The sequence below is a fragment of the Cryobacterium cryoconiti genome (assembly GCF_004403065.1).
GTDB lineage: Bacteria > Actinomycetota > Actinomycetes > Actinomycetales > Microbacteriaceae > Cryobacterium > Cryobacterium cryoconiti.
This window is the reverse complement of the sequence record NZ_SOHA01000028.1, coordinates 57462-111821: the sequence shown is the minus strand read 5'-3', so window position 1 is coordinate 111821 and position 54360 is coordinate 57462. Positions and strand designations below refer to the sequence as shown.

Genomic DNA, 54360 nt, shown 5'->3' with positions numbered 1-54360 from the left:
AGGGGCATGCTCGGTTTCACTCTGTCAGCCTATCGATCGGATCTGGGAGGATTCAGGACGGGGCGATGGCCGCATCCGCCGGCTTGACGCCGCGATGCAGTGCCACGATGCCCAGGGACAGGTTGCGGTAGGCGACGGCCTCGAAGCCCGCTCCGCGCAGCCAGGCGCTGAGGGTGGACTGGTTCGGCCAGGCCGCGATCGACTCCCCCAGGTAGTCGTACGCCTCCGCGTTGGACGACGCGAGCTTCACGACCAGCGGCATCACGTGGTTGAGGTAGGCGAAGTAGCTCACCCGGATCGGTGCGAACGGCGGCGTGGAGAACTCGCAGATCACGACGCGCCCACCGGGCTTGGTGACCCGGTAGAACTCGGCCAGGGCCTTCTTGGGCTCGACCACATTGCGCAGGCCGAAGGAGATGGTCACGGCGTCGAACTCGTTGTCGGCGAAGGGCAGCGCGGTGGCGTCGGCTTGAACGAATTCGACCTGCGGGTTGTCGGCGTGACGCTCTCGTCCGACGGCGATCATTCCCTCGGAGAAATCGGCGGCCACGACGTGCGCGCCGGTCTTGGTCAGCGCGACGCTGGAGGTGCCCGTTCCGGCGGCGATGTCGAGGATGCGCTCGCCGTGTTCGGGGTTCACGGCGCGGGTCGCAGCCATCCGCCAGAGAGCCGCGTTTCCGACCGACAGCATCGCATTCGTGCGGTCGTAATGGGTGGAGACCTGATCGAACATGGCAGCGACCTGCTCGGGCTGCTTATTAAGGTCTGCTCTACTCACCCGATCAGTCTAGATTGCCCACGGACGCGCGGGGCGCTCCACAGCCGCTGGCATAGGCTATGCAGGTGAATGCTCAGGCTCTAACGGTTGAAACCACCCCCATCGCCGACATCCGCCAATTGATTCTCCTGCTGGACACCCGGGAACCGCTGCTCTGGATGCGTCGCAACCAGGGTCTGGCCGGCATCGGTACCGCGTTGCGGCTCGAATTCACCGGCGCGACCCGGCTCACGGATGCCGCCACCGCCTGGCGCGAGGTCGCCGCCGCCGCCACCGTGACCGACCCGATCGAAAGCACGGGCACCGGCCTGCTCGCCTTCGGAGCCTTCGCCTTCGATACCTCCTCCGCCCAGACCAGCGTGCTGATCGTTCCGCAGGTCATCGTCGGGCGCGACAACGGCCGGTGCTGGGTGACCCGCATCTGGCCCACCGGCGGCACGCCACCGGAGATCCCCCTCGCCCTGCGCCCGCTCGGCACCGAGTACCGTATCGCCCTGCTGCCGGGGGCCCTCCGTCCCGACGGCTACCGCGATGCGGTCGATGACGCGGTCTCCCGCATCGCCGACGGCGACCTCAACAAGGTCGTTCTGGCCCGTGACCTGGTCGGCCGGCTGCCGGCCGAATCCGACCTGCGCCGGGCCGTCAGCGAGTTGGCGCTGGGTTACCCCGATTGCTGGACCTACGCGGTCGACGGTCTAGTCGGTTCCAGCCCGGAGACACTCATCCGCGCCGACCATGGCGAGGTCAACGCCCGCGTGCTGGCCGGCACCATGTCCCGCGGCGCGGACGCCGCCGCCGACCTGGAGGCTGCCCTCCAGTTGGCCACGTCGACCAAGGACGGCGACGAGCACGCCTTCGCGGTGCAGAGCGTGCTGGCTTCGCTGCGCCCGCACACCTCGCACCTCACCACCAGCGAGATCCCCTTCACCGTGAAATTGCCGAACCTCTGGCACCTGGCGACGGATGTCGAAGGCACCCTCAGCGACGGATCGAACTCCCTCGACCTGATCGCCGCCATGCACCCGACGGCCGCGGTCGCGGGCACGCCCACCGAGGCGGCCCTGGCCCTGATCCGCGAACTGGAGCCCTTCGACCGGGGCCGCTACGCGGGCCCGGTGGGCTGGGTCGGCGCCGACGGCGACGGCGAGTGGGCCATCGCCCTGCGCTGCGCCCAGGTCAGCCCGGCCGGCGACGTCACGGCCTACGCCGGCTGTGGAATTGTGCTGGACTCCGAGCCCGAACGTGAACTCGCCGAAACCCGCATGAAGTTCCGCCCCGTCGTGGAAGCCTTCGGCTAAGCCCCGGCCTTCCGCCCCCGCCGCATCCGACTCCCGCGAGAGTCCCCGTTCCGGTCGAGAGTGCCCGTTGCGCCGGTCACTCTCGACCGGAACGGACGCACTCAGGTCGCGGCGAGGCGGGCCTTCTCGGCCTCGACGTCGAAGCTCGCCGGCGGCCAGGACAGGTCCAGACGTTGCAGGGCGTCGATCAGCAGGTGCTGCACGGCCAGGCGGGCGTACCACTTCTTCTCGGCCGGCACCACGAACCAGGGAGCAGCGTCGGTCGACGTGCGCTCGAGGGCGATCTGGTAGGCCTGCTGGTAGGCAGGCCACTGCATCCGTTCGTCGATATCGCCGGGGTTGTACTTCCAGTGCTTGTCGGGTCGTTCCAGCCGCTCGGCCAGGCGTTCCTTCTGGTCGTCGGAGCCGATGTGCAGCATGACCTTGACGATGGTGGTGTCGGCGTCGACAAGTTCCTGTTCGAACCGTTGGATCCGCCCGTACCGATCCTCGATCTCCGCCTCCGGGGCCAGCGCCCGCACGCGGCCGACCAGCACGTCCTCGTAGTGCGACCGGTCGAAGACGCCGATCAGTCCGGCGTCAGGCAGACGTTTCCGCACCCGCCAGAGAAAGTCATGGGACCGTTCCTCCTCGGTGGGCGCCTTGAATGCATACAGACGGATGCCGTGGGGGTCGACGGCACCGACGACGTGGCGCACGATGCCGCCTTTGCCGGCCGTGTCCATGGCCTGCAGCACGAGGAGCACTCTGCGCGGGTCGCCGGACCGGCTGTTGGCGAAGAGCCTCTCCTGCAGATCCGACAGCACGTCCACCCCGCTGGCGAGGGCCTCGTCGGCGTTGTCCTTCTCCACCCCGTCGAAACCCGGCGTGGAACCGGGATCCACGTCCGCGAGGCGGAACCCGGGCCCCACCCGCAGCAGCGCTCGCGGTTCCCCCGCCCAGAACTCCTGCTCACTGCGTGCAGCCATGATGCGCCTTTCCGTGCCTATCGAACCAGAGGAACCTCGAGAATGCTCGGCCCGGCGTGGGGCGAGGTCAGGGCCCGCTCCAGATCGCTCCGGCTGGCAGCCACACCGTAGGACCAACCGTAGGCCGCGGCAAGGTTGGCCAGGTCGGCGCGTTGCGGGGTGAAGAGCACCCGGTTGATGGCCTCGGCGCGAGCGGATGCCGCCACTTCGAGGCCGTCGAAAATGGTACCGCCGCCGTCGTTGCCGACGATGATCTGCAGACGAGGGAGGGCCTCCCCCGGTGTCAGCAGGAGCGAACCGACGTCGTGCAGCAGGGTGAGGTCGCCCACGACCAGCCGGGTGATGCCGGTGGACTGCGGCGTCGGACCGGTCTGGCTGGCCAGGGCGATGCCGACGGCCGTGGCCACGGTGCCGTCGATGCCCGCCAGGCCGCGGTTGGAGTGCACGGAGATCTTCTTGCCCGGAACGCGACGGTCGGCCACCCGGATCAGTCGAGAGGCGCCGAAGACGAGCCGGTCGTGCGGCCAGGACGCGCGCCAGACGGCGTCAGCGAGCATGGGCCGGGTGACCGGCGCGCGCATGGCGGCGAGTTCCTCGCGGGTGATCCCGCGATCGCTCATCGGGATCGATTCCCGGGCGGCCCCCGCGGCCAGCAGGTGACGGCTGGACATCACCCAGCGTCCCAGCCATTCGCGTCCGTCCGGGGTGCCGGCCGCTTCGACGGCTGTGGCGTCCGGGGCGGCGGCGCGAGCGAAGACGCGAACCCGGTGTCCGGGGTTGAACCATTCGCCTCCGGTGGGTGCCACCACGATGGTTTCCACCCCCTCGCGCATGATCATGGCCGGAACCTCGCGGCTGAGCGTCGGATGGCCGAACACGACGGCGCGTTCGACCCGGCCGCCCAGATCGGAGGCCAGCAGCAGTTCACGGTAGGCCGACACGAGGTTCGGGCCGAACCGGGCGCCGCTGCACACCTCGGCCAGCAGGGGCCAGCCGCCGGCGCGCGCGAATTCCTCGGCCTCGGGGCCGGCGCCGGTTCCCGCGATGACCACGGTGCGCGGGCCGCCCGTGACAAGGAATACCGGTTCGGCGCGGTCGGTGGTCACGGTGGGCTCGGCGAGCACAGCGGCCGATTCGGCGACTCCGGCCGGGCCCGAGATCAGTTCAGGGGTCAGGGTCACCGGTGCCGACAACGGCTCCCGGAAGGCAAGGTTCAGCTGCACCGGGCCGGGATCGAGCGAGCGCACGCCGGTCGCGGCATCCGTCGCCTGGCGAGCCAGGGAGATGGCGGCGGCGTGCTCGGAGTCCGCACCCTCCGGTGCGGGCACATCGACGCACAGGCGGGTCGCCACGCCGAACAGGCCGGGCTGCAGGGTGGTCTGGTTCGAGCGGATGCCGCGCAGCTCGCTCGGCCGGTCGGCCGTCAGCAGGATCATGGGCACCCCGGAGTGATGCGCCTCGAGAACGGCGGGGTGGAGGTTCGCCACGGCCGTGCCGGACGTGCAGACGACCAGCGCCGGTCGGCCGGATTCGACGGCGAGCCCGAGTGCCAGGAACCCCGCGCCACGCTCGTCGAGGCGCACGTGCAGTCGGATCAGCCCGATCCGTTCGAGTTCTGCGGCGGCCAGGGCGAGGGCCTGCGACCGGGCACCCGGGCTCAGAACAATGTCGCGCACGCCGAGGCGCACGAATTCACCCAGGAGAGAGACGCTGAAGTCTGTTGCCGGGCTGCCGCTGGCGCCGATGTCAGGCATCCCGCCGGCCGGGAAGGTCGCCCTCGCCCGGCTCGGATTTCTTCGGCTCGAACCCGGACGGGCCCGCCTGGCCGCTCTTTCCGGCCTGACCGGTGGTCCCGGTCTGACCGCTGGTCCCGGTCTGGCCGGAGCCGTGTTCGCGCGGATCGGGATCATCCAGATCGGCGAGCTCCTGCTCGAGGGCCCGGAGTCGTTCCTGGTCGGACTTGGCGCGGTCCAGACCCTTGAGGAATTCGATGTCGTCGTCCGGGGCGGACGAGCGCATGACCTTCCCCGTGTTGGCGCGGCCGCGGCCGATCACCAGCCACAGCACCGGCCCGATCACGGGGATCAGCACGATCACGAAGATCCACACCCATCGCGGAAGCCCGCGCACCCGGGATCGGTGCAGAAGCGCGCAGTCCACCAACGTATAGACGGTGAGGACGACGACGACGACTCCAAGAGCGAACCACAGGCGGACCATAACGACAGTGTATGGCTCCCAGCCGTGAGATCGGTGAGTGATTCACAGGCCGGCGATCTAAACTGAACCCATGAAAGCTGTTCCCGCCTGGGTGTCCTATTCGGTCCTCCGTGTGCTCCTCTTCGCCGTCCCCCTCGCCGCCATGCTCGCACTCCGGATCGAGTGGTGGATCGCGACGATCGCGGCCGCTCTGATCGGGGCGTCTTTGTCCTTCATCCTGCTGCGCAAGCCGCGCGAGGAGGTCGCACTGGGCCTCTACCAGGCCCGCCACCCCCAGAAGGAGTCGGTGCACCCCGACGCCGCGTCCGAGGATGCCGCCCTGGACCGGGCCGCGGAGCGTGCGACCGAAACCGAACTACAGCGCGAACGCGAGAGCCAGTAACAGCCCGTAGGCAAGGGCCGAGAAGCTGGTCAATTTGAGGGCCAGCACCAGCTCCGCCGAGGTCTTCGCCGTCACCGTGATCAGCCCGGCCGGCACCGCCAGCAGCAGTACGAAGAACGTGAGCCAGGCCAGCGGGTAGAAGAGTGCGAAGAAGGCGGCGATCACGAACGCCAGCAGCAGGAACAGGCAGAAGACCACACGCGACGCCGTGCCGCCGATCAGTACCGCGAGGGTGCGCTTGCCGGATGCCCGGTCCGGCGCCAGGTCGCGCAGGTTGTTGACCATCAGCACGGCCATGGCGATCAGGCCGATGCCCACGCCGCTCAGCCAGCTTTCGGTGTTCACGGTCCCCACCTGCACGTAGGTGGTTCCGGTCGTGGCGACAAGGCCGAAGAACACGAAGACGAACACCTCGCCGAGACCGAAATACCCGTAAGGCTTGCGACCCCCGGTGTAGAACCAGGCCGCGACGATGGCGACCGCGCCCACCAGCAGGAGCCACCACTGTCCGGTCAGGATGACCAGGGTGAGGCCGGCGAGGGCGGCGAGGGCGAAGAATGCCAGCGCGACGGTGAGCACCGCGCGGGGCCGGGCAGCGCCGCTGCCGGTCAGCCGGGCCGGTCCGATCCGGTTCGCATCGGTGCCGCGGATACCGTCAGAGTAGTCATTGGCGTAGTTCACGCCGATCTGCAGGCACAGGGCCACGATCAGCGCCAGAAGAGCCCGCACCGGGTGGAAGACGCCGGGCCCGCTGGCCACGATCGCCGCCCCCGTGCCGAGTGCCACCGGGGCGATCGCCAGCGGCAGCGTGCGCAATCGAGCGCCGGACACCCAGTCGCCGGCCGTGGCCGGCCCGGACTGCACCGAGCGGCTGCCGGCGGGGGCGTTCCGCAGCGCCGGGTTGCCCGATTTCCCGATCCGGTTCGCCGGGTTCGTCGTTGCCGAGGGGTTCAATCGCTGTTGTGAGGGCCTGACCGGCCGCGCTCCGTGTGCCACGACTTCATAGTACGTGCCGGGAGTCAGAGATCGGCGAGCATCCGGGTCAGCGCCCGGCGGTCGGGTTTGCCCGCGGACAGCTGCGGGATCTCCGCCACCCGCACGAGCCGTGCGGGCCGGGCGGCCTTGCCCAGGGCGGAGGCCACGGCTTCCCCGATCCGGCCGAGGGTCACCGCGGTGTCGTCGGCTCCGGATGCCGCACGCGGCAGGACCAGCACCGGCACCTGACCCCACTGCGGGTCGGGCCGGCCCAGCACGACCGCCTCATCGAGTCCCGGCAGCGACCGCACGACTCGCTCGACCGCGTCGAGCGACACCTTCTCACCGCCGGAGATGATCACGTTGTCGGCTCGGCCGAGCACGCTCACGCGGCCCGTCGCGGCATCCACTTCGCCCAGGTCGCCGGTGCGGTACCAGCGTTCCCCGTGCACGGAGAGGAAACGCTCGGCGCTGTGCACGGGGTCACCCAGGTAGCCCTCGGCGAGAACGGAGCCCGCGATCTCGAGCTGCCCGTCGACCGTACGCACCTCGGTGTTGCCGATCGGGGTCCCGTTGTAGACGCAGCCGCCGGCGGTCTCCGAGGCGCCGTACGTGGCCACGACCCGCAGGTCGAGGGCGAGGGCCCGCTCGGCCAGCTCGGCCGGGAGCGCCTGCCCGCCGACCAGGATGCCCTGGAAGCGCCGCAGCACGGCCAGCAACCGCCGGTCGTCGGCGGCGGCCGCGACCAGCCGGGCCAGCTGAACCGGCACCAGGGCGGTGAACCGCAGCGGCTCGGTGAGACGCTCGGCCCCGGCGGCGAACCCGACCGGGTCGAAGTGCCCGCCCGGCAGCACCACCGGAGTGGTGCCGGCCGCGATCGAGCGCACCAGAACCTGCACCCCGGCGATGTAATGCACGGGCAGGGCCAGCAGCCACTGGCCGGCCCCGCCGAGGAAGACGCTGGACGCGGCCGCGCTGCTCAGCAGGGCGTCGGTGCTCAGCATCACGCGCTTGGGCGCATCCGTCGACCCTGACGTCTCAATCACCACGGCCACCTGCCTCGGCACGCGGGCCGACCCGGCCAGGGGCGCCGACTCGCCGCGGCCGGGAACGGGCAGAACCGCGTCCGCCGTGTTGGCCAGAGCCAGGCGCAGCGGGCTCAGCAGGGCGAGCGGGTCGCCGACCGGCACCACCGTGAGACGGCGGGTCATGGTCGCCTAGAACTGCCAGTCGTAGGGACCCCAGTCGGGGTCGCGCTTCTCCAGGAAGGCGTCACGGCCCTCGACCGCCTCGTCGGTGCCGTAGGCCAGCCGGGTGGCCTCGCCGGCGAACACCTGCTGGCCGACCAGGCCGTCGTCCACGGCGTTGAAGGCGAATTTCAGCATCCGGATGGCGGTGGGTGACTTGGTCAGGATCGTTCGGGCCCAGTCCAGGGCCTCCACCTCGAGTTCGGCGTGCGGCACGACGGCGTTGACCGCCCCCATCTCGAGGGCGCGCTGAGCGGAGTACTCGCGAGCGAGGAAGAACACCTCCCGCGCGGTCTTCTGCCCTACCTGGCGGGCGAAGTAAGCGCTGCCGTAGCCGGCGTCGAACGAGCCGACGTCGGCATCCGTCTGCTTGAACTTGCCGTGCTCGGCGCTGGCGATGCTGAGGTCGCAGACTACATGAAGGGAGTGTCCGCCGCCCGCCGCCCAGCCGGGGATGACCGCGATGACGACCTTGGGCATGAACCGGATCAGCCGCTGCACCTCGAGGATGTGTAGCCGACCGCCGCGGGCCTTGTCAATGCCGGTTGCCGTCTCGCCGTCCGCGTATTTGTAGCCGTCCCGGCCGCGGATGCGCTGGTCACCGCCCGAGCAGAACGCCCAGCCGCCGTCCTTCGGACTCGGGCCGTTGCCGGTCAGGAGCACCACGCCGATGCGCGGATTGACGCGGGCGTCCTCCAGGATCGCGTACAACTCGTCGACGGTATGCGGGCGGAAAGCGTTGCGCACCTCGGGCCGGTTGAACGCCACCCGGGCGATCCTCCCGGTCACGTCGTGGTGGTAGGTCATGTCACTGAGGCGCTCGAAGCCCGCGACCTCCTGCCACTGGGTCGGGTCGAAGATTTCGGAAACCTGTTCGATCATGCTCTCCAGCCTACGCGGGCCAGCCACGGCCCCCGTCGGCCCGGCGAACCCTCGAGACAGAGCATCTCGACAGGCTTTATGCCCCTTTTCGGGGGTGAAGTCAACCCCCTTGAGGGCCTCGATTTCAGCATGTGTACTTATTTTCTGAGAAAGACTCGGAGGTAGTGATGGCCCGCAACGGCACCCGACAGGCGCTCAACGATGACGCGCGAAGCACCAATCCTCAGCCCACAGACATCAGAGACACCAGAGACATCAGAGACATCAGAGACATCAGAGACATCAGAGACATCGGCGACATCGGCGTCAACGAGCTCTCCCCCACGGAATGGCGTGTCAGCGACCGCAGGATCGCCGACGGCGACCCGGCCGCTCTCGTCGGATTCATCCAGCGTGTGGACGACGCCTTCGAGGTGACGAACTTCGGCCGGCCCCGGGAACGGTCCTATTTTTCGTCATTCGACCGAGCCACGGCGAGCCTCGCCCTGCGTCCGACACCCGGCGAAGGGGTCCTGCGATGAGCACCGCCACGCAACAGAGCCGACCTCCCTTCACCGCACCTGCCCGGTACAGCGCGTCGACGGATGCCTTCGGCGACTACCTCCGCCAGATCGGCAAGGGCCCTCTGCTCTCCGCCGTCGAGGAGGTGACCCTCGCCCAGCGCATAGAGGTGGGGTTGTTCGCCGCCGACAAGCTCGCCCACGGAGTCGACGACCCGTCGCTCGCCCGGGAGCTGGCCTGGCTCGCCCACGACGGCCGCCGCGCGAAGAACCANCGGCACAGGCGGCCGCGCCCATCGCCCCGGCTGTCCCATCCGTTCGCCCGAGCGCCCGAGCGCCCGAGCCCGCGCCCACCGCCCGGCCCACGGATGCCGCCGAGCGGGCTGCGGGCCTGCGCCGCGCCATCGGGTCGCTGATGGCGCGCTCGAAGAAGACCATTCCGCACTACTACCTGAGCACCACCCTCGACCTGCGCGCGGCACTGACCTGGATGGAGGCGCAGAACGCCGGCCGCCCGATCACCGAGCGCCTCGTGCCGGCCGCCCTGCTGCTGAAGGCCTCGGCGCTGGCCGCGAAGGACACGCCCGAGGTCAACGGTTTCTTCACCGAGGGGTCCTTCCGGCCGAGCGCCGCCGTTCATCTGGGGGTCGCCGTGGCACTACGGCACGGTGGCCTGGTTGCCCCGGCGCTGCACGACGCGGACTCCCTGCCCCTGGAGGTGCTGATGCGGCAACTGCGCGACCTCGTGAGCCGCGCACGCGGCGGACGCCTGCAGCGCGCGGAGATGGCCGACCCGACCCTCACGATCACCAACCTCGGCGACCTCGGGGTCGACAGCGTGTTCGGTGTGATCTACCCGCCGCAGGTCGCCCTCGTGGGCTTCGGTCGGCTCCGAGAGGAACCCTGGGCACTGAACGGCCTGATCGGCGTACGCCCGGCGATCACGGCCACCCTCTCCGCCGACCATCGGGTCAGCGACGGGTTGCGGGGCAGCCGCTACCTGGCCCGGATCGACGAGCTGTTGCAGAAACCGGAGGAACTATGACCGAGCAGGAGGCCCGTGCGGCCGTGTACACCGCGATCCATCAGGTGGCGCCGGACGTCGACACCGACGACCTTGCCGAGGACGCACGGTTGCGTCAGGACCTGGAACTCGATTCCCTGGATTTCCTGCGGCTGGTGGAGATCATCGCAGAGACGACCGGCGTCGACGTGCCCGAGCGCGACTACGCGGAGATAGTCACGGTGACCGGCCTGATCGCGTACGTCGGCGTGCACGGCTGACGATCCCGAGCATTATTCGGTTTCTGCTGGGCCGCGTCAAGGCCCTCGACGCAGCCCCGCCCGGGCTGTGTACTGATGTTCCAGCCCGAACTGGAGGAAACCATGACTATCACCGCACATGCTCCATCCGTTGCCACCTACAATCGCGCAGCGACGGATGCCTTCGGCGACTACCTGAGAAAGATCGGTAGCGTCTCGCTCCTCACCGCCGAGGACGAAGTCGACCTGGCCCGCCGCATCGAGGTGGGACTGTTCGCCGAGGAACGCAGCGAACGGGGCGAGGTCGAACCGTCCCTCCTGCGTGAACTCGCCTGGCTGGCCCACGACGGCCGCCGCGCGAAAAACCGNGGAGCTGGCCTGGCTCGCCCACGACGGCCGCCGCGCGAAGAACCACTTCATCGAGGCGAACCTGCGCCTGGTGGTGAGCATCGCCAAGCACTACTCCGGCCGCGGCATGCCCATCATGGACCTCGTACAGGACGGCAACATCGGCCTCGTCCGCGCCGTCGAGAAATACGACTTCATGACCGGCTACAAATTCTCCACCTACGCCACCTGGTGGATCCGCCAGGCCATCCACCGCGGCATGGCCGACAAATCCCGCATGATCCGCATCCCCGTGCACACCGCGGAGAAACTCAACAAGATCAAGCGCATCCGCCGCGACCTCACCAGCACCCTCGACCGCGAACCCACCCTGCGCGAGCTCGCCGACGCGTCCCAGATCCAGGCCCGGGACGTGGCACGGTTGCTGCAGTACGACAACGAGCCCATCTCGTTGCACTCCCCGGTCGGCGACGGTCTCGGCGACATCTCCGAGCTGATCATCGACGACGACCTGCCCCAGCCCGACGAGTATGCGACGGTGACGCTCCGCGCCGCGGACATCAGCTACTACCTCGAGGCGCTGCCGCCGCGGGAACGGTCGATCCTGACGGCCCGGTTCGGCCTCGACGGAGGCGCACCTCAGACGCTGGACCAGATCGCCCTCGTGCAGGGCGTGACCCGGGAGCGCGTGCGCCAGATCGAGAAGCGCGCTCTGGCCATGCTTCACGTCCCCCGCCTCGAGCGGTATCTCCGTGACTGACCCCCCGGCGGCACCCCCCGATGACGTTGACAACCGGATGTCCCGGCTGAGCCCAGAATTGGAGCATAGCCACGGGCATCCGTTCACGCTAACGTGAGTTATAACTTTGTCAACGGGGGTCACATGGGAAAGCTCACCTACAACTCCACGCTGACCGCGGATTTCGATGACCGGGTGCTCGCCCACATCCAGGTCGTCATCGGCGCGAAGCTGCGCCGAGGTGAATGTTTCTATTTCACGTGGCGAGACGACCCTCAGGGTGGTGACGGCCGCAGCACGATCTGGCTGCATCCCGCGATTCCCCTGTCCTACAAGTATTTCGGTGGCCGCTCCCCCAGCCTCAACCGCGAGTGGATCGAAGCGCTGATGTTGTCCGCCAATTCCTCCGGGGGCCTTCAGCTCGTGCCCGAACCACATCGACCCGCGACAGTAGTGGTGAAGGACGAATCGTGAAACGTGTCGATATTGTCTACGGCGGCGCGCAGTACTCGCTCGGCGGGCGCTCCCTCGAATCGGTTCAGACCGAGGTCGAGACGGCGCTGGAGTCCGGCAAGCCCTACTGGCTCCGGGTGAACAGCGGCGGCGGGCGCTTCGAAGACGCCTACCTGCTGATCGTGCCGGGCGTCCCCTTCGCCATTCTCAATGTCAAGCCGAACAACGGCACGGATATCGACCTCGAGGTGGACGGGGCGTTCAACCAGGACGTGCTCTGACTGACAACCCGGGCCGATTGATCCCCGAGTCTCCTGCACCCCGTGTGTCCACACGCCCTCTGCGTCACCCGGGCGGGCCCTCGGCTGGCACACTGGGAACATGCTGCCAACACTGCCAGAGTTGCTCGGATCTGCCCGCGTCGTCGCGTTGCCGCTGGTGACGCGGTTCCGCGGGATCGACACCCGGGAGGCGATGCTCCTCGAAGGACCGCACGGCTGGGCGGAGTTCTCCCCGTTCGCCGAATACGACGACGCCGAGGCAACAGCTTGGCTGCGGGCGGCCATCGATTTCGGCTGGGAAGAAACCCCCGCACTGCTCCGGGAGCGCATTCCGGTGAACGCCACCGTGCCGGCGGTCACCGCCGAGGAGGTCCCCGGCGTGCTCGCCCGGTTCCCCGGCTGCCGGACCGCCAAGGTGAAGGTCGCCGATCCCGGCCAGACCCTCGCCGACGACGTGGCCCGCGTGCGCATGGTGCGCCGCGTGCTCGGACCCGAGGGGCGTATCCGTGTCGATGCGAACGGCCTGTGGAACGTGGATGAGGCGGAGCACGCCATCCATGCCCTGAACGAGTTCGACCTCGAGTACGTGGAGCAGCCCTGCGCCACCATCGAGGAGCTCGCCGAGATCCGTCGGCGCACCGCCTACCTCGACGTCGGCGTGGCCGCGGACGAGAGCGTGCGCCGAGCGGAAGACCCGCTGCTGGTGGCCCGCACGGGCTCCGCGGACATCCTCGTGATCAAGGCCGCGCCACTCGGCGGGATCCACGCGGCCCTAAAGCTGATCGGCCAGGCGGGCCTCCCGGCCGTCGTCTCCAGCGCCCTGGACACTTCGGTGGGCATCTCGATGGGCGCGCACCTGGCCGCCGCGATCCCCGAACTCGACTTCGACTGCGGCCTCGGCACGGCCTCACTCCTCGCCGCCGACGTCACCACGGAACCGCTCCTGCCGGTCGACGGCGGCATCCCGGTGCGCCGGGTGACCCCCGACCCGGGATTGCTGGAGCGCTACGCAGCCCCGGACGACCGGCGCGAATGGTGGCTCGCCCGCCTCACCCGCGTCTACGCGCTGCTCACCGACTGAACCAATTCGACGGAGATTCTGGGCCACAAGCGGTTTTTGGGANCCGGCTACAAATTCTCCACCTACGCCACCTGGTGGATCCGCCAGGCCATCCACCGCGGCATGGCCGACAAATCCCGCATGATCCGCATCCCCGTGCACACTGCGGAGAAACTCAACAAGATCAAGCGCATCCGCCGCGACCTCACCAGCACCCTCGACCGCGAACCCACCATGGCGGAGCTGTCCGAGGCCTCCCAGATCCCGACGACCGACGTGATGCGCCTGCTCCGCTACGACAACGAGCCCATGTCGCTGCAGTCCCCCGTCGGCGACGGTCTCGGCGACATCTCCGAGCTGATCATCGACGACGACCTGCCCCAGCCCGAGGAGCACGCGGTACTGACCATGCGGGCCTCGGACATCGGCTTCTACATGAGCGCCCTGCCCCCGCGCGAGCGGTCTATCCTGATGTCCCGGTTCGGCCTCGACGGAGGCGCACCTCAGACGCTGGACCAGATCGCGGTCGTGCAGGGCGTGACCCGGGAACGGGTGCGTCAGATCGAGAAGCGCGCACTGGCCCTGCTCAAGGTGCCGTGCCTGGAACAGTACCTGCGGGACTGACCGCCTGCTGACACGGCGGCCGGCGCAGCCGGCGTGTCAGCTCTCCGCCATCAGCTTCAGGTTCTCCAGGGTCTGCTGCCGCGCCCGCTCCTGCAGCCGTTCGACCACCAGCCGGTCGGCGAACTTGCCGATCGCCTTACCCGGCACGTTGTATTCGATCTCGGCCGTGACCAGGGTCGCCCCGTCGCCGCGCGGTTCGTAGTCCCAGGTCTGCCAGCCCGTGATCTGACCCGTGAATTCGATCTGCACCCGTTTTCCGCCGGTCCCGGTCGTGGTCACGTCCACCACCCGGGTGGTGACCGGGAAGGCCACGCCGGCCATCAGGTAACTGTGCTCCACCACCGTGCCGGGCCCACCGTCACCGTCCACTTTCTCGGCCTCGCCGAGGTTCACCCACCACGACGCCCAGTGATTCGGGTCGAAGGCGATTTCGGTGACCTTACCCACCGGGGCGTCGATCGGCATGCTCAACTTGATATGACCCATAGGAACCTCCTCGTGTCGCACCGTCCCGGCGAGCGCCGGGGCCGCTGCGATGGTAGCCCCATCGCGCGTGCACCGCACCGGGCTGCCGAACAGGAGCCGGTGGCCGGCGCGGTCGCCGTCAGCGGCGTCTGCCCGCGAGGAAGTACGCGATCGGACCGACGTAGTTGACGCCGATGATCGCCGCCCAGAGCCGTTTTGATCCGTTGACCGTGCCGGCGGGCCGCTTCGCGAGGTCGATCCAGGCCGTCGCGGCCAGGGTGATCTGCACCGCCGCTCCCACGAGGACCGCGATCTGGCGGCCCCGGCTCAAATCACGCCAGTGCCGCGCCCGGAAACGGCCCGGCTTCTCAACGTCTTCGGGAACACTGACCTCGGGAATGCCTGACATGGTTCCACCTTTCGACTCCGGTACAGCTGCACGTTACTCCGGGGCCGGGCCCGAACCATGCGCAAACCGGGCAACTGCAACACTGGGGTCATGTCTCCCACACATTCCGCACCCGCGACTCTTCCCGCATCCGTTCATTGTGAAGAGGGCACGGGAGGGCTGACCGTCGTGCGCGTGGCCGGCCGGGCCGGTTCCGCCGAGGTCTACCTGCACGGCGCTCAGGTCACCGGTTTCACGCCCGCCGGCGGCGACCCGCTCCTCTTCCTGAGCGAGGCGAGCCGGTTCGAGGCCGCCGCCGCCATCCGCGGCGGCGTTCCGATCTGCTTCCCCTGGTTCGGTGCGAACGCGACCGACCCGGCCGCGCCGTCGCACGGCTTCGCCCGCCTGAGCGAGTGGGAGTTCGTCGACGCCCACGAGACCGGCGACGACGTCGTCCTGGTCTTGCGCCTCACCGACACCGCCGCCACGCGCGCCTCGGCCTGGCCCCACCGCTTCGAGGCTGTCTACACGGTCACGGTCGGCGCCCGGCTGACCCTCGCCCTGCGGGTCACCAACCTCGAGACGGATGCCGTCACGTTCGAAGAGGCTCTGCACACCTATCTGCGGGTGAGCGAGGTGCGCGGCACGACGGTCTCCGGGTTGCAGGGCACCCCGATCCTGAACCAGGTCACCGGGCTCACCGAACCAGCGGAGAGCACCCCCGTGCGCTTCACCGCCGAGACGGACCGCCTCTACCTGGGCAGCCGCGGCAGCGCCACCGTGACGGACCCGGACGGACGCATGATCACGATCGAAGCGGACAGGTCCGACAGCACGGTGGTCTGGAACCCCTGGACCGACAAGGCCTCGACACTGGCCGACTTCGGCGACGACGAGTGGCCGGGTATGGTCTGTGTGGAAACGGCGAACGTGCGCCGTGACCAGGTGCACCTCGACGCCGGCCAGAGCCACACCATGAGCGTCGTGTTCGACGTCTCCGGCTGACCGGCACGATCTCCTCCCCCATCCGTTTCACACCCGTTTCAAAACTTTTTTTGATATCCGCGTGACGAATCCCGACCGGGCCCCGTCTTACTAGTGTCGCCCGGGATTCGTCCTGCGCGCCGCAACAGATTGGATCCCACCATGGCTGACCAAAGCATCCCCGCACCCGATTCACAGACCGGGCCGGGAAAGACCGTCATCACCGATGGCGTCGTCGCTAAGGTCGTCGGCATCGCCGCCCGCGAAGTTCCGGGCGTCTACACGCTCGGCGGCAAAGCGGTACGGGCGCTCAGCTCACTCCGCGAGGCGATCAGCGGAGTCGACCTCGCACCCGGCGTGAGCGTCACTGTGGAGAACGGAGCGGCATCCGTCGCCATCTCCATCGTTGTCGAATACCCGCACGAACTGCAGAAGGTGGCCGGCGACGTTCGCTCCGCCATCCAGAACGCGATCGAGACGATCGTCGGCATGCAGGTCAGAGACGTCGAGGTGACCGTCAGGGACGTGCACCAGGCGTCAGACGATGACACCGACTCGGACTCCGACGAGGCAGACACCGTTCTGCCCGACTAGTCCCACCCAGCTTCACTTCACCCCTCACCAGTACGCAACCAAGCAGAAAGACTCAAGGACAAATTATGGGCTTCATCGGATTCCTCATTCTCGGACTCATCGCCGGCGCCATCGCCAAGGCCATCCTCCCGGGCAACCAGGGCGGCGGCTGGGTCATCACCCTCATCCTCGGCGTGCTCGGTGCGTTCCTCGGTGGTTTCCTCGGCTCGGTCATCTTCGGCACCGGACTCGAGAACTTCTTCGACATCTCGACCTGGCTCCTCGCCATCGCCGGCTCCATCATCGTTCTCGTCATCTACGGTGCGCTCACGGGACGCCGTAGCCGCGCCTAAGCCACAGCACAACAAAAAGAACGGGCGCACCATTGGGGGGTGCGCCCGTTTTTTTGTACCCAATTCTCCGGCAACCGGACAGGACAGGCCTGCTGGCTCTGCCGGCGTCAGTCTCCGGCGACGTCGTGCAGGTGATGCACCGGATCGTGCACGAAGTACTGCGCCATCGTGATCACGGTGAACCGGGCGCCATCGCCGCGGCGGCCGGTGCGACCCTGCCGGTCCGGCGGAACAACGGCGAAGGCATCGGCGACGGATGCTGCGGCCTCGGCGAGTTCACGGGCCACGATCGCCGGCTCCTGCTCGTTGTACCGCTCGGCCACCGCCGTGGCGTCCTGATCCCAGCTTGGAAAGGCCGGGTCGTCCTCGGCGAGCATGAGCGCCAGGCGGTGGTCGAAGATGCGGAAGACGTCACGCACGTGAGCCGCATACTCAAGGGCGGACCAGGTGTGGTCGTCGGGGCGCCGGGTAACGTCCGAGCGCAGCAGGACCGGCTCCCAGCGCGCCGCGTTCTCGCGCACCAACCCCGGGATCCGATCGAAGGCGGCCTCGGCTGCGGAGAAACCGCACTCCGGGCAGGGGCGCTCGAGCACCCAGGTCCAATCCTTGACGTCCGCGATGATTGCCATGCGGAGATCCTAGCGGCAGGGCCGCGCCTGATGGGGTTCTACTCTGCCCGATCGGGCGGGGGACAGACCGCCGCGGCCCGGATCGCCTCCGCCGCCTGTTCCTCCGACCAGGGCAGGTCCAGTCGGGGTGCCGGTCCATCGCCCCTCGCCGGGGCGGAGGCCGCCACGGCCGCCAGTCGCCGGGCGACGGCCTCGGCGAATCCGCGGCCCGACGTGGAGTTGTTGAACACGACGACAACCGTGAGCCCGCTGTCCGGGTCGGCCATCGCCGCCGAGATGAATCCGGGGATCGCGCCGCTCTGCCCCACCAGCGGGCCGAACCTCTCGGCACCGAGGCCGTGCTGCTGCCAGCCGGGGGCAGCGCCGCCGCTCGGCACGGGCGCCCACTGGGCATCCGTCGCCTGGTCGGTGAGGAGGGTCCCGGCGGCCAGCGCCTGCGCCCAGACTGTGAGGTCGGCGAGATCGGATACCGCGCCGGCGGCCACCCCGCCCGTCGACGGGGACAACTCGGTCACATCGATCATGCTCCCGCAGCGCGCCTCCCCCGCCGGATCGAGCGCTGCGGCGTAGCCGCGGGGGCTCTCTCCCGGGAGCGTCACCTCGTCGGCGGAGGGCAGGCTCGTGGCGGTCATCCCCAGCGGTTCGAACACGTAGTGCCGGTAGAGCCACGGCCAGTCGCGGCCGGTCGCCTGCTGCAGGGCCAGGCCGAGCAGCACGATCCCGGTGTCCGACGGCGACCAGATTCCACCGGGCAACGCGACCCGCGGCGCCCCGGTGCCGCTCGCGACGAGCTCCTTCGTCGACCACCGGCGGGTGGGGTTGCTCACGAACTGCGGTGCCAGCAGCGGGGTGTGATCGGCCAGGCCGGACGTGTTGCGGCAGAGCTGCCCGAGGGTGATCCCCTCCAGACCCACCATCCGGGGAAGGTAGGTCGACACAGGGTCGTCGAGCCGCACCTCGCCCTCCTCGACCAGCCGGAGCAGAACGGTGCAGGTCAGCGCGGTGGTGTTGGTGCCGATCCGGAAGCTCATCTCCGGGATGAGCGGGCCGGGAGACGTGGCCGACGCCGAGCCGGGTGCCGCCACCCAACTGCCGGCCCACGGCGCCCAGACCCCCGCAAGCGCCCCGGTCGCACCGGCCAGGGTCTTCGCTTCGATGAGCACGGCCTCCAGCCGAGCCGTGACCTCGGCCGAGAAGGGAAGCTGAGCCTGCCTGCGCGCCTCGGGGAACGCATCCGCTGCGGAGGTGCACGCCGTCAGTACCAGTGCGGCCCCCAGAGCGAGAGCCGGTACCCGATGGTGCCGGGGCTGACCCGTGCGGGGCGGTGTGTGGCCGTTCGTTGCCCGTCCGAGATTCATGGCCTGGCCCCCATCGCGTCGCGGTCAGGGACTCCCCCTGCACGAGGGAGTGTACCCACGCCGCGGCCCGGCCTCTGCCCCTTGCCACCCTGACGAATTCGTCAGAGGCAGGTGCCGGGAGCACGCTGCCGCCCGGGGCGACTGCCGGGTATACCTAGTCGGCGGGGGTGACCGGGCGGGCGGCGGCGGGACGCGGGCCGCGCATGAACCGTTTCACGTTCTCGTCGACGATCATGTCGCTCGGGCGCAGCGGACGGGTCAGGTAGAGGCCGTCCAGGCTCGTCAGCCGGCTGAGGGCCACGTAGGTCTGTCCAGGGCTGAACACGCGTGCCCCGAGGTCGACGACCGCCCGCTCGTAGGTGGCACCCTGTGACTTGTGGATGGTGACCGCCCACGCCAGCCGCAGCGGGAACTGGGTGAACTCGGCCACGACGTCTTTGCGCAGCTTCTTGGTCGTCGGGTTATAGGTGTACTTGAACTTCTCCCACACCGCTGGTTCCACCTCGTGCGTCTCGCCGTCGATGTCGACGTAGACCGTGGAATCGACGCGGGTGACGGTGCCGATGCTGCCGTTCACCCAGCGCGGCCCGCCATCCTGATTGGAGTCGTTGCGCAGGAACATGACCTGGGCGCCGACCTTCAGCTCGAGCACCTCGTCGGCAGGGAACGTGCGCCCGCCGAAGTCACCGGTGACGTCCGCCTTGGCGGTGAGCGCCTTGCCGGACAGCCGCTTCAGGGCGGATGCGTTGATGCGGTTCACGGAATCGTTGCGGGTGGCCAGCGTGATCACGCCCTCGCTGGGCGGGGTGCGGGCACCCGCGGCGTTGAGGGCGCCACCGATCTCGGCCGTGACCTGTCCGTGACGCACCGCGTTGAGCATGTGTTTGAAGTCGGCGTCGCGCTGGCGGTGCACCTCGGTGAGCTCGAAGATGCGCAGGTCCGCGCCCTGCCACACCTTCGCGTCGAAGAACCACATCGACCGGTAGGTGTCTGCGAAGTACGCGCGCTCGTCGGAGTCTCCCGGCACCGGGGCCAGCTGGTAGGGGTCGCCGAACAGTACGATCTGCGCGCCGCCGAAGGTGTCGTTCGGACGCTGCCGCGCCTGACGCAGGCTGCGGTCGATCGCATCCATCAGGTCGGCGTTGACCATGGACACCTCGTCGATGACGACGGTGTCGATGGTGTTGAGCAGTTTGCGCACCTGGTCGGACTGATCGATCGCATTGTCGGCGATGACGCCGATCGGCAGGCGGAACAGCGAGTGGATGGTCTGGCCGCCCACATTCAGCGCCGCGACCCCGGTGGGAGCGGCGATCACGATCTGCTTGCTCGTGTTCCAGGACAGGTGGTTCAGGAGCGTCGACTTGCCGGTGCCGGCCCGCCCCGTGACGAACACGTTCTGCTTTGTGCCCTCGATGGCCTGGAACACTTCGGCCTGCTCACGCGACAGTGGAATCTCAGACACGGCGGCGCTTTCGATGGGTTCGGACGGGACATACCACTGTATCCGGCCCGGCTGCACGCGACCGTCCCGCTTGACGGGTCCGTGGAGAACCCGCCCCGTAGGATGTGGGAGTGGGCAACCGGGACGGCAGGCGACAGCGCAACCAGCGGCGAGCGCTCGTGGCCGTGGTGCTGATCGCGGCTCTCCTCGGCGCGGCTCTGGTGGCGACGATCGGTTCACTCAACCGCGACCTCTACAGCGCCAGCGGCTTCGTGCGGCAGTACCTCGACGCCCTGGCCCGCCAGGACACCGCCAGCGCGCTCCTGCTGCCCGGGGTCACCCCCACGAAGGCGCAACTGGACGCGGACGCGCTGCCGCAGAACCTCCCCGAGACTCTGCTGCGGGACTCGGTGCTCGGTGAGCTCACCGACATCCGTCTCACCGGCGACGAGGAGACGACGCCGGGCCACCACACGGTCAGCTACGAATTCCAACTCGACGACGCCCCCGCGACGATGACCTTCGAGGTGGAGAGCGCAGGCACCTTCTTCGGCGTCTTCGACAGCTGGCGCTTCGAGACCAGCCCCCTGGCCGTGCTGCAGGTGACCGTGCTGCACCAGGCGACGTTCTCGGTCAACCGGCTCACTCTCGACACGCGTGCGCACGCCGCGGACGACGCACCGGCAACGTTCTCGAACCAGGCGGACTACCTGGCCTTCGCCCCCGCGGTGTACTCGTTCGGGCACACCTCCCCGCTGCTGGACGCGGTCCCGCAATCGGTGCCGGTCACGGCCTCCGGGCCGACGGATGTCACGATCGACGCCCAGCCCAACGACCAATTCCTCAGTCAGGTCCAGACCGAGCTGGACCGTTTCCTCGACGACTGCACCACGCAGCAGGTGCTGCAGCCCTCGAACTGCCCGTTCGGCATCGAGATCGACGACCGGGTTCTGGACGACCCGATCTGGTCCATCGCCCAGTACCCGGCGGTCACCCTGACGGCCGGCGACACCACGTTCGACATGCCGGACACCGCAGGGCAGGCGCACATCGTGGTCAAGGTGCAGTCGCTCTTCGACGGCGACGTCGTCGTGCGAGACGAGGACGTGGCCTTCTCCGTCGGCATCAGCGTGACCGTGAACCCGAACGGCTCGCTCGCCCTCCAGCTGCGCTGAGCGTCACGCCGGGCGTACCGCTCACTCCACGCGGTCGCGGTCGGCCAGCCGGGCGAGGGCCGCGTTGTACCGGATCAGTTCGGCGTCGCCGGTGCGGTCCGCGTTGCGGTCCTTACGGCGGGTTTCCTTCGCGTCGCTGCGGCTCCACTGAATCGCCACCGCGATCGCCAGGGCGATCGTCGGGATCTCACCGACGCTCCAGGCGATCCCGCCGCCCATCTGCTGGTCCTCGATGCCGCTGAGACCCCAGTCCCGTCCCATGGCCCCGTACCAGTCGGCCAGAAGCAGACCGGTGCCGGTCATCATGGTCACACCGAAGAAGGCGTGGAAAGCCATGGTGCCGAGCAGGAGCAGCAGGCGACCGGCATAGGGCAGGCGGTACGGCACCGGGTCGATGCCGATCAGCGACTGCACGAACAGGTAGCCGGTGATCAGGAAGTGCACGATCATCCACTCGTGGCCGATGTGGTCCGTCGTCGCCCAGCTGAACAACGCCGAGTAGTAGAACACCCACAGCGACCCGGCGAAGAGCACGGCCGCGACGAGCGGGTTGGCCAGGAAACCCGCGTACCGGGAGTGCACGGCCAGCAGGATCCACTCGCGCGGGCCGCGGCTGTCGTCCTGGCGCTTGCGGATGGCGCGTGCGGCCAGGGTGACCGGCGCCCCCGGCACCAGGAAGACCGGAACGAGCATGGTCAGGGCCATGTGCATGAGCATGTGCGAGGAGAAGAGGTACTTCGCGTAGAGGTTCGCACCGCCGTTGGTGATGTAGAACAGGATGAGCATGCCGATCACCCAGAGCACGGTGCGGAAGAGCGGCCACTTGTCGCCGCGGCGGTGCAGGCGGCGCACCCCGGCCAGGTAGAAGAAGATCGCGAACGCACAGAACAGCACCCAGGCCAGGTCGAAGTTCCACTCGGTGAAGTACCGGCTGAACGTCAGCGGTGGCGGCAGCAGCTCCCCGGTCAGGATCTGCGCGGGCGTTGAGGTGGGGATCTCGGTCGCCGTGATCTGTTCCACCGGAGTGGCGGTCTTGGCCAGCGCGGCAGCGGCGCCGGAGGCGATTCCCATGAACGCCAATTCGGACACGACGAGCCACCAGAACCAGACACCGGCGCGCGGGGCCGAACCCGACGACGGCGTGGGAGTGCTCCGCAGCATCCGCCCGATCAGGAACCGGCGTTGCAGCACGCCGAAACCGCCGAGCGCGGTGAGCGCGAGCACCTTGACCAGCACGAGGACGCCGTAGGGCGTCAGCAGGCGGTCCCAGGCACCCAGGCGCAGTTCGGCGCCGACGTAGCCGGACGCGGCGACCACGATGAAGCTGACCAGGGCGAGCGACGAGTAGCGGGCCAGCACCACGCCGATGCGGCCGCCCGCCAGCTGCTTCTGCAGCACGATGATCGTCAACAGGCCGCCCAGCCACACCGCGGCGAAGGCCAGGTGCAGACCCAGGGCGGTGATGGCCACGTCGTGCCCCTCCGCGCCGGCTGCGTGACCCTGCAGGGCCATCGGAACCAGAGCGCCGACGGCGAGAACCGCGACGAAGATCAGGCCGGTCAGAGAGCGCACAGCGAAGCACAGCACGGTCACGAAGGCGGCTATCAGGGTGGTGGCCAGCCAGGCCTGCCCGATGGCGATGTCGCTGAAGAACTGTCCGGCGGTGGCGCTGAACCGGTCGTCGAAGCTGAGCGGGATCGTGGTCACCTGCAGGAAGGTGAAGAAGCCGGTGAGGGCGGATGCCACGGTGAACACGGCGGCGGAGCCGGCGGCGAAATCGAGGGCCGCGTTGTACTCGCTCTCCCTGGGGCTCAACGCGAAGAGGGTGAGCACGAGGGCGCCGATCGTGCCCGCGGCACTGATGTTGACGAGCACCTTGGCCAGCGGCAGACCCCAACGCACGACAGGCCCAGGATCGGCCAGCAACTGGGCCGTGGCGCCTCCGCCGTAGGCGAGAGCGACGAGCGTCGTCAGCGTGGCCACCAGCAGGAGCACTACCGGACCGAGAATCCGCACGAGACGAGGCACTGACTCAGCCTAACCGTGCCCGGTGGACGCGGGCTGCACACGCAAAACAGGGCGCCGACCGAAGTCGACGCCCTGTTCTCTTGTGGAACCTACTTGGCGGCAGCCTTGAGCTTGCTACCAGCGGTCAGCTTGACGCGGTGGCCCGCGGCGATGGCGATCTCTTCGCCGGTCTGCGGGTTGCGGCCGGTGCGCGCTGCGGTAGCGGTGCGCTCGACTCCGAGCCAGCCCGGGATCGTGACCTTGCCGTCGTTCGCGACGGTGTCGGCGAGAGTTGCAAAGAAAGCGTTCAGAACGCTGTCAACTGCAGCCTGGCTCTGGCCAGAGTCTGCGGCAACCTTGGCAACGAGCTCGGTCTTGTTCAGCGACTTGTCAGCCATTGAGTGTCCTCCTCGGACCTTTGTCTGTAAAAACAGGTATTCACGTATTGCGGGCGACGCTCCGGGGAGCGACTCCGTTTGGCCGGTTGGACCGGGTTGAATCTAGCAGAGATCCGCGGAATTCCGCGGATTTGCGGCGTTTCCAGCCGGTTTGGCTCCCGGAACGGCTCCATTTTCGCTGTGCGCGAAAAAAGAGAGAGGATGCCGACCGAAGTCGACATCCTCTCTCATTCAGAACCGAGGTTCCGGGTGGCCGCCGAAGCGGCCGCGTGCGGTGTTACCAGCTGGACTTGGTGATGCCGGGCAGTTCGCCACGGTGAGCCATGTCGCGGAAACGAACGCGCGAGATTCCGAACTTGCTGAGGTGTCCACGGGGACGACCGTCAACCGCGTCGCGGTTGCGCAGGCGGACCGGCGACGCGTTGCGGGGAAGCTTCTGCAGGCCGAGGCGAGCAGCTTCACGCGACTCGTCGGTGCCGGCCGGGTCAACGAGGGCCTTCTTGAGCTCAAGGCGCTTTGCGGCGTAGCGCTCGACGATAACCTTGCGCTGGTTGTTCTTGGCAATCATGCTCTTCTTCGCCATTTTTAGCGCTCCTCACGGAAGTCAACGTGCTTGCGCACTACGGGATCGTACTTCTTGAGTACGAGACGGTCGGGGTCGTTGCGACGGTTCTTCTTGGTCACGTACGTGTAACCGGTGCCGGCCGTCGAACGGAGCTTGATGATCGGGCGAACGTCATGCTGCTTGGCCATTAGATTTTCTCCCCACGGGCGAGAAGGTCCTTGACGACCGACTCAATGCCACGAGCGTCGATGACCTTGATGCCCTTGACGGACAGGGTCAGCGTGACGTTGCGACGAAGCGACGGTACGTAGTACTTCTTGGTCTGGACGTTCGGGTCGAAACGACGCTTGGTGCGTCGGTGCGAGTGTGAAATGTTGTGTCCGAAGCCGGGAACGGCTCCGGTCACCTGGCAAGTAGCTGCCATGGTTCTCCTCCAATACCGAAGGGCGAATGCCCTTCCCAAGATCTCTTGTCGGCTGGCACGACGTCAGCTCCGCAGAAGCGAAGACGAGGCGAGCCAGCAGTGCACGCACAGATATGCGCAGCAGCGTTCAACACTACGCGGTGCGCTCCCCCGGCGCAAACCCAACCAATTCGACGGAGATTTTGCCGGTTGACGCCCCACGGCAAAACTGGGCTGTGGGGGCAAAATCTCCGTCGAATTCGTTCGGGGCGGAGACCCGGGCGCGGGCGTTCCGCTAGTCGACGGATGCCGCGGAACAGGCCGCGCAGAGACCGAACACGTCGACAACGTGCGCAGCCTGGGTGAACCCGTGCTCGGCGGCGACGTTGTTCGCCCAGTTCTCGACGGCATCCACTTCGATCTCGATGGTGAGCCCGCAATTGCGGCAGATCAGGTGGTGGTGGTGGTCGGTCGTGCTGCAGGCACGGTAGAGCGCCTCCCCGTCGGGCGACTGCAGGGAGTCTGCTTCGCCCTCGCCGGCCAGGTCGGCCAGGGCCCGGTACACCGTGGCCAGTCCGATGGGCGAACCGGTGGCGTGCAGGCCTGCGTGCAGACCCTGGGCGCTGACGAATCCCTCGGTCTCGCTGAGCGCGGTGCGCACGGCCTCACGCTGCCAGGTGTTTCGCTTCATGATCTCAACCGTAACCGCGCCCGGAGTAGCCGGCGACCGCCGAGGGCCAGCAGGAAGAAGGCGGCCGCCGTGAGGGCGATCGCCGGCCCCGCGGCCACGTCGATCGCCCGGGACAGCAGCACGCCGATGAGGCCGGCGGCCGCGCCCAGCAGCGGCGCCGCCACCAGGATCTGCGCGGTGGTGCGCATGACCAGTCGGGCGGCGGCCGCGGGCGCCGCGATCAGTGCGATCGCGAGGATCGCGCCGACGGCCGGCATGGCGGTGACCACGGTGGCCGTGATCAGGGCGAGGGTGAGCAGCTCGATCGGCCACTCCCGGAATCCGGCGGCGCGGAATCCGCTCGGGTCGAAGGTGGAGAACAGGATCTCCTTGCCCAGCAGCACGATCACAGCCAGAGCCACCCCGAGCACTCCGACGGCCAGGGCGAGGTCGCCGGTGGTGACGGTGAGGATCGACCCGACCAGATAGGAGTCGACCTGCACCGGCAGCGACGGGTTGAGGGCTTGCAGCAGCACGCCGAGCGCGAAGCCCGCGGTGAGAAGGATGCCCGACGCCACCTGGCTGCCCTGCCGCTTGACCCGGCCGATCAGGGTCATGATCCCCACGATCAGAATGCTCGCCAGGGCCGCGCCGAGCGGGATGCTCACGCCGACGATGGTGGCGGCCACTGCGCCCGGGAAGGTGGCGTGGGTGAGGGCCTGGGCGAAGAAGGTGCGGCGGCGCAGTACGACCACCGCGCCGACCAGGCCGCTGAGGGCGCCGATCACCGCAGCGGCCAGGAGCGCCTTCTCGAAATAGCCCATCAGCGCACCGCCTGGTTGGATGCCGGTCGGTTCTCCGGTTCCGGCAGGCGGCGCTGCCGCATCCGCCGGAGCCCGTCGACGGCCAGGCGCAGAACCAGCACCACGGCATAGCCGGTGACCAGGACCAGCACCACCGTGGCGCCGCTGGGCAGGTCGAGGCCGGCCTGAACGGAGGCCTGGAACCCCAGAACGAGCCCGAGCCACGCCCCGACGGCGGCGAAGCCGGCGGCGATCGGGAAGAGCAGCCACAGCCGGGTCGTGACCAGGCGGGCCACGGCGCCGGGCACGATCAGAACGGCCAGCACGAGCAGGTTTCCGACGGCACTGGATGCCGCGACGACGACGAGCGCGATCGCCACGTTGAGCACGAGGTCGAGCACCAGCGTGCGGTAGCCGGCTGCCGCGAAACCGATCTGGTCGAACGCGCGGAACACCTCCTCCTTGAGCGTCAGCCCGATCAGGATCAGCGCCACGAGGCAGATGACGACGGTCTGCACGACCTCGGTCGGGCTGACCGTGAGGAGGCGGCCGAAGAGGAGTTGCTCCAGCTGGCCGACGTAGTTCGTCTCGCGCGAGACCAGGATGATGCCGACGCTGAACATGGCGGTGAAGACGATGGCGATCGCGGCATCCGAGGACACGGACTGGCGCACGATCAGGGTGAGGATGACGGCGGCGAAGAGCGCGGCGACCATCGCCCCGGCGAACAGGCCCTCGCGCCCACCCCAGACAAAGCCGATCGCGATTCCGGGGAAGACCGCGTGGGTCAGGCCGTCGCTGATGAATTCGAGGCCGCGCAGATTGACCAGCACGCCGACGACGCCGGCCACCAGGCTGAGTGCCGCGAGCACGATCAGGGCCCGCGCCATGAACGGAAGGGCGAAAGCGTCGAACAGTGGTGCGAGAACGTCCATGTCAGTGCCCGGTGTGGCCGGGCACGACCACGGTGTGCTCGTCGATTTCGACGCCGACCTCCCGGAAAGTGCGCTGCACGTTCTCCAGGACCAGCACCGAGTTACGCGGCCCGAAGGCCACCTGAGTGCCGTTGAGCAACAGCACCTGTTCGCAGACCTCGCGGGCGAGCTGCAGGTCGTGGGTGGACACGACCACGGCCACACCCTCGGCTTTCAGGCGATTCACCGTGCCGACGAGGGCGTCCCGGTTCTGCTGGTCGAGGCCGTTGAACGGTTCGTCGAGCAGTAACAGCCGGGGGCCGGAGGCCACGGCGCGAGCGAGCAGCCCGCGCTGCTGCTGGCCGCCGGAGAGTTCGCCGAAGCGGGTCTTGGCCCGGTGCGCGAGCCCCACGGCCTCGAGCGCGTGGGCCACGGCCTGCCGGTCGCGCTTGCCGGGCAGGCGCAGCCAGCCCAGCGAGCGGTAGCGGCCCATCATCACGACCTGTTCGAGAGTGACCGGGAACTGCTGGTCGATCTCGTCGGCCTGGGGCACGTAGCCGATCGACCCGACCGGGGCCGGGTAGGACCCCAGCACCTCGACGGTGCCGCCCACCCGCTGGATCAGCCCGAGGATGCCCTTGAGCAGCGTGGACTTGCCGGAACCGTTGGGCCCGATCAGCGCCACGGCCTCGCCGGCGTGCACCTCGAAGTCGATGTCGGCCAGGGCCGGCTTCTGGCCGTAGGAGAAGGAGGCCCCCGCCACCTTGAGCGCCAGGGGGGCACTCGGCCGTACTTGAGAAGGGTTCTCGATCACTGACTAACTATCGCAGGTCTGCGGGCACCGCGGTGGGCTCGGCGCCCCAGGACTCCAGCATCAGGGTGACGTTGTGCAGTTGCGAGCCGATGTAGGTGGCACCGTCGCTGCCCGCCTTGCCGAGTGAGTCGCTGTAGAGAGCGTCGTCGCCGGAGTACACCGTGACGCCGGCTTCGGCGGCGATGGTGTCGGCGGCCTTGGGGCTGATCGACGCCTCGGAGAAGACGGCCTTCACGCCCGTCTCCTGGATGGCGGCGACGAGCGCGTCGATGGCGGCCGCGCTGGGTTCGGCGTTGTCGTCGAAACTCGGGATGATCGAGCCGACGTAGGTCACGTCGTAGGCCGCGGTGAAGTAGCCGAACGCATCGTGATTGCTCACGAACAGGCGCTGGTCGGCCGGAACGGCGTCGATGTTGGCGCGGATCCACTCGTCGAGCTGGGTGAGCCGCCCGGTGTACGCGGCGGCGTTGGCGTCGAAGGCGGTGGCCAGGTCCGGTTTCGCGTCCGCCAGGCCCGCGGCGATGGTTCCGACCATGGTCTCGGCGTTGGAGACGTCAGTCCAGATGTGCGGGTTGCCGCCCTCATGGGCGTGCTCGGCGTCATCCGTCTCGGTCGTGTCGTCGGCGTGGTTCTCCTCGTCGGCGTGCTCGTCGCCGGCCGCGACGTCCTGGATCTCGATCCCCATGTCCGAGTCGATGGTCACGCCGTCGAAGCCGCTGGCGCTGATCGCGTCGTCAAGCCACTCTTCGAGGCCGACGCCGTTGATCACGAGCACGTCGGCGTTTCCGAGGGCCGTCAGGTCGGCCACCGAGGGGTCGTAGCTGTGCGCGCTCTGGTTGGGCTGGATGAGCTGGGTCAGCGACACACCCTCGGTGTCACCGACGACGTTGCGGGTGAGGTCCGCCACCTGGGTGGTCGTCGCGACCACCTGGAGCTCACCGGCACCGGCGTCGGCGGAACTGCCGGCCGGCGTGCAGCCGGCCAGGGTCAGTGCGGCGACGGCGGCCAGGGCGGGGAGGACGAATCGTTTCTTGATCACACGACGACGCTACGCCTAATGATAATGATTGTCAACACCAATAGGGCCGTTCAGCGCGTGCCGAGGCCGGTTCAGACGACGCCGGATGTGCCGAGCAGAGACCCGATCAGGAAGGTGACGACGAGCGCCGCGGCGCCGCCGAGCACGACCCGGATGGTCGCGCGGAGCTTGGGGCTGCCGCCGAGGTGGGCGCCGGTCATGCCCAGCGTGGCGAGCGCGATGAGCACGGCGCCGAACGTGATCGGGATGCGCGCGCTCGTGGGCAGAAGCAGGATGGCCAGGAAGGGGAGCAGTGCGCCGAGGGTGAAGGCCGCGGCCGAGACCCAGGCTGCGTGCCAGGCGCTGACGACGTCGTCCTCGGCGATGTTGTGCTCGGCGAGCAGGTGGGCACGCACCGGATCGATCGCGGTGAACTCCACGGCGACCTGCCGGGCCGTGGCGGGGGCGAGTCCCTGCTTTTCGTAGAGTTGCGCGAGCTCGTCGAGTTCCCCCTCGGGATCGACGCTGAGCTCGCGCTTCTCGCGCTCGATCAGGGTGCGCTGGCTGTCACTCTGGCTGCTGACCGAGACGTACTCACCGAGGGCCATCGAGATGGCCCCGCCGACGAGACCGGCGGTGCCTGCCGCTGCAATGGCAGCGGTGGAACCGGTCGCCCCGGCCACGCCGACGACGAGGGCCGCGACGGAGACGATTCCGTCATTGGCGCCGAGCACCCCGGCCCGCAGCCAGTTCAGCCGGCCGGCATGGCTCTCGGTGCGCTTCGGCTCGGCGACAGGGACAGCGACCGAGGGGGTGAGGACAACGGATGCGGCGGGGGCGAGGGTGGTCATCCGACCATCAGAACACAGGGTGCCACCCCGCCGCCAGCGTGGAAAGCCTTACCTCACCGGTAAGCAAAAAAGCTGGTGAGGCAAGGCTTTCTTTACCTGCAAGCGATTACTCGAGCAGCAGTGCGGGTTCCTCGATGATGCTCGCGACATCCGCCAGGAAGCGGCTCGCGACGTCGCCGTCGACGACCCGGTGGTCGAAGCTGGCGCCGATGGTCGTCACCTGGCGCACCCGCACCTCACCGTCGACGACCCACGGTTTGGGCTTGATCGTGCCCAGGGCGACGATCCCGGCCTCGCCGGAGTTGAGGATGGGCGTGCCGGTGTCCATGCCGAAGACCCCGATATTGGTGATCGTGATCGTGCCGTTCGCCATGTCGGCCGGTGCGGTCTTGCCGTCGCGGGCCGTGATTGTGAGCTTCTCGAGGGCTCGCGCCAGCTCCAGCAGGCTCATGTCCTGCGCTTCCTTCACGTTGGGCACGATCAACCCGCGAGGGGTGGCCGCGGCGATCCCCAGATTGACGTAGTGCTTGATCACGATTTCCTCGTCGGTGAAGACCGAGTTGACCGTGGGGTTGCGCCGCACCGCCCAGATCATGGCCTTGGCCATGATCAGCATCGGTGACACGCGCACACCGGCGAAGTCGGTGGAGGCCTTGAGCCGCTTCACGAACTCCATGGTGCGGGTGGCGTCCACATCGACGAACAGGCTCACATGCGGCGCGGAGAAGGCGCTCGACACCATGGCCTGGGCGATGGCCTTGCGCACACCCTTGACCGGGATGCGCTCCTCACGATCGCTGGGCCATTCGGGCGTCTGGATGTTGCGGAACACGCTGGCCTGGGTGGCCTCCCGCAACACGTCCTCCCGCGTGACGTCGCCGACCGGGCCGGTCGCCTCGACCAGCAGCAGGTCGACCCCGAGGTCCTTGGCCAGCTTGCGGATCGGCGGCTTGGCGACGACGGGTCCGGCGGATGCCGCGCGCGGCAACTGCGGCAACGGCTGGGCGGCCGGGCGCTGCGGCAAGGCCGGCGGCGCGATCGTCTCGTGGGCGACGGGGGCGGTGCCGTGGCGCTTGCGCCGGGTGGGCATGGTGGCCGCTGCGCCGCGCCCGACCAGGACCGCACCCTGCGTCTCAGCCGGCTCGTCCGTGATGGTGGAACCGGCATCCGCTGCGGCGACGGCCAGCTCGCCGGGGCCGGCGACGGGCGCACCGCCGGGCACCACGGCGACGGTGACGGTTTCGGACACGATCGTGATGATCACCGTTCCGACATCGACGGTCGTGCCGGGCTGCACCAGGATCTCACCGACCACACCGACGAACGGCGACGGGAGCTCGACGAGCGACTTGGCCGTCTCGATCTCGACCAGAACCTGGTTGATCGAGACGGTGTCTCCGGGGGCGACCCGCCATTCCACGATTTCGGCCTCGGTGAGACCCTCGCCGACGTCGGGCAATGTGAATTTCGACACGCTCATCGAGTGCGCTCCTTGCGGTTGGTGAGGCGAGAGTGGCCGTTCCGGTCGAGAGTGACCCGCAGAACGGGCACTCTCGACCGGAAAGGTGACTGTCGGTGGAGCTGTGGGGTCATCAGCGGGCGGGGGGATCAGTAGGAGAGGGCGCGGTCGACGGCCTCGAGCACGCGGTCCGGGCTGGGCAGGAAATGCGTCTCCACGGCGGCCGGCGGGAACGGGGTGTCGAAGCCGGAGACGCGCAGCACGGGAGCCTCGAGCAGGTAGAACGCCTTCTCCATGACGGTGGCGGCGATCTCCGATCCGACGCTGACGAAGCCGTGGGCCTCCTGGGCCACGACCAGGTGCCCGGTCTTCTCGACCGACGCGAGGATGGGTCCGTAGTCGATCGGCGAGATCGAGCGCAGGTCGATGACCTCGATGCTGGTGCCCTCCACTGCCGCGAGCTCCGCGGCTTGCAGCAGAACGCTGACCATGGCGCCGTGGCCGACGACGGTGGCATCCGTGCCGCTGCGCACCACGCGGCTGGCGTGCAGGGCCGCCCCGCTGTCGGCCAGGTTCACCTCGCCCTTGGGCCAGTAGCGGCTCTTGGGCTCGAAGAAGATGACCGGGTCGTCGGAGGCGATGGCCTCCTGCATCATCCAGTAGGCGTCGTGCGGGTTCGACGGGCTGACCACACGCAGGCCCGGCGTGTGCGCGAAGTACGTCTCCGGGCTCTCCTGGTGGTGCTCGATCGAACCGATGTGGCCGCCGTAAGGGATGCGGATCACCACGGGCATGATCACTTCGCCCTCGTGCCGGTTGCGCATCCGGGCCAGCTGGCTGGTGATCTGGTCGAAGCCGGGGAACACGAAGCCGTCGAACTGGATCTCGCAGACCGGGCGGTAGCCGCGCAGGGCCAGGCCGATGGCGGTGCCGATGATGCCGGACTCGGCCAGCGGGGTGTCGAGCACGCGCTTGTCGCCGAATTCGGCGAACAGGCCCTCGGTGACGCGGAAGACGCCGCCCAGCGGGCCGATGTCCTCACCCATCAGGAGCACCTTGGGGTCGTCGCGCATAGCCTGGCGGAGACCCGCGTTGAGGGCCTTGGTCATGGGCAGGCTCACCGTGCCCGTGCCGGGAAGGGCCCGCGGGGTGGCGGCCGGCACCACGGGCGCCGCCGCGTGCTGCGGGGTCGCCTGGCCGGGAATGCTGGTCACGATGGTGTCGCTCACGCGTCGCCTCCTTCGAAGGATGCCTCGTAGCGGTCGAGCCAGGCCTGCTGTTCCTGGATCAGGGGGTGCGGTTCGGCATAGACGTTGTCGAAGATGACCGTCTTGTCGGGTGAGTGAATGTCGAGGGCACGACGGCGCACATCCGCCGCGTAGTCATCGGCCTCCTCGTCGACGGCCTCCAGGAACTCCTGCTCGACGCCCAGACCCTGCAGGTAGCTGCGGAAGCGCACGATCGGGTCGCGGGCGACCCAGTAGGCCAGCTGCTCGGGGTCACGGTACTTGGTGGGGTCGTCGGCGGTGGTGTGGGCGCCGACACGGTAGGTCAGGGCCTCGATCAGGGCCGGGCCGTGGCCGGCGCGGGCGTCGTCGAGGTGTTTGGCCGTCACCGCATAGCTGGCCAGCACGTCGTTGCCGTCGATCTGGGTGCCGGGCATGCCGAACCCGGCGGCGCGCAGGTACAGCGGAGTGCGGGACTGCCGGGTCACCGGCACCGAGATGGCCCAGTGGTTGTTCTGCAGGAAGAAGACCTGCGGGGTCTGGTAGCTGGCGGCGAAGACGAGCGCCTCGTTGGCGTCACCCTGCGACGAGGCTCCGTCGCCGTAGTAGACGATGACGGCCTGGTCGGTCTCGGGGTTACCGGTCGCGGTCGCGCCGTCGAGCTGCATGCCCATCGCGTAACCCGTGGCGTGCAGCGTCTGCGAGGCCAGTACCAGCGTGTAGAGGTGGAAGTTGCCGTGGTCTTCCGGGGTCCAGCCGCCGAGGGTGACGCCGCGCAGCATCCGCAGGATGTCGACGGGGTCGAGGCCTCGGATCATGCCGACGACATGCTCCCGGTAGGAGGGAAAGACGTGGTCCTGCGGGCGGGTGGCGTAGGCGGATCCGACCTGGGCGGCCTCCTGGCCGTGGCTCGGCACCCACAGGGCCAGCTGGCCCTGCCGCTGGAGGTTCGCGGCCTCGGTGTCGAAGCGACGCACGACGACCATGTCACGGTAGAACCGCCGGTAGTCGGCTTCGGTCAGCCGATCGAGGTACGGCAGGAATTCGGCCGCCGACTCGCTCGGGGCGAAGACACCCTCCGGGGACAGCAGTCGTACCGTGGGAGAGCTCGCGGGGGTCGCTGTCACCGGACTAACCTGACTTCCGGGCGGGGTGCCCCGTTGGTAGATCATCAACAATGTCGGCGCAAATGCCGAGGAGTTTGTCCACAGACTCTTCCTCACCGATCGAGATCCGGATGCCTTCGGGGAACGGGCGGACGATGAGGCCCACGGCCGACAGGACGTCGGCGATATCCGTGGTCTCCTCGCCCGTGGGCAGCCAGATGAAGTTGCCCTGGGGCGCCGGGATGTTCCACCCCTGATCTCCGAGGAGACGCCAGACGCGGTCGCGCCGTTCGGACAGGGCGCGCACCCTGCGCAGCAGCTGGTCGGCGGCGTCGAGCGACGCAAGCGCGGCGGCACTGGCCACCCCCGTGACCGAGAGCGGGATCGCGGTGGACCGGGCCGCGTCCAGCACGGCGACCGGGCCCAGGGCGTAGCCGACGCGGAGGCCGGCCAGACCATAGGCCTTGGAGAAGGTGCGCAGCACGACCAGGTTCGGGAACCGGGCCAGTAGCGGAAGGCCGTTGACCGCGTCGGGGTCGGTGACGAACTCGCAGTACGCCTCATCGAGGATGACGAGGAGGTCGGGCGGGACGACGGCCATGAAGGATTCGAACTCGTCCGCCGTGACGATGGTGCCGGTGGGGTTGTTCGGGCTGCAGATGATGACGACACGGGTCTGCGGCGTGATGCGGGTGGCCATCTCGGGCAGGTCGTGGCCGTGGTCCGGTCGGTTCGGCACCTGAACGCTCGTGGCGCCGGCGACGGTGACCAGACCCGGGTAGGCCTCGAAGGAACGCCAGGAGTAGAGCACCTCATCGCCCGGACCGGCGGCGGCGAGGATGAGCTGGGCCAGGATGGCCACGGAACCGGCGCCGATGTGCACCTCGTCGACGCTCCGGTCGAACCGCGTGGCCAGCCGTTCGCGCAGAGCCAGCGCCGAGGCATCCGGGTAGCGGTTGAAGGCGGTTTCGGCGCTCACTGCGGCGATGACGCCGGGCAGCGGGTCGAAGGGGTTCTCGTTGCTCGAAAGCTTGAACGCGGTGGCGGCGGCGGCTTGTCCCTGCCGATAGGCCGGCAGGGCGACAATCTCAGGGCGCAGGCGGACCGAAGTCGGGTCTGATGGGCTCACTCGGCGATTCTACGCCGCGGCATATTCACGTGGCCGCATAGCCATGCCCACGGCAAACGCATCGGTGCGCCCCGACGCCCCCGATGTCATAGTGGAGGCATGGCCAGATTCCTGATCAAACTGATTCTCAATTCGTTCGCCCTGTGGCTCACGACCCTGCTCGTCACCGGGGTTCGCGTGGATCCCTACGCGGAGGGCGCAGTGCCGCTCGTGGTCACGTATCTGCTGGTCGCCCTGGTTTTCGGCTTCGTGAACAGCGTGGTCGGCGGGTTCGTGCGCGTGGTCGCATTCCCGGTCTACATCCTCACCCTCGGCCTGATCTCGTTGATCGTGAACGGTTTCCTGCTGATGATCGTGGCCTGGTTCTCCGACCTGGTGGGCTTCGGGCTGGCGGTCGACGACTTCTGGTGGGGAGTGCTGGGGGCCCTGGTCCTGGGCATCCTCAGCTGGATCCTCGGGGTGCTGATCCGTCCGGTCAGCCCCCGCTCGTAGGCGCGGCGCCGACGGGCCCGCCGACCAGGCGGATGCCCCGCCACCGGGACGCGGCACCGACGTTCGTCCCCGTCAGGCCCTCGAGGTCCGCCCGGAACTGCCGTAATCGCGGCTCCTCGGAGTCGTCCATCAGACGCCCGGTGTCCCGGTATTCGGTGAGAGCGTGCGCCGGCAGCACCAGGTCCGGCGGCGGCATCCGATCGCCGAACACCTCGCGGCGCACGATCAGGCGCGCATCGTCGGCACTGGCGGCCCCGCCCGCCGCGGGGATCAGATCGTCGGAGTGCTCGACCGTGACGGCCGATACCTCGGACGAAAGGCTCACCTGGCCGTTGGGAGCTCCGAAGGTGGCCATCATCACGGTGTTGAACTCGCCGGATGCCGCCAGCTGGGCGGCCACCAGCCCACCCTGGGAGTGACCCACCGGCACCAGGGGGTCGCCCGGCGCCACCCCGGCCTCGTGCAGCGCCTGCACGACCGCGCGGTAGGAGCCGGAGCCCTGGTCGGCGACGGCGGCCAGGTTGGAGGTGAGGTCCCACGGCTGTTCGCCGGTGACCGGGCTCCACGCGGCCGTGCCGCCGATGTAGACGATCCAGGACGCGTCATCCGGGTCGCCGTAGCGCTCGATCCGCATCTGGGGGGCGTCGGCCGACACCGAGGGGATCCGGGCGGCCAGATCTCCGAATCCGGTCGGCGGGGCCACCGGCCGGGTCGGGGCACCGAGGCCGGGCACGGCAGCGCCCGGCGCAGGCGGGCCGGAGGATGCCTGCGGGTGAGGCGGACCGAGGCGGCGCGTGGGCGCATCGAACCGCTCCACGGACACCGGCGTCTCACGCAGCAGCCCGAGCGACCGCGCGAGCACCACCGCGGCTGCCGCTGTCGTCGTCACGCCGAAAACGCCGGCCCCCTCGTCGCCGAGGGCGAGCGACACCGGGAACGGCACCCCGGCGCGGCCCGCGGCGGCGTCGTCGACCGAGGAGACGAGCACCCGCACCGCCGCGACCAGGAGCGGGTTGGTCAGGGCCCGCGGATGCGCCTGGAGCCAGGATCCGGCCAGCGCGGCCGGATCCCCGACCCGGGTGCCGGTGACCAGCAGGCCGAGCAGCAACCCCACCGTGCCGGCCGTGAGTGCCGGTACCGCGGCCAGGGCGAGGAGGGGTGCCAGCATTCCCAGTGTGGAGCCCAGCCAGGCCCCGGACACGCGGGTGCCCCAGTCGACGATCCGGTCGGCCCGGCCGTAGCCCTCCGCCGCCGTGAGCAGCGCATCGGCGAGGCTCCCGCTGCGCTCGAGAACGGCGCTCAGCGCGTGCCGGGCCGCGTAGACGCTTTCCCCCGCGCCGGGCGCCGCCGCCCAGACCGGGCCCGTCGACGGGTCGGAATCCAGAGACTGGATGCGGCTCAGTCGCCCCAGCCAGTCCTCCGCAGCCGCCTGCAACAGTCGCAGCCGGGCTGCCTCCGCCAGCAGCGTGTCACTGGCCACGAGTGTGGTGCCACCGCCGGACACGATCAGGGTGTCCCCCGCGCCGTCGGGCCGTTCCGCGGTCATCGCCCGCCCCTCGCGACGGGGATCGCGGCGGGGCTCGCGGCCGGGGCCGGCGCGGCAGCCGCGTCCCGGGCGGCTCGGATCTCGTCGATGGAGGTCACCACGGCGGTGAGGGCGTCGTCGATGAGCACGGCGGCGCGGCGCAGGTCGCCGGCGAGGTCGCCGCGCTGGGCGTCGTAGCCCTGCTGCGCCGGCGAGCGCCACGAACCGGTCAGGTCAGCGGCCGTGAGCCGGCCCGCGGCCAGGTCGACGTCGTCGCGGAGCTGGCGCAGCAGCATCCGTCGCTCGCGGAGCCCGTCGAGGCGTGCCTCCACCGCGTAGTCGGAGAGGAATGTGTCACCTGGAATGCCCATGTCTGCCCTTCCCGCGCCGCCGCCGCCGCCACGGTTCGCGCACTGCGAGCGTGCCACCACGCGCCTGCCGGGCCGCGCCGAATCCGCGTGTTCACGAAATGTGCGTCCGCCCGCCGACTGTGGAGGGGTGCGCAGTGCCACACAATGGGGACATGGACTTTGTGTCGATCACGCCCGATGAGTCGACACCGTTCCGCATTGTTTTCGTCTGTACCGGCAACATCTGCCGCTCGCCGATGGCCGAGGTGATGCTGCGCGACCTGATCACCCGCTCGGGCCTGGGCCGGCTGATCACCACGAGCTCCGCGGGCACGGGCGACTGGCATGTCGGGGAGCAGGCCGACCGGCGCACGATCTCCGCCCTGGCCGCCCACGGCTACGACGGGAGCCACCACCGGGCCCGCCAGTTCGACCCGGAATGGTTCGCCGACCTCGACCTCGTCGTGGTGCTCGACCGCGCGCAGGAACGCATCCTGCGCAACTGGGCATCGACCGACCGGGACCGCAGCAAGGTGCGCCTGCTGCTCAGTTTCGACCCGGCCCAGGCCGCCCTGATGGACGTTCCGGACCCCTACTATTCGGACGATGCTTTTTTTGACACGGTTCTTGGCATGATTGAGAGCGCCAATGAAGCGCTGTTCGCGCAACTTGCACCCGCAATCCGACAGGGAGTCCGATGAGTCCGTTACCGCCCCAGGTCCTCAGCCCACTCGATGGCCGCTACCGCGCCGCCGTCACCGAATTGGGAGAATACCTGTCCGAGGCGGGTCTCAACCGGGCTCGCGTACAGGTTGAGGTGGAGTGGCTGATCACCCTCACCGACCGCAGCCTGTTCGGATCCGTGCCGCTGAACGCCGAGCAGAAGCTGGCCCTGCGCGCGCTGGTCACCGACTTCGGCCAGGCCGAAATCGACGAGCTGGCCGTTCTGGAAGCCACCACCCGGCATGACGTGAAGGCCGTGGAGTACCTCGTGCGCCGCCGCCTGACCACGCTGGGCCTCGACCACATCAGTGAACTGACCCACTTCGCCGCCACCAGCGAGGACATCAACAACCTGTCCTACGCGTTGACCGTCAGCGACGCCGTGCGTGAGGTCTGGCTGCCCAAGTTTCGCGCCGTCATCGGCGCCCTCCGCCTGCGCGCCCTCGAATACCGCGCCGACTCCATGCTGGCCCGCACGCACGGCCAGCCGGCGACGCCCACCACGGTGGGCAAGGAGCTCGCGGTGTTCGTCTACCGGCTCGAACGCCTGGCCACTCAGGTTGAGAACAGCGACTACCTGGGCAAGTTCAGCGGCGCCACCGGCACCTTCGCTGCGCACGTCGCCGCCGATCCCGCCGTGGACTGGCCCGCCGTCTCACGCGGTTTCGTCGAGGGCCTCGGCCTCACCTGGAACCCGCTGACCACGCAGATCGAGTCCCATGACTGGCAGGCCGAGCTCTACTCGCGCATCTCCCACGCGAACCGGGTTCTGCACAACCTGGCGACGGATGTCTGGACCTACATCTCCCTCGGCTACTTCCGCCAGATCCCGCAGGCCGGGGCCACGGGCTCATCGACCATGCCGCACAAGATCAACCCCATCCGTTTCGAGAATGCGGAGGCCAACCTCGAGCTGTCCAGTGCGATCCTCGACTCCCTGGCGGCCACGCTCGTCACCTCGCGCCTGCAGCGTGACCTGACCGACTCCACCACGCAGCGCAACATCGGTGTGGGCTTCGGCCATTCCCTGCTCGCACTCGACAACATCGCGCGGGGCCTCGGCGAGATCGACATCGACCGCGCCATGCTCGCACGCGACCTCGATGCCAACTGGGAGATCCTCGGCGAAGCGATCCAGACCGTGATCCGGGCCGAGGTGTCGGCGGGACGTTCCACGATCGAGGACCCGTACGCCCTGCTCAAGGAACTCACCCGCGGCAAGCGCATCAACCGGGACGATCTGGTGGCGTTCGTCGCCGCTCTGGAGATCGGCGACGCCGCCAGAGCGCGGCTGCTCGAGCTGACGCCCGGCAGCTACGTGGGCCTCGCGGACCCGCTGCTGGACTACCTGCCGTAGTTCTGCCGCGCGGGTCAGGTCAGCGGGTGGTTCTGCTCGTCGATGTCCGTGCGCTCGATCGAGTTCGGCTTCATGCCGAGAACGAGCATTGCGATCACGACGAGCACCAGAATGAATGTGCCGCCGAAGCCGATCAGGGAGAGCACCACGTCCCGGGTGCTCATCAGCACGACGAGGCCGAGGAACAACGCCATCACGGCCGAGAAGCCGACGAGTTCCACCGGCTTGAGCTTCTCGGAGCGGGTGGGCTTGCGCGGCGTGTTCTGGGTCACAGGGTGTCCGAATCGTTGGGTGAAGTCGCGAGGATGAGGGCGGCATCCGTGCCTGCCCACTTGAGGGAGAACCCGGCGATGGCAAGGTAGACGCCGAGCACCACAAGGTAGGCACCGAACAGACCGACCGACACCACCGCGTTGGGCGGCAGGAGCAGGAAGACCAGGGCCAGGAACGCCGTCACGGCGCCGACGAGCAGCCAGTCGCGGTCGGCCGGGTCCCGTCGACGGGCCCGGATTCCGCTGTAGAGCTCGAGGAACCCTGTCACAGCGGCCCAGACCGAGACCAGGAAGAGGAAGAAGCCGAGCCCGCCAGCGTGGAAGACCAGCGCGAGAATTCCGGCGATCACCCCGACGGCCCCCTGCACCAGGAAGAGGGACCGCTCTCGCGGGTCGGACAGTGTGCGCCGGCTGAGCAGACCGATCGTGAGGCCGCTGACCAGCGCGAACGCACCGAACGCGACGAGGCCGAACTCCGCCGAATGGTCGGCGTTGAAGGTGATCGCCGCCGCGGGGACAAGGGCGACGGCTGAGCGCAGCACCGGCACCAGCCAGTACCGGGGTTGACGTGCGTGTGGAGCCTGGGCGTTCGCCACGCGGCGACCTCTTTCGTTGCGGGTTGAGACAGGTCCAGTCTACGCGGGCACGCCGAGGCTCCCGGCGGGGCCGGCGGCCCGCCGGGAGGTCAGAACAGGGTGTCGCCGATGTAGCCCTCCGGCGTGCATCCCGGCGGAATCGCGAACACCGCGGAGCCGATCGGAGTGGTCCACTGGTTCAGCAGGTCGAGGGTGTCGAGGCGCGTCTGGATGGGAACGAACTGCGCGTCGACATCCGTCTGGAAACATGCGAACAACAGTCCGGAGTTGGAGACACCGGTGCCCGAGGGTGCCTCGTCGTAGTTGTAGCCACGGCGATGGATGCGTTGGCTCCTGTCCTCGGATCGGGCTCGCCGCAGGTGGGAGAACTCGGGGATGACCGGGAAGCCGAGCGACGTTTTCGCCTCGAAGTCGGGTTCGTCGCGCTCTTTCGTTCCCGTCAACGGTGCCCCGTTGGCCAGGGTGCGACCCATCGTGGACTCGCGGCCCGACCGGTCGAGCCCGTCCCACTTGTCGAGGTCCATGCTGATTCGCCGCAAGACGAAGCCCGTTCCCCCCGCCAGCCAACCGGGGTTGTTCGCCTGACCCCAGACCAGGGCGTCGAAGTCCGCGGTGCCGACCACGGGGTTCGCGGTGCCGTCCACCTGACCGAACAGGTTGCGCATGGTGGTGCCGGGCTTCTCCGAACCGGCGGCACGACGAAAGCCGGACTGCACCCAGCGCACCGCCGCGAAGGAGCGCAGGTCCTTGAGCAGCATCCGGGTGGCGTGGGCGACCGTCAGAGGGTCGTCGGCGGCGATCTGCAGCAGGAGGTCGCCGTCGCTCCACTCCGGTTGGAGCCGGTCGATCGTGAACGGGGGCAGCGGCCGCAACCAGCCGGGCGCCTCACCCCCGGCGATGGCGACGAGGCCGGGCCCGAAACCGAAGGTCACGGTCAGTCGCGCTGGAACGACAGCAAGCTCCGGCTCGGAATCGGCCAGGGCAGCCTCACCCTGGGTGAGTCGGGCCGCGTCATCGGTCAGGATGCGCATCATGCGCCGAAGCGCCGCCCGGTCGACCCCGGGAAGCAGGTTGAGGGCCACGAACGTGGCCCTCGCCTGCGGCTCCGTGTCGACGCCGGCCTGGTGCAGACCGAAGAACGGTACGGTCGCTGTTCCGCTGAAGAGCGGAACCGCGGGCGCCGCCGAGCCACCACGCCCGGCCTTGGCGACGAGGTCGACGCCGATGGCGCCGGCGGCACCGATCCCGGCGGCGGCACCGCCCAGAAGAAGGTGCCGCCGGCTGAGCCGACGGCCCGGGTGGGCCGTCGGCTCAGTCTGGTCAGGCTGGTCGTTCGTCGGTTCGGAACTCACTAGTTGTCGGTGTCCATATCCATCTCGGTGTCGCCCTCGTACGTCTCGTTGGCGCCCGTGTAGTCCTTCACCGGGGCGGTGAACTCGAGGCTCGATCCGTCGTCGAGAGTCAGTGTCACGGTGGCCTCCTCGCCGGCGGTCAACGGGCCGGTGAGCCCCATCAGCATGATGTGGCTCGCGCCGGGAGCGAGCTCAACCGAGCCGCCGGCCGGAACCACGAAGCCGCCCTGCTTCTCCTGCATGACCATGTCTCCGGCGTCATTGCTGACCGTCTCATGTAGTTCGATCATGGAGGCCGCAGAAGTCTCGGCCGAGACGATGGTCACGTCGGCCGTGCCGGCGTTCTCGAGCAGGCCGAAGGCTCCGGTCATGCCGGATTCGGAGGCCTTGACCCAGGCATCCGTCATCGTCAGGGTGTCGGCGGCGGTCTTGGCCTCGGCGGTCGCCGCAGGCGTCTCGGCCGCGCCGGCGCAGCCCGAGAGGGCGAGCATCAGAACGGCGGCGGCAACGGCGAGGCGGGTGGGAGCAGTGTTGAGCTTCAAGGGGAATTCTCCTGGTTCAGGTTCGTTGGGAATGGCACAGTGTGGTGCCTCAGGTGCTTCGGGTTTTTCTGGTGCTTCAGGTGCTTCAGGTTTTTCAGGGGTTGCGGTGGCGCTTGGCTCTCCACAGCGTGAACAGTGCGAAGACGGCGAGCCCGCCCAGGGCGCCGATGAGGCCCACCACAGCCAGGGGCAGTCCGGTTCCGGCGCCCGACTCGGCGTCGTCGCCCGAGACAGCAGGTTCCTCGCCGGCGTCGTCGTCGTGTGACGGTTCCGACGTCGCTGCACCCGAGCCGGCTTCGGGCAGAACCGCGTCACCGACGGCGAAGGCGAAGGCCCCCGACACCGGATGCCCATCGGCCGAGACGACCCGCCAGCGCACCTGGTAGGCGCCGTCGGGCATCCCGGGCTCCACAGCCTGCGTGGCTTGAGCCCCGTCGAGGCCCATTTCGCCCTCGGCCCAGTTCCGCTCTTCGTCGTCGACGACCATCACGATGGCGCCGAGCTCGAGGATCTCGTCCGTGAAGGTGATGGTGATCGCCGACGGAGCGGTGTCGACGTGCTCGCCGTCAGCCGGGAGCGTCGACTGCACCTGATCGTGCGCGTACGCCGCCGGAGCCATCGGGCCGAGGACGGCCAGCGCGATCACGGTCAGGGTTAGCAGAAGGCCCGTTGCCGGGCGTCGCAGAAGGGCATGGGTCATCGAAGTACTCCGGTTCGTGGAGGTGCTGCAGCGTCGAGTGGGTCGGGAGTCAGTGCGTCAGGGCGCAGAGCGGTGGACCACGACGGAGCACACTCGAGAGCAGCACGCCAAGATCGGCGGGTACGAAGACCCGGCCGAAGACCGGGCGCGAGGCCGCGGCATCCGCTGCGATCGAGACGGGGGCGACGCGGTCGATCACAACCGCGACGAGACGGTTCGCAGTCTCCTCGAGCAGTGCCCAGAAGGTCTTCTCCCCGCGGTGGAGGGCCGCGATCGTGACGATGGCGGCCAGGGTGTGTGCAACCCACATCCAGCTCGTGCCGGGCATCGCGGCGGCCATGGACACCAGCGGCAGAGCCGCCGCATCGGTGATCTCGGGCAGGCCCGCGCCGTGGTGATGGGACGAACCCGTCATGACGACGCTCGACGCCCCGCCGAGGCCGAACAGAGCGTGCAGCAGCAGCTGACTGACCCCGACGGAGAGGGAGAGGCGGAACAGGGACAGGCTCTTGCCGGCCAGGAGCACCGACGCGACCCCCGCGAACGCGAGGGCCAGGACCACGCTGAGCGGCCCGGGGGCACTGCCGCCGGCAGCAACGTGCGAGAGGGCGGCGACGAAGATGGCGACGGATGCCGTGAGCCAGCCGCGAACGAATCGCGCCCACCTGCTCGCCATGGCTTCTCCCTCGGAATGCCCGGTTGGATTTCTTCCGTGACGACACCCTACCGCGCAGACCTGAGCGCCCGGACAGGCCAGGGTCACGCCCCGGGCCGGAGGCGAACACCGCCGGGCCTGGACCGAGCCGGCCCGGTCAGAGCCGGCCCGGTCAGAGCCGGTCAGAGCAGGCCCGGTCAGAGCAGGCCCGGTCAGAGCGCGTTGACCGCGCCCAGCACCTTCGTCAGGGAGTCCTTGGCGTCGCCGAACAGCAGCGTCGTCTTCGGGTCGTAGAGCAGCTCGTTCTCGATGCCGGCGAAACCGGGACGCATCGACCGCTTGAGGAAGACAACCTGCCGGGCCTCACCGACGTCGAGGATCGGCATGCCGTAGATCGGCGAGCCGGGCGACGTTTTCGCGGCCGGGTTGACCACGTCGTTGGCACCGACGACGAGGGCGATATCCGTGTTCTTGAATTCGGGGTTGACCTCGGCCATCTCCTTCAACGCCTCGTAGGGCACATTGGCCTCGGCGAGAAGCACGTTCATGTGCCCGGGCATCCGGCCGGCCACCGGGTGGATGGCGAAGACGACCTCGACGCCGCGGGCCTCGAGGGTGGTGGCCAGTTCAGCGATGGTGTGCTGGCCCTGCGCCACGGCGAGGCCGTAACCGGGCACGATGACGACGCGCTGGGCGTAGTTCAGCAGCACCGCAACGTCTTCCGGGTTGGAGCTGCGCACGGGCCGGTCGCTCTGCGTAGTCGAGCCGGCCGTGGATCCGCCCTTGAACGCCCCGAACAGGATCCCGCTGACGCCTCGGCCCATGGCGGATGCCATCGCGCGGGTCAGGATCGTGCCGCTGGCGCCCACGAGGGTGCCGGCCACGACGAGGAGCAGGTTGCCGAGCACGATACCGGAGGCCGCGACGGCCAGCCCGGTGAAGGCGTTGAGCAGGGAGATCACGATGGGAACGTCGGCGCCGCCGACGGGGAGCACGAGCAGCGCGCCGACGAGGAGGCCCAGCACCAGGAGGGCGATGGCCCAGCCGGCCGCACCGGTGGCGACGACGAAGCCTCCGGCGACGAGGGCGGCCAGCACCACGCCGCCCATCACGATCGCGAGGCCGGGGAAGATGAGCGGACGTGAACTGATCAGACCCTGCAGCTTGCCGACGGTGACGGCGGAACCGGAGAACGAAACCGCGCCGACGAGCATGGTGAAGACGACTGCGACCTTGCTCCACGGGCTCTCGCTGCTGTGGAGTTCCAGCACGGCGACCAGCGCGGCGGCGGCGCCGCCGACGCCGTTGAAGAGCGCGACGAGCTGGGGCATCTGGGTCATCTCCACCCGCCGGGAGATCGGCGCGGCGATCGCCGACCCCACCGCGATGGCGATCAGGATGAACGGGATGTTCTCGATCCGGGCGGAGAGGAAGACGGTGACCACGGCCAGCAGCGCGCCCGCGGCCCCGATCAGGTTGCCGCGGCGGGCGGTCTTCGGCGAGGACAGTCCGCGCAGGGCGAGAATGAAGCAGACCGCGGCGATCAGGTAGAGCAGGCCGGTCCACTCGGGGCTGAGCAGGCTCATTTCGTCGTGTCCTTCGGGTCGTTCTTCGTATCGACGCCGGCCGGCTTGCGGGGGGCGAACATCTGGAGCATCCGGTCGGTGACGACGAAGCCGCCGACGAGGTTCGCGGTGGCCATCACCACGGCGAGCAGGGCGACGGCGAGCAGCCACGGTTCCAGGGATTGCCCGGCGACGATGATGGCACCGATCAGGATGATGCCGTGGATGGCGTTCGCGCCGCTCATCAGCGGCGTGTGCAGCGTGCTCGAGACCTTCGAGACGACCTCGAAGCCGACGAAGACCGCCAGCACGACGACGGTCAGCAGGGTGATCGGATCCATCAGTTCTCTCCTGTCACGGCTGCGGCTACGGCGGCGGCCGTCGGTTCGTGCCGAATCGTGCCGTCATGGGTCAGGCAGGCGCCGGCAACCACCTCATCGGTGAAGTCCGGCGTCACGGCACCGTCGGCGGTCATCAAGGCGAGCAGGTTGGCCACGTTCTTGGCGAAGAGGCGGGAGGCATCCGCCGGCATGGTGGACGGGGCATCCTGCATGCCGACCAGTGTCACGAAGCCGTCGCCGGCGCTCGTGGGCACCTGGGTGTCCTGCCCGGTGAGAACACCCTCGACGTTCCCGCCGGTTTCGGCGGCGAGGTCGATCACGACCGAACCGGGGCGCATCGCGGTCACCATGTCGTGCGTGACGAGCAACGGGGCGGCGCGGCCGGGGATGGCCGCCGTGGTGATCATCACGTCGGCGGCGGCGACGTAGGGCGCCAGCAGCTCGCGCTGGCGCACGGCACGGTCCTCGCTCAGTTCGCGGGCGTAGCCGCCCGCGCCCTCGACGGCGTCCAGGTCGAGGTTCACGAAGGTTCCGCCCATCGAGGTCACCTCGTCGGCGGATGCCGGGCGCACGTCGTAGGCGGAGACCCGGGCGCCGAGCCGCTTGGCCGTGGCAATGGCCTGCAGTCCGGCGACGCCGGCGCCGAGCACGAGCACGCGGGCCGGCGGAATCGTGCCGGCGGCGGTCATGTAGAGCGGGAAGAACCGGGGGAAGCGGATGGCTGCCTCCAGCACCACGCGGTACCCGGAGACCAGGGACTGGGAGGTGAGGGCGTCCATCGACTGGGCGCGCGAGATGCGGGGAACCAGCTCGAGGGCGAAGGCCGTCACCCCGGACGCGGCGAGGGCGGCGACGGTGGCCAGCTCGGAGGCGGGCGACGCCAGGCCGAGCGTGACGGTGCCGGGCCGCAGAGTGCCGGCGAACTCAGGGGTCAACGGACGCACGTGGCAGAAGATCTCGACGTCGCCCGGGGTGAGGAGCGGCACAACTGTCGCGCCGGCATCCGTGTACGAGGTATCGGAGTGTCCGGACTCCGTTCCCGCCCCGGCCTCGACCAGCACTCCGAGTCCGAGTGCCGTGAGCTGGGTTACCGTCTCCGGAGTCGCCGCGACGCGGCGCTCACCCCGCAGGCGTTCTCGTGCGATTCCGACTCTCACGCGCATGTCTCCTTCGTGGCGGCCACGAAGGAGAGAACGGACCGATCCGAACGCTTGCGCGGCACTTTCAGCCCCAGTCGTAGCGTAGTGGGGTTCGGGTGCCGTCCGGAGAATATGACCGGTGCGGTTCGGCGCTACGCGCCCGGCACCATGTCTGCGAAGCGTGAGTAGTGGCCGTGGAAGGCGACCGTGACGGTGCGGGTGGGGCCGTTACGGTGCTTGGCGACGATGAGGTCGGCCTCCCCTGCTCGCGGGTTGTCTTTCTCGTACGCGCTCTCACGGTGCAGCAGGATGACCATGTCGGCGTCCTGCTCGAGGGAACCGGATTCACGCAGGTCGGAGATGGCCGGCATCTTGTCGGCGCGCTGCTCGGGACCACGGTTCAGCTGGGAGAGGGCGATCACGGGAACCTGGAGTTCCTTGGCCATCAGCTTCAATGCCCGGGAGAACTCGCTGACCTCCTGCTGGCGCGATTCGACCTTCTTGCCCGAGGTCATCAGCTGCAGATAGTCGATGATGACCATCTTGAGGCCCACTCGCTGCTTCAGTCGGCGGCACTTGGCCCGGATCTCGACGAGGGTCATGTTGGGGCTGTCGTCGATGTAGAGCGGCGCGTCGTTGATACGGCCGCGGGTGGCCGCGATGGTGGTCCAGTCGCGAGCGTCGACGGCACCCTTGCGCATGCTCTGCAGGGGCACGGATGCCTCGGCCGCCAGCAGACGCATCGCGATTTCGCTGCGACCCATTTCCAGGGAGAAGAAGATGCTGGGCATGTCGTGCTTGATCGACGCCGCGCGGGCGAAGTCGAGGGCCAGGGTGGACTTACCCAGAGCCGGACGAGCTGCCACGATGATGAGCTGGCCGGGATGGAAACCGTTGGTGAGCTCGTCCATGTCGGCGAAGCCGGTGGGAACGCCGGTCATCTGGCCGTCTTTGAGTTTCGCGGCCTCGATCTCCTCGATCGCCGCCGTGACGGCGTCCGTCAGAGGAACGTAGTCCTCGGTTTCGGTGCCGCCGGTGACCGCATAGATCTCGGCCTGGGCGGTGTTCACCAGGTCGAGCACCTCGCCCTCGCCCGAGTAGCCCATCTGGGCGATGCGGGTGCCGGCCTCGACCAGACGGCGGAGCAGGGCCCGCTCGGCGACGATGGAGGAGTAGAAACCGGCGTTGGCGGCGGTCGGTACCAGGCTCGTGAGCGTGTGCAGGTAGTCGGCACCGCCCGCGCGGGACAGCTCGCCGAGTTTGGTGAGTTCGTCGGTGACGGCGATGACGTCGGTGGGCTCACCCTGGGCGTACAGCGACAGGATCGCGTCGAAGATGATCTCGTGCTTGGGAATGTAGAAGTCGGCGGCCCGCACGGTCTCGACGACGTCGGCGACGGCATCCTTGCTCAGCATCATTCCGCCGAGCGCGCTCTGCTCAGCCAGGAGGTCGTGCGGAAGGGTGCGCTCGGTGTGCCGGGGCTCCAGTCCGCCGCGCCCGTCGGCCCCGCGCTTGTCGGCCAGACCCAAGTGAGCGATCGACACTTGTGCCTCCTTTTTCCTCGTGGTGCAGTTCTATCAGGACCCTCCGACATCGCTGCCTCAGCCCTGTGCACACCTCGATTGTGGCCGCCTGCCCACACTACGGACCTCGCTCGACGGACTCCAAAACGGGCTGTGGATAAGCCTGTGGAGAATCTGGGCGAAACGCCGCGTGTCTTGTGCACAACCTGTGCACTCGACTGTGGAGAACTTAAGTTTTTTGACTCATAAAATGCTTTTGATCAGGTATAAAAACTATTCACAGCAGTGTGTGGAAAGTAATCTAAACAAGCCGTTGAAGCTTGGTGTGCTGTGGGGGAAGCTGTGCACAAACCCTCATTTTCAGGATCTGAAATCACCCCTGAACAGGGTGAGCGGAACTCCTTAAACGGGTGTAGCGGCGGACTCCAAACGGAGTCCGCCGCTACACCTGCGATCTGTCTTACTTTGCGGCTACCACCAGCAGTGTGATGGTCGCGCTCAGCTCGTCACGAAGACGAACCGTCGCCTGGTGCTCGCCCGTCATCTTGATCGGGCTGAGCTCGATCTTGCGCTTGTCGATTGCACCGAGCCCTGCGGCGGCGACTGCCTCCGCAACGTCCGTGGTCTTGACGGAGCCGAAGAGGCGTCCGCCTTCGCCGGCCTTGACGACCAGCTTGACCTTGGCGTTCTCGAGTGCAGCCTTGAGGGCCTGCGCCTCTTCGAGGGTGGCGTGCTCGCGGGCTACGCGGGCGGCCTTGATCTGCTGAATCTGCTTCTCGCCACCGCGGGTCCAGGAAACAGCGAAACCCTGCGGGTAGAGGTAGTTGCGGGCGTACCCGTTCTTGACCTCGACGATGTCACCGGGTGCACCGAGGCCGGAGACCTCGTGCGTCAGAATGATTTTTGACATGAGGTGTCCTACCTGCCTGAACCGGCGTAGGGCAGCAGCGCCATTTCGCGAGCGTTCTTGACGGCGCGGGCGATGAGACGCTGCTCCTGAACGGAAACACCGGTGATGCGACGGGCGCGGATCTTTCCACGCTCGGAGATGAACTTGCGGAGGGTGGGGACATCCTTGTAATCGATGACACCAACCCGGATCGACTTCGCGGGAGCGGCGTTCTTGCCACCCTTAGCTCCGCGGAGCGGCTTGCGGCGGTCGCCGCTCGACTTTCCAGCCATGATTTCCTTACTTTCTTAAGAAGTGTTTTTCAGCCAGGAACCTGAAAGGTCCGGCTTAGAAGGGTGTCTCGTCGCTGAAGTTTCCCGGAGTGTTCCAGACGTCTCCACCGGTGTTCGCGGCGGGGGCACTGGCAGCCCAGGGCTCGTCGTTCGACGCAACGGCAGGTGCGCCGCCGCTGCGAGGACCCGACGATGACTGCGCTCGAGTGAGCTGAGCGGTGGCGTATTTCAGCGAAGGACCGATTTCATCGATCTCGAGCTCCATGCTCGTACGCTTCTCGCCTTCCTTCGTCTCATACGAACGCTGCTTGAGACGCCCGGTAGCGATGACACGGGTACCCTTGGTCAGCGAACCGGCCACGTGTTCGGCGAATTCACGCCAAACGCTCGCGCGCAGGAAGAGCGACTCGCCATCTTTCCACTCACTCGTTGCGCGATCGAAATTGCGCGGAGTGGATGCGATGGTGAAGTTGGCAACCGCCAGCCCGTTCTGCGTGTAACGCAGCTCCGGATCGCTGGTGAGGTTGCCCACCACGGTAATTACGGTCTCGCCGGCCATGGGCTACTTGTCGCTTGCCTTGTCGGCGGACTCGGCCGCGACGGGAGCTGCAGCTTCTGCCGTGGCAGGAGCGTCGGCAACCGGGGCGTCGGCCTTGGCCGGAGCAGCCTTGACCGCAGCGGCAGCAACTGCCGAAGCGGGCTTTGCAGACGCGGCGACCTTGGCGGTCGGAGCGGCGGCGGCGGCTTCAGCCTTCGCAGCGATTACCTTCGGGTTGGCTGCCTTGCGGGCGGCCTTCTCGGCGGCAAGCTTGCTTGCGACGGCAACCTGGGCAATGCCTTCTTCTGCGCGAAGAACCTTGGTGCGCATGACGGCTTCCGACAGCTTCAGCTGGCGGTCGAGCTCGGCCGTGGCAGAAGCGTTCGCGGTGAAGTCGACAACGGCGTAGATGCCTTCGGACTTCTTGTTGATCTCGTATGCGAGACGGCGGCGACCCCAAACGTCAACCTTGTCAATGGTTCCACCATCGTTGCGAACAACGTTGAGGAACTTGTCAAGGCTGGGAGCTACGGTGCGCTCATCGATCTCGGGATCGAGGATAACCATCAACTCGTACTGATGCATGACTAACCCACCTCCTTCGGACTAAACGGCTGCAGAATCTCTGCAACAGGAGGGTTGTGCATGTGTTGAACGCGGAGGCCGGGAATCCGGCGCACAGACAACCTGCCAAGACTACCGGAAGCGACGGCCCTCCGCCACCGCCTCCGTCCACTCACTGGTTTGGCGCTCTTGTCGACGCGGAGGCCGTCAGCGTTATCGCGAGAATCGCCGAATGTGCCGATCATCGTCGTCCTATCGGCGATTCTGGGTCCGAATGGCGACATTCACTTCTCCCACGGGGCGTTTACCTGGTTCGGGACGCAGCCCAGCTGCGAGAAGAAGGCGTCGCAGGCTCTCCCGGCGCAGCGCTTCCGCCCAGATCCAGCGCGCCATTCCGTGCCCGGTGCCGCGGAGCCGGTCCTCACGGAGCTTTTCCGACCAGACGACCTCCTCAATGGTTCGCCCGTTCATGAAGTCGTCCCGCGTGTATTTGACTTTGCCGTCGAATTCGCCGAGGAGGCGAAGCGTGCGGGTCTCCTGCTTCTGAACCCACCGGAAGTCCGTGATGTCTTCCTGCCCGTCGCCGTGCACGAAGGACACTTGAAGTTCAGGGGGCGGGAATCCGCACAGATGAATCTGTCCGCGGCTGAGAGACTCGCCCACCGAACCGGAACGATCATCACAGAAGACAATGGCGATCCGAGCGGCGCGTGCCCCACGCGTGGGTCCGTCGGAGTCGAGTCGATCAATCAGGATGTCGCGGTCGATTCCGCACGCAGCCGCGCCATTCGGCAGGGTGAACCGAGGTTTCATTCCGTAGTCGAGGGCGGCGACTGCCGACAGGAATCCTCTTGTTCGCGCACTGTCGATCAGGGTGCGCAGCAGACTCGTGACAAGCATCCCGTCGATCTCGACGACATCCTCGTCGGGGAGTCGGTCGTGGTGCCAGGTGACCCCGTTCTTCGAGTGCACGCCACTTCTGCCGGCCGCCATGAGGTGCACCTCGTCGGGCCATCGACCGATGACGGGCAGACCCCACAGAACAGCAGCCGATTCGTGGGAGTAGACGGGGCGAGTCTTTCTGGTGGCCCCCACAGCGCGCATACGCAGAAAGTACCGATCGCGATCACTGATCGTTTCCCAGCCGGTTGCGTCGACGGCAACGCCACGCCGCAGGCGAACGGCTTGACCGGAGCGGACCAGCCGCTGAACGGGGGCGCCCATCACTGCCAAGAAGCCGAGCGTCACGTCCGAGGTGCAGCGGCCGCCAGTCATGTGGGGAGTCAGGATTCATAGCCCCATGCTGTTGTGCGACTCAGTGGCTTCGACCGCACTGGGGGATCCTGGGGGAAGGATGGACTGCGGAGGCCCTGTGGAGGGATAGTCGAACATCCGCTCGCGAAGTGCCGTTGGTTCTCGACTATCGCTGGTTCAACCGAAAGTCGCCGCCCGCGCGGCTACTCTCGGCACAAACGGCGAGCCTCGGCGACGGGCGAAGGGGATGTCTGTGCGGCGGCGGCAGCGGCAGCGAGGGCGCTACTGCGCGCGCTCGGCCCACCAGGCGCTCAGGCGACGGGTGGCTTCTTCCTCACCGAGCGGGCCGTCGTCCAGGCGTTGCTCGAGCAGGTAGCGGTAAGCCTCACCGACCTCGCGGCCGGGACGCACGCCGAGCACGGCCATGATCTGCTCCCCGTCCAGGTCGGGACGCACGGCCGCCATCTCCTCCTGCTCATTCAGCTCGTGGATGCGGTGTTCCAGATCGTCATAGGCGAAGCCGAGACGGTCGGCCTTGCGACGGTTGCGGGTGGTCACGTCTGCACGGGTCAGGATGTGCAGCCGCTCGATCTGGTCCCCGGCATCGCGCACGTACCGGCGCACCGCGGAGTCGGTCCAGGCACCCTCGGTATAGCCGAAGAAGCGCAGGTGCAGCTCGATCAGACGCGCGACCGCCGCGATGGTGTCGTTATCGAAGCGCAGCGCACGCAGGCGCTTCTTGGCCAGCTTCGCTCCGACCAGGTCGTGGTGGTAGAAACTGACCACGCCACCCGGCTCGAGTTTGCGGGTCGCCGGCTTTCCAATGTCATGCAGGAGAGCCGCAAGGCGCACGATCAGGTCCGGGCCGTCGAAGTTGCCACGGGATGTCTCATAGCCGATGGCCTGGTCGAGAACGGTCAGCGTGTGCTGGTAGACGTCCTTATGGTGGTGGTGCTCGTCGACCTCGAGCCGCAATGCGGGAATCTCCGGCATCACCAGCGCACACAGCCCCGAGTCCACCAGCAGTTCGACGCCGGCGTGCGGGTTGTCCGCCGTCAGCAGCTTCGTAAGCTCCTCGCCGATGCGTTCGGCCGAGATGTTACGGATGCGGTCCGCCATCGCTTCCATCGCCACCGCGGTGTCTACGTTTAGGGAGAATCCCAGCTGGGCCGTGAACCGGGCTGCCCGCATCATGCGCAACGGGTCGTCGCCGAACGAGATCTCCGGGGAGATCGGGGTGCGCAGAACGCCGGCCAGCAGATCGTCGATGCCATTCGCGGGATCAACCAGGGTGAGCCCCGGCAGGCGCAGGGCGAGCGCGTTGACCGTGAAGTCGCGGCGCAGGAGGTCGTCCTCGAGGCGGTGCCCGAAGACCACCTCGGGCTTGCGGGTCTGACCGTCGTAGCTGTCGGACCGGTAGGTCGTGATCTCCACCTTCTCGCCGGAGATCTGCGCGCCGATGGTGCCGAACGCCCGGCCGATGTCCCAGTGGGCGTCCGAGATCGGCTTCACGATCTTCAGGATCTGGTCCGGTGTGGCATCCGTCGTGAAATCGAGGTCATTGATCGGCCGATCCAGGAAGGCGTCGCGCACCGGGCCGCCGACCAGGGCCAGCTCGTGGCCGGCGTTCGCGAAGGCCGTGGCCAGTCGGGAAACCGTGGGGGTGGCAGCCAGGTCGCCCAGCCGCTTGAGGGCTGTCGCAACGCTCTGCATGCCCCCATATTAGTTGCTGGAGGGGCGCCGACCGCCCGGCGCAGCGTCATCCCACCCGTGTAAGCCGTAGAATCCCCTACATGGTGGCCGTGTCTGTACCTCAGCATCGGCCCGCGCTCCCCGGATCGAGGCGGGGCCTCAGGGGACGCCCACGGATGCCGTTGGGCGTCGTTCTGGCCGGCCTGCTGGCAGGGGTGCTCCCGCTCGCGATCGGCCTGCCCGCATCCGCCGAGATGCCTGCACCGGCCGCGCAGTCCGCGCAAACCGCGCAAACCGCGCAAACCGCGCAGGTCGCCGCAGCCACGTCGGCCAACGAGGTCAGTATCACGGTGGCACCCACCACGATGCAGCCGCTGAAGGCCGACCAGGACCTCACGGTCACCGTCACGATCGACAATGCGACGCCCGACACCATCGCTCCGGGAACCATCGACCTCTACCTCGCGGAGCGCGCGCTCATCAGCCGCACCGCCCTCAACTCCTGGCTGAGCCCGGAGTCGTCGGTCACATCCGGCGACCTCATGCTGAGCCGGCCGGTGACGGCGTCCATCCAGCCGGACAGCGTCGAGAGTTTCACGCTGACCGTGCCGGCGGATTCCGTCGGCCTCACCAGCGGCAACGCCTGGGGTGCCCGCGGCATCGCCGCCACCCTCACCACCGGCGACACTGTCCGCGCCGAGGGCCGCGGCACCTTCGTCTGGTATTCGGATGAGGAGGTCACCCCGGTCAATCTGGCGGTGATCATGCCGATCACCGTTCCCGCTCAGTCCACCGGACTGATCACCTCGAACGCGCTCGAGACCTACACCTCGCCGTCCGGCGTGCTCAGCCGCCAGCTCGACGGCGTCGCCGGGAAACCGGTCACGATCGCGATCGACCCGATGATCATCGTTTCCATCCGTATTCTCGGCTCCGCCGCGCCGCCCAGCGCGATCGCGTGGCTGGCCCGGCTCGACCAGGCGCCGAACGATATATTCCCTCTCAGCTATGCGGATGCGGATCTGTCCCTGCAGGCCCAGGCCGGCGCGGCAACACTTCTCACGCCGACCTCCTTCGACCAGGCCATCGACCCCGCGCTGTTCACCGCGACGGACCAGAACCTGCCGCCCATTGAGTCCACTGACGCCCCCCAACCGGCTGAGACGCCCGCGGACGCGGCCACGGACTCGCCCGCCTCCACGGAACAGCCGGCACCTCCGGTCGACGGCACGCCGCCGACCATGGAGG

Annotated in this window: 64 protein-coding genes and 2 pseudogenes (2 of these 66 running past the window's edge); 21 read left to right on the top strand and 45 right to left on the bottom strand. The window is 68.4% G+C overall.

Features of this window, described 5'->3' with window-relative positions; all coding sequences use genetic code 11:
• Positions 1 to 20 carry the beginning of a polyprenyl synthetase family protein gene (locus E3T49_RS09475; protein ID WP_420898538.1) on the bottom strand. Its footprint begins 1051 nt before the window's first position, so the window shows 20 of its 1071 coding nt (coding positions 1-20); its start codon is at positions 18 to 20; its stop codon lies beyond the left edge, outside the window.
• 32 nt (positions 21 to 52) lie between these two features.
• Positions 53 to 778 carry a bifunctional demethylmenaquinone methyltransferase/2-methoxy-6-polyprenyl-1,4-benzoquinol methylase UbiE gene (gene ubiE / locus E3T49_RS09470; RefSeq protein WP_134424674.1) on the bottom strand — a complete coding sequence of 242 codons (726 nt, stop codon included), beginning with the start codon at positions 776 to 778 and terminating at the stop codon, positions 53 to 55.
• A gap of 59 nt (positions 779 to 837) precedes the next feature.
• Here ubiE and E3T49_RS09465 point away from each other — a divergent pair, with 59 nt between their 5' ends.
• Positions 838 to 2076, top strand: a complete 1239-nt coding sequence (locus E3T49_RS09465; RefSeq protein ID WP_134424673.1) for an isochorismate synthase — start codon at positions 838 to 840, stop codon at positions 2074 to 2076.
• Between the two features lie 101 nt (positions 2077 to 2177).
• Here the strand turns inward: E3T49_RS09465 and E3T49_RS09460 are convergent, their stop codons facing one another.
• Genes E3T49_RS09460 through E3T49_RS09450 form a run of 3 tightly spaced genes read right to left on the bottom strand, consistent with a single transcriptional unit; the run spans position 2178 to position 5264 of the window.
• Complete coding sequence (locus E3T49_RS09460) at positions 2178 to 3044, bottom strand: PPK2 family polyphosphate kinase (RefSeq protein ID WP_134424672.1); 867 nt, start codon at positions 3042 to 3044, stop codon at positions 2178 to 2180.
• Positions 3045 to 3061: 17 nt separating this feature from the next.
• A complete protein-coding gene (gene menD / locus E3T49_RS09455) occupies positions 3062 to 4798 on the bottom strand; it encodes a 2-succinyl-5-enolpyruvyl-6-hydroxy-3-cyclohexene-1-carboxylic-acid synthase (RefSeq protein WP_134424671.1) in 1737 nt (578 codons plus the stop codon).
• Positions 4791 to 5264, bottom strand: coding sequence for a PLD nuclease N-terminal domain-containing protein (locus E3T49_RS09450; RefSeq protein WP_134424670.1), 474 nt, complete (start codon positions 5262 to 5264; stop codon positions 4791 to 4793). The genes menD and E3T49_RS09450 overlap by 8 nt, the downstream gene beginning before the upstream one ends.
• A 70-nt stretch (positions 5265 to 5334) precedes the next feature.
• On the opposite strand from E3T49_RS09450, the gene E3T49_RS09445 reads away from it, so the two are divergent.
• The gene (locus E3T49_RS09445; protein ID WP_134424669.1) at positions 5335 to 5646 is read left to right on the top strand and encodes a DUF4229 domain-containing protein; all 312 of its coding nucleotides are present in this window, start codon (positions 5335 to 5337) and stop codon (positions 5644 to 5646) included.
• Here E3T49_RS09445 and E3T49_RS09440 read toward each other — a convergent pair.
• The 3 genes from E3T49_RS09440 to E3T49_RS09430 are packed head-to-tail and all read right to left on the bottom strand — an operon-like array spanning position 5620 to position 8750.
• Positions 5620 to 6642: a 1,4-dihydroxy-2-naphthoate polyprenyltransferase gene (locus E3T49_RS09440; RefSeq protein ID WP_420898537.1), complete on the bottom strand. Its 1023-nt coding sequence runs from the start codon at positions 6640 to 6642 to the stop codon at positions 5620 to 5622. The genes E3T49_RS09445 and E3T49_RS09440 overlap by 27 nt on opposite strands.
• A 23-nt stretch (positions 6643 to 6665) precedes the next feature.
• Positions 6666 to 7832: an AMP-binding protein gene (locus tag E3T49_RS09435; protein WP_241972735.1), complete on the bottom strand. Its 1167-nt coding sequence runs from the start codon at positions 7830 to 7832 to the stop codon at positions 6666 to 6668.
• Positions 7833 to 7838: 6 nt separating this feature from the next.
• Positions 7839 to 8750, bottom strand: coding sequence for a 1,4-dihydroxy-2-naphthoyl-CoA synthase (locus tag E3T49_RS09430; protein ID WP_134424667.1), 912 nt, complete (start codon positions 8748 to 8750; stop codon positions 7839 to 7841).
• A gap of 167 nt (positions 8751 to 8917) precedes the next feature.
• Between E3T49_RS09430 and E3T49_RS16595 the strand changes: the two genes are divergently transcribed.
• The 10 genes and pseudogenes from E3T49_RS16595 to E3T49_RS09385 all read left to right on the top strand — a co-directional run bounded on the left by E3T49_RS16595 (position 8918) and on the right by E3T49_RS09385 (position 14018).
• A complete protein-coding gene (locus E3T49_RS16595) occupies positions 8918 to 9271 on the top strand; it encodes a hypothetical protein (RefSeq protein WP_241972734.1) in 354 nt (117 codons plus the stop codon).
• Positions 9268 to 9666: a sigma-70 factor domain-containing protein gene (locus E3T49_RS16835; protein ID WP_420898536.1), complete on the top strand. Its 399-nt coding sequence runs from the start codon at positions 9268 to 9270 to the stop codon at positions 9664 to 9666. The genes E3T49_RS16595 and E3T49_RS16835 overlap by 4 nt, the downstream gene beginning before the upstream one ends.
• Positions 9666 to 10295, top strand: coding sequence for a 2-oxo acid dehydrogenase subunit E2 (locus E3T49_RS09415; RefSeq protein ID WP_166785511.1), 630 nt, complete (start codon positions 9666 to 9668; stop codon positions 10293 to 10295). The genes E3T49_RS16835 and E3T49_RS09415 overlap by 1 nt, the downstream gene beginning before the upstream one ends.
• A complete protein-coding gene (locus E3T49_RS09410; protein ID WP_134424663.1) occupies positions 10292 to 10534 on the top strand; it encodes an acyl carrier protein in 243 nt (80 codons plus the stop codon). The genes E3T49_RS09415 and E3T49_RS09410 overlap by 4 nt, the downstream gene beginning before the upstream one ends.
• A 75-nt stretch (positions 10535 to 10609) precedes the next feature.
• Positions 10610 to 10744 (top strand): annotated as a pseudogene (locus E3T49_RS16585) (hypothetical protein); the annotation flags it as partial.
• A gap of 91 nt (positions 10745 to 10835) precedes the next feature.
• Positions 10836 to 11621, top strand: a complete 786-nt coding sequence (locus E3T49_RS09405) for a sigma-70 family RNA polymerase sigma factor (protein WP_338145422.1) — start codon at positions 10836 to 10838, stop codon at positions 11619 to 11621.
• Positions 11622 to 11744: 123 nt separating this feature from the next.
• Entirely contained in the window at positions 11745 to 12074 is a 330-nt protein-coding gene (locus E3T49_RS09400; RefSeq protein WP_134424662.1) for a DUF7882 family protein, read from the top strand.
• Positions 12071 to 12334 carry a hypothetical protein gene (locus E3T49_RS09395; RefSeq protein WP_134424661.1) on the top strand — a complete coding sequence of 88 codons (264 nt, stop codon included), beginning with the start codon at positions 12071 to 12073 and terminating at the stop codon, positions 12332 to 12334. The genes E3T49_RS09400 and E3T49_RS09395 overlap by 4 nt, the downstream gene beginning before the upstream one ends.
• A gap of 100 nt (positions 12335 to 12434) precedes the next feature.
• On the top strand, positions 12435 to 13415 hold the full coding sequence (locus tag E3T49_RS09390) for an o-succinylbenzoate synthase (protein ID WP_134424660.1): 981 nt from the start codon (positions 12435 to 12437) through the stop codon (positions 13413 to 13415).
• Positions 13416 to 13451: 36 nt separating this feature from the next.
• Positions 13452 to 14018: a sigma-70 family RNA polymerase sigma factor gene (locus E3T49_RS09385; RefSeq protein ID WP_166785510.1), complete on the top strand. Its 567-nt coding sequence runs from the start codon at positions 13452 to 13454 to the stop codon at positions 14016 to 14018.
• Positions 14019 to 14054: 36 nt separating this feature from the next.
• On the opposite strand, the gene E3T49_RS09380 is transcribed toward E3T49_RS09385, so the two are convergent.
• Both E3T49_RS09380 and E3T49_RS09375 read right to left on the bottom strand, forming a co-directional pair.
• A complete protein-coding gene (locus tag E3T49_RS09380; RefSeq protein ID WP_134424658.1) occupies positions 14055 to 14504 on the bottom strand; it encodes an SRPBCC family protein in 450 nt (149 codons plus the stop codon).
• A 118-nt stretch (positions 14505 to 14622) separates the two neighbouring features.
• Positions 14623 to 14892 carry a PLDc N-terminal domain-containing protein gene (locus tag E3T49_RS09375; protein ID WP_134424657.1) on the bottom strand — a complete coding sequence of 90 codons (270 nt, stop codon included), beginning with the start codon at positions 14890 to 14892 and terminating at the stop codon, positions 14623 to 14625.
• Positions 14893 to 14982: 90 nt separating this feature from the next.
• Between E3T49_RS09375 and E3T49_RS09370 the strand changes: the two genes are divergently transcribed.
• From E3T49_RS09370 to E3T49_RS09360, 3 genes are all read left to right on the top strand, one after another.
• Positions 14983 to 15876 carry a D-hexose-6-phosphate mutarotase gene (locus tag E3T49_RS09370; protein ID WP_166785509.1) on the top strand — a complete coding sequence of 298 codons (894 nt, stop codon included), beginning with the start codon at positions 14983 to 14985 and terminating at the stop codon, positions 15874 to 15876.
• Between the two features lie 141 nt (positions 15877 to 16017).
• The gene (locus E3T49_RS09365; RefSeq protein ID WP_134424655.1) at positions 16018 to 16449 is read left to right on the top strand and encodes an Asp23/Gls24 family envelope stress response protein; all 432 of its coding nucleotides are present in this window, start codon (positions 16018 to 16020) and stop codon (positions 16447 to 16449) included.
• A gap of 65 nt (positions 16450 to 16514) precedes the next feature.
• Positions 16515 to 16781 carry a GlsB/YeaQ/YmgE family stress response membrane protein gene (locus tag E3T49_RS09360; protein WP_134424654.1) on the top strand — a complete coding sequence of 89 codons (267 nt, stop codon included), beginning with the start codon at positions 16515 to 16517 and terminating at the stop codon, positions 16779 to 16781.
• Between the two features lie 107 nt (positions 16782 to 16888).
• Here E3T49_RS09360 and E3T49_RS09355 read toward each other — a convergent pair whose 3' ends face one another.
• From E3T49_RS09355 to E3T49_RS09345, 3 genes are all read right to left on the bottom strand, one after another.
• Positions 16889 to 17410, bottom strand: coding sequence for a DinB family protein (locus E3T49_RS09355; protein ID WP_134424653.1), 522 nt, complete (start codon positions 17408 to 17410; stop codon positions 16889 to 16891).
• 38 nt (positions 17411 to 17448) lie between these two features.
• Complete coding sequence (locus E3T49_RS09350) at positions 17449 to 18768, bottom strand: serine hydrolase domain-containing protein (RefSeq protein ID WP_134424652.1); 1320 nt, start codon at positions 18766 to 18768, stop codon at positions 17449 to 17451.
• Positions 18769 to 18922: 154 nt separating this feature from the next.
• The gene (locus E3T49_RS09345) at positions 18923 to 20233 is read right to left on the bottom strand and encodes an ATP-dependent DNA helicase (RefSeq protein WP_134424651.1); all 1311 of its coding nucleotides are present in this window, start codon (positions 20231 to 20233) and stop codon (positions 18923 to 18925) included.
• A 110-nt stretch (positions 20234 to 20343) separates the two neighbouring features.
• Here E3T49_RS09345 and E3T49_RS09340 point away from each other — a divergent pair, with 110 nt between their 5' ends.
• Complete coding sequence (locus E3T49_RS09340; RefSeq protein WP_134424650.1) at positions 20344 to 21387, top strand: hypothetical protein; 1044 nt, start codon at positions 20344 to 20346, stop codon at positions 21385 to 21387.
• A gap of 21 nt (positions 21388 to 21408) precedes the next feature.
• Here the strand turns inward: E3T49_RS09340 and E3T49_RS09335 are convergent, their stop codons facing one another.
• The 15 genes from E3T49_RS09335 to E3T49_RS09265 form a co-directional block, all read right to left on the bottom strand.
• Positions 21409 to 23415, bottom strand: coding sequence for a bifunctional copper resistance protein CopD/cytochrome c oxidase assembly protein (locus E3T49_RS09335; RefSeq protein ID WP_174722409.1), 2007 nt, complete (start codon positions 23413 to 23415; stop codon positions 21409 to 21411).
• Between the two features lie 89 nt (positions 23416 to 23504).
• Entirely contained in the window at positions 23505 to 23792 is a 288-nt protein-coding gene (locus tag E3T49_RS09330; protein WP_104099750.1) for an HU family DNA-binding protein, read from the bottom strand.
• A gap of 277 nt (positions 23793 to 24069) precedes the next feature.
• The gene (rpsN, locus tag E3T49_RS09325) at positions 24070 to 24375 is read right to left on the bottom strand and encodes a 30S ribosomal protein S14 (RefSeq protein WP_134364793.1); all 306 of its coding nucleotides are present in this window, start codon (positions 24373 to 24375) and stop codon (positions 24070 to 24072) included.
• 2 nt (positions 24376 to 24377) lie between these two features.
• Entirely contained in the window at positions 24378 to 24545 is a 168-nt protein-coding gene (rpmG, locus tag E3T49_RS09320) for a 50S ribosomal protein L33 (RefSeq protein WP_104099752.1), read from the bottom strand.
• On the bottom strand, positions 24545 to 24781 hold the full coding sequence (gene rpmB / locus E3T49_RS09315; RefSeq protein ID WP_104099753.1) for a 50S ribosomal protein L28: 237 nt from the start codon (positions 24779 to 24781) through the stop codon (positions 24545 to 24547). The genes rpmG and rpmB overlap by 1 nt, the downstream gene beginning before the upstream one ends.
• A gap of 274 nt (positions 24782 to 25055) precedes the next feature.
• Positions 25056 to 25454, bottom strand: a complete 399-nt coding sequence (locus E3T49_RS09310; protein WP_134424753.1) for a Fur family transcriptional regulator — start codon at positions 25452 to 25454, stop codon at positions 25056 to 25058.
• Positions 25448 to 26254, bottom strand: a complete 807-nt coding sequence (locus tag E3T49_RS09305; protein WP_134424649.1) for a metal ABC transporter permease — start codon at positions 26252 to 26254, stop codon at positions 25448 to 25450. The genes E3T49_RS09310 and E3T49_RS09305 overlap by 7 nt, the downstream gene beginning before the upstream one ends.
• A complete protein-coding gene (locus tag E3T49_RS09300) occupies positions 26254 to 27168 on the bottom strand; it encodes a metal ABC transporter permease (protein ID WP_134424648.1) in 915 nt (304 codons plus the stop codon). Before E3T49_RS09300 ends, E3T49_RS09305 begins: the two co-directional genes overlap by 1 nt.
• Before the next feature lies 1 nt (position 27169).
• Positions 27170 to 27961, bottom strand: coding sequence for a metal ABC transporter ATP-binding protein (locus E3T49_RS09295; RefSeq protein WP_134424647.1), 792 nt, complete (start codon positions 27959 to 27961; stop codon positions 27170 to 27172).
• 7 nt (positions 27962 to 27968) lie between these two features.
• Positions 27969 to 29000, bottom strand: coding sequence for a metal ABC transporter substrate-binding protein (locus E3T49_RS09290; RefSeq protein ID WP_198414242.1), 1032 nt, complete (start codon positions 28998 to 29000; stop codon positions 27969 to 27971).
• A 71-nt stretch (positions 29001 to 29071) separates the two neighbouring features.
• Positions 29072 to 29830: a VIT1/CCC1 transporter family protein gene (locus tag E3T49_RS09285; protein WP_134424646.1), complete on the bottom strand. Its 759-nt coding sequence runs from the start codon at positions 29828 to 29830 to the stop codon at positions 29072 to 29074.
• A 106-nt stretch (positions 29831 to 29936) separates the two neighbouring features.
• The gene (locus E3T49_RS09280; protein WP_134424645.1) at positions 29937 to 31310 is read right to left on the bottom strand and encodes a dihydrolipoamide acetyltransferase family protein; all 1374 of its coding nucleotides are present in this window, start codon (positions 31308 to 31310) and stop codon (positions 29937 to 29939) included.
• Positions 31311 to 31438: 128 nt separating this feature from the next.
• A complete protein-coding gene (locus E3T49_RS09275) occupies positions 31439 to 32398 on the bottom strand; it encodes an alpha-ketoacid dehydrogenase subunit beta (RefSeq protein ID WP_134424751.1) in 960 nt (319 codons plus the stop codon).
• Between the two features lie 116 nt (positions 32399 to 32514).
• Entirely contained in the window at positions 32515 to 33687 is a 1173-nt protein-coding gene (locus E3T49_RS09270) for a thiamine pyrophosphate-dependent dehydrogenase E1 component subunit alpha (RefSeq protein ID WP_134424644.1), read from the bottom strand.
• Positions 33647 to 34750: a histidinol-phosphate transaminase gene (locus E3T49_RS09265; RefSeq protein WP_134424643.1), complete on the bottom strand. Its 1104-nt coding sequence runs from the start codon at positions 34748 to 34750 to the stop codon at positions 33647 to 33649. Before E3T49_RS09265 ends, E3T49_RS09270 begins: the two co-directional genes overlap by 41 nt.
• Before the next feature lie 99 nt (positions 34751 to 34849).
• On the opposite strand from E3T49_RS09265, the gene E3T49_RS09260 reads away from it, so the two are divergent.
• Positions 34850 to 35242, top strand: coding sequence for a phage holin family protein (locus E3T49_RS09260; RefSeq protein ID WP_134424642.1), 393 nt, complete (start codon positions 34850 to 34852; stop codon positions 35240 to 35242).
• Here E3T49_RS09260 and E3T49_RS09255 read toward each other — a convergent pair.
• Entirely contained in the window at positions 35226 to 36788 is a 1563-nt protein-coding gene (locus E3T49_RS09255) for a hypothetical protein (protein WP_134424641.1), read from the bottom strand. The genes E3T49_RS09260 and E3T49_RS09255 overlap by 17 nt on opposite strands.
• Complete coding sequence (locus E3T49_RS09250; protein WP_134424640.1) at positions 36785 to 37138, bottom strand: hypothetical protein; 354 nt, start codon at positions 37136 to 37138, stop codon at positions 36785 to 36787. The genes E3T49_RS09255 and E3T49_RS09250 overlap by 4 nt, the downstream gene beginning before the upstream one ends.
• A 152-nt stretch (positions 37139 to 37290) precedes the next feature.
• Between E3T49_RS09250 and E3T49_RS09245 the strand changes: the two genes are divergently transcribed.
• Together E3T49_RS09245 and purB are read left to right on the top strand one after the other, a co-directional pair.
• A complete protein-coding gene (locus E3T49_RS09245) occupies positions 37291 to 37818 on the top strand; it encodes a low molecular weight protein-tyrosine-phosphatase (protein ID WP_134424639.1) in 528 nt (175 codons plus the stop codon).
• Complete coding sequence (purB, locus tag E3T49_RS09240) at positions 37815 to 39197, top strand: adenylosuccinate lyase (protein ID WP_134424638.1); 1383 nt, start codon at positions 37815 to 37817, stop codon at positions 39195 to 39197. The genes E3T49_RS09245 and purB overlap by 4 nt, the downstream gene beginning before the upstream one ends.
• A gap of 14 nt (positions 39198 to 39211) precedes the next feature.
• Here the strand turns inward: purB and E3T49_RS09235 are convergent, their stop codons facing one another.
• The 14 genes and pseudogenes from E3T49_RS09235 to rpsF form a co-directional block, all read right to left on the bottom strand.
• Entirely contained in the window at positions 39212 to 39469 is a 258-nt protein-coding gene (locus E3T49_RS09235) for a hypothetical protein (RefSeq protein ID WP_134424637.1), read from the bottom strand.
• Positions 39466 to 40065: a DUF308 domain-containing protein gene (locus E3T49_RS09230; protein ID WP_134424636.1), complete on the bottom strand. Its 600-nt coding sequence runs from the start codon at positions 40063 to 40065 to the stop codon at positions 39466 to 39468. Before E3T49_RS09230 ends, E3T49_RS09235 begins: the two co-directional genes overlap by 4 nt.
• Before the next feature lie 89 nt (positions 40066 to 40154).
• On the bottom strand, positions 40155 to 41417 hold the full coding sequence (locus E3T49_RS09225) for a Dyp-type peroxidase (protein WP_134424635.1): 1263 nt from the start codon (positions 41415 to 41417) through the stop codon (positions 40155 to 40157).
• Positions 41417 to 41959, bottom strand: coding sequence for a copper chaperone PCu(A)C (locus tag E3T49_RS09220; RefSeq protein WP_241972732.1), 543 nt, complete (start codon positions 41957 to 41959; stop codon positions 41417 to 41419). Before E3T49_RS09220 ends, E3T49_RS09225 begins: the two co-directional genes overlap by 1 nt.
• A gap of 94 nt (positions 41960 to 42053) precedes the next feature.
• Positions 42054 to 42659: a copper resistance CopC family protein gene (locus tag E3T49_RS09215; RefSeq protein WP_134424634.1), complete on the bottom strand. Its 606-nt coding sequence runs from the start codon at positions 42657 to 42659 to the stop codon at positions 42054 to 42056.
• A gap of 49 nt (positions 42660 to 42708) precedes the next feature.
• A complete protein-coding gene (locus E3T49_RS09210) occupies positions 42709 to 43335 on the bottom strand; it encodes a hypothetical protein (protein ID WP_134424633.1) in 627 nt (208 codons plus the stop codon).
• Positions 43336 to 43526: 191 nt separating this feature from the next.
• Complete coding sequence (locus E3T49_RS09205; RefSeq protein ID WP_134424632.1) at positions 43527 to 44900, bottom strand: NAD(P)(+) transhydrogenase (Re/Si-specific) subunit beta; 1374 nt, start codon at positions 44898 to 44900, stop codon at positions 43527 to 43529.
• Positions 44897 to 45220 (bottom strand): NAD(P) transhydrogenase subunit alpha part 2, encoded by a 324-nt coding sequence (locus E3T49_RS09200; RefSeq protein ID WP_134424631.1) that lies wholly within the window; start codon positions 45218 to 45220, stop codon positions 44897 to 44899. Before E3T49_RS09200 ends, E3T49_RS09205 begins: the two co-directional genes overlap by 4 nt.
• A complete protein-coding gene (locus E3T49_RS09195; RefSeq protein WP_134424630.1) occupies positions 45220 to 46377 on the bottom strand; it encodes a Re/Si-specific NAD(P)(+) transhydrogenase subunit alpha in 1158 nt (385 codons plus the stop codon). The genes E3T49_RS09200 and E3T49_RS09195 overlap by 1 nt, the downstream gene beginning before the upstream one ends.
• Positions 46378 to 46511: 134 nt before the next feature.
• Positions 46512 to 47903 carry a replicative DNA helicase gene (gene dnaB / locus E3T49_RS09190; RefSeq protein ID WP_134364772.1) on the bottom strand — a complete coding sequence of 464 codons (1392 nt, stop codon included), beginning with the start codon at positions 47901 to 47903 and terminating at the stop codon, positions 46512 to 46514.
• Between the two features lie 439 nt (positions 47904 to 48342).
• Positions 48343 to 48792: a 50S ribosomal protein L9 gene (gene rplI, locus E3T49_RS09185; protein WP_134364771.1), complete on the bottom strand. Its 450-nt coding sequence runs from the start codon at positions 48790 to 48792 to the stop codon at positions 48343 to 48345.
• An 8-nt stretch (positions 48793 to 48800) separates the two neighbouring features.
• Entirely contained in the window at positions 48801 to 49064 is a 264-nt protein-coding gene (gene rpsR / locus E3T49_RS09180; RefSeq protein ID WP_035835236.1) for a 30S ribosomal protein S18, read from the bottom strand.
• A 55-nt stretch (positions 49065 to 49119) separates the two neighbouring features.
• Positions 49120 to 49623 (bottom strand): single-stranded DNA-binding protein, encoded by a 504-nt coding sequence (locus E3T49_RS09175; protein ID WP_134424629.1) that lies wholly within the window; start codon positions 49621 to 49623, stop codon positions 49120 to 49122.
• 195 nt (positions 49624 to 49818) lie between these two features.
• A pseudogene (rpsF, locus tag E3T49_RS16805) lies at positions 49819 to 50187 on the bottom strand (30S ribosomal protein S6); the annotation flags it as partial.
• 213 nt (positions 50188 to 50400) lie between these two features.
• Here rpsF and E3T49_RS16425 point away from each other — a divergent pair.
• Positions 50401 to 51462: a hypothetical protein gene (locus E3T49_RS16425; protein ID WP_134424627.1), complete on the top strand. Its 1062-nt coding sequence runs from the start codon at positions 50401 to 50403 to the stop codon at positions 51460 to 51462.
• 240 nt (positions 51463 to 51702) lie between these two features.
• Here E3T49_RS16425 and E3T49_RS09160 read toward each other — a convergent pair whose 3' ends face one another.
• The gene (locus tag E3T49_RS09160; RefSeq protein ID WP_134424626.1) at positions 51703 to 53133 is read right to left on the bottom strand and encodes a CCA tRNA nucleotidyltransferase; all 1431 of its coding nucleotides are present in this window, start codon (positions 53131 to 53133) and stop codon (positions 51703 to 51705) included.
• Positions 53134 to 53288: 155 nt separating this feature from the next.
• Here E3T49_RS09160 and E3T49_RS09155 point away from each other — a divergent pair, with 155 nt between their 5' ends.
• Positions 53289 to 54360, top strand: the start of a protein-coding gene (locus E3T49_RS09155; protein ID WP_134424625.1) for a DUF6049 family protein. Its footprint extends 1157 nt past the window's final position; 1072 of the gene's 2229 nt are visible here — the first part of the coding sequence; its start codon is at positions 53289 to 53291; its stop codon lies beyond the right edge, outside the window.

Bases quoted from the DNA above. Each gene is read 5' to 3' on its own strand.
- E3T49_RS09390 (WP_134424660.1), top strand. From the start codon at position 12,435: ATGCTGCCAACACTGCCAGAGTTGCTCGGATCTGCCCGCGTCGTCGCG.
- E3T49_RS09350 (WP_134424652.1), bottom strand. From the start codon at position 18,768: ATGAATCTCGGACGGGCAACGAACGGCCACACACCGCCCCGCACGGGT.
- E3T49_RS09280 (WP_134424645.1), bottom strand. From the start codon at position 31,310: ATGAGCGTGTCGAAATTCACATTGCCCGACGTCGGCGAGGGTCTCACC.
- E3T49_RS16595 (WP_241972734.1), top strand. From the start codon at position 8,918: ATGGCCCGCAACGGCACCCGACAGGCGCTCAACGATGACGCGCGAAGC.
- E3T49_RS09445 (WP_134424669.1), top strand. From the start codon at position 5,335: ATGAAAGCTGTTCCCGCCTGGGTGTCCTATTCGGTCCTCCGTGTGCTC.
- E3T49_RS09415 (WP_166785511.1), top strand. From the start codon at position 9,666: ATGGCGCGCTCGAAGAAGACCATTCCGCACTACTACCTGAGCACCACC.
- E3T49_RS09360 (WP_134424654.1), top strand. From the start codon at position 16,515: ATGGGCTTCATCGGATTCCTCATTCTCGGACTCATCGCCGGCGCCATC.
- E3T49_RS09160 (WP_134424626.1), bottom strand. From the start codon at position 53,133: ATGCAGAGCGTTGCGACAGCCCTCAAGCGGCTGGGCGACCTGGCTGCC.
- E3T49_RS09245 (WP_134424639.1), top strand. From the start codon at position 37,291: ATGGACTTTGTGTCGATCACGCCCGATGAGTCGACACCGTTCCGCATT.
- E3T49_RS09275 (WP_134424751.1), bottom strand. From the start codon at position 32,398: ATGACCAAGGCCCTCAACGCGGGTCTCCGCCAGGCTATGCGCGACGAC.
- E3T49_RS09200 (WP_134424631.1), bottom strand. From the start codon at position 45,220: ATGGATCCGATCACCCTGCTGACCGTCGTCGTGCTGGCGGTCTTCGTC.
- E3T49_RS09175 (WP_134424629.1), bottom strand. From the start codon at position 49,623: ATGGCCGGCGAGACCGTAATTACCGTGGTGGGCAACCTCACCAGCGAT.
- E3T49_RS09435 (WP_241972735.1), bottom strand. From the start codon at position 7,832: ATGACCCGCCGTCTCACGGTGGTGCCGGTCGGCGACCCGCTCGCCCTG.
- E3T49_RS09370 (WP_166785509.1), top strand. From the start codon at position 14,983: ATGTCTCCCACACATTCCGCACCCGCGACTCTTCCCGCATCCGTTCAT.
- E3T49_RS09205 (WP_134424632.1), bottom strand. From the start codon at position 44,900: ATGAGCCTGCTCAGCCCCGAGTGGACCGGCCTGCTCTACCTGATCGCC.
- purB (WP_134424638.1), top strand. From the start codon at position 37,815: ATGAGTCCGTTACCGCCCCAGGTCCTCAGCCCACTCGATGGCCGCTAC.
- E3T49_RS09400 (WP_134424662.1), top strand. From the start codon at position 11,745: ATGGGAAAGCTCACCTACAACTCCACGCTGACCGCGGATTTCGATGAC.
- E3T49_RS09465 (WP_134424673.1), top strand. From the start codon at position 838: ATGCAGGTGAATGCTCAGGCTCTAACGGTTGAAACCACCCCCATCGCC.
- E3T49_RS09365 (WP_134424655.1), top strand. From the start codon at position 16,018: ATGGCTGACCAAAGCATCCCCGCACCCGATTCACAGACCGGGCCGGGA.
- E3T49_RS09255 (WP_134424641.1), bottom strand. From the start codon at position 36,788: ATGACCGCGGAACGGCCCGACGGCGCGGGGGACACCCTGATCGTGTCC.
- E3T49_RS09450 (WP_134424670.1), bottom strand. From the start codon at position 5,264: ATGGTCCGCCTGTGGTTCGCTCTTGGAGTCGTCGTCGTCGTCCTCACC.
- E3T49_RS09410 (WP_134424663.1), top strand. From the start codon at position 10,292: ATGACCGAGCAGGAGGCCCGTGCGGCCGTGTACACCGCGATCCATCAG.
- E3T49_RS09430 (WP_134424667.1), bottom strand. From the start codon at position 8,750: ATGATCGAACAGGTTTCCGAAATCTTCGACCCGACCCAGTGGCAGGAG.
- rpsR (WP_035835236.1), bottom strand. From the start codon at position 49,064: ATGGCTGGAAAGTCGAGCGGCGACCGCCGCAAGCCGCTCCGCGGAGCT.
- E3T49_RS09250 (WP_134424640.1), bottom strand. From the start codon at position 37,138: ATGGGCATTCCAGGTGACACATTCCTCTCCGACTACGCGGTGGAGGCA.
- E3T49_RS09285 (WP_134424646.1), bottom strand. From the start codon at position 29,830: ATGACCACCCTCGCCCCCGCCGCATCCGTTGTCCTCACCCCCTCGGTC.
- E3T49_RS09210 (WP_134424633.1), bottom strand. From the start codon at position 43,335: ATGGCGAGCAGGTGGGCGCGATTCGTTCGCGGCTGGCTCACGGCATCC.
- E3T49_RS09355 (WP_134424653.1), bottom strand. From the start codon at position 17,410: ATGGCAATCATCGCGGACGTCAAGGATTGGACCTGGGTGCTCGAGCGC.
- E3T49_RS09270 (WP_134424644.1), bottom strand. From the start codon at position 33,687: ATGATCTACCAACGGGGCACCCCGCCCGGAAGTCAGGTTAGTCCGGTG.
- E3T49_RS09380 (WP_134424658.1), bottom strand. From the start codon at position 14,504: ATGGGTCATATCAAGTTGAGCATGCCGATCGACGCCCCGGTGGGTAAG.
- E3T49_RS09215 (WP_134424634.1), bottom strand. From the start codon at position 42,659: ATGACCCATGCCCTTCTGCGACGCCCGGCAACGGGCCTTCTGCTAACC.
- E3T49_RS09460 (WP_134424672.1), bottom strand. From the start codon at position 3,044: ATGGCTGCACGCAGTGAGCAGGAGTTCTGGGCGGGGGAACCGCGAGCG.
- E3T49_RS09300 (WP_134424648.1), bottom strand. From the start codon at position 27,168: ATGGACGTTCTCGCACCACTGTTCGACGCTTTCGCCCTTCCGTTCATG.
- rplI (WP_134364771.1), bottom strand. From the start codon at position 48,792: ATGTCAAAAATCATTCTGACGCACGAGGTCTCCGGCCTCGGTGCACCC.
- menD (WP_134424671.1), bottom strand. From the start codon at position 4,798: ATGCCTGACATCGGCGCCAGCGGCAGCCCGGCAACAGACTTCAGCGTC.
- E3T49_RS09305 (WP_134424649.1), bottom strand. From the start codon at position 26,254: ATGGGCTATTTCGAGAAGGCGCTCCTGGCCGCTGCGGTGATCGGCGCC.
- E3T49_RS09330 (WP_104099750.1), bottom strand. From the start codon at position 23,792: ATGGCTGACAAGTCGCTGAACAAGACCGAGCTCGTTGCCAAGGTTGCC.
- rpmG (WP_104099752.1), bottom strand. From the start codon at position 24,545: ATGGCCAAGCAGCATGACGTTCGCCCGATCATCAAGCTCCGTTCGACG.
- E3T49_RS09375 (WP_134424657.1), bottom strand. From the start codon at position 14,892: ATGTCAGGCATTCCCGAGGTCAGTGTTCCCGAAGACGTTGAGAAGCCG.
- rpmB (WP_104099753.1), bottom strand. From the start codon at position 24,781: ATGGCAGCTACTTGCCAGGTGACCGGAGCCGTTCCCGGCTTCGGACAC.
- rpsN (WP_134364793.1), bottom strand. From the start codon at position 24,375: ATGGCGAAGAAGAGCATGATTGCCAAGAACAACCAGCGCAAGGTTATC.
- E3T49_RS09260 (WP_134424642.1), top strand. From the start codon at position 34,850: ATGGCCAGATTCCTGATCAAACTGATTCTCAATTCGTTCGCCCTGTGG.